The sequence below is a fragment of the Meridianimarinicoccus zhengii genome (assembly GCF_003254465.1).
Taxonomy (GTDB): domain Bacteria; phylum Pseudomonadota; class Alphaproteobacteria; order Rhodobacterales; family Rhodobacteraceae; genus Meridianimarinicoccus; species Meridianimarinicoccus zhengii.
In genome coordinates this window covers 1-52,785 of record NZ_QDFI01000025.1, presented here as the reverse complement: position 1 = coordinate 52,785, position 52,785 = coordinate 1, and the positions used below count along the sequence as shown (strand labels likewise).

Sequence of the window (52,785 nt, the reverse complement as noted above, 5' to 3'; positions counted from 1 at the left end):
CGAACTGGCCGAACAGGCCGCCGCGGACCGCGCGGCACTGGCCGCGGCGCGGGACGAGGCGACAGCCCTGCGGGCCGCGGGGCGCCTGGGACAGGTCCGCGACGATGCCGATGACGGCGCGGTCGCACGGCAGGCGGAACTGGAAAAGGCGCTCGACCGGCTGCGGGCGGTCAATGCGCAATTGCGCCAGAACAATGCAGCGCTGCGCCGGGCCCATGCAGATGGGCTGGCCGACCCGGAGCTTGTGAATACCGGGCTGCAACTGGAAATCGACGCGCTGTCCGCCGCCCGCGCCGCCGACCGGGCCGAAATCGACAGCATCCTTGCGGCGCTCGCACCCATCGTGGAGGAAACCGAAGATGCCTGAGGTCACCATCACCATCGGCGGGCGAAATTTCGAGGTCGCGTGCCAGGATGGCGAGCAGCCGTTTCTCGAAGCCGCGGCCGCCATGCTCGATATTGAGGCGCAAAGCATGGCGGGCCAGATGGGCCGCATCACCGAGGCGCGGATGCTTCTGATGTCCGGGCTGCTTCTGGCCGACAAGACCGCCGCGCTGGAAGAAAAGGTCCAGCAACTGGAAGCCGAGCGCGCGGCGTTGGAGGCGGAACTGGCGAATGCCGCCAGCCGTCCGGCGCAGCGGGTGGAGGTGCCGGTCATCCCGCAGGCGCTGTCGGACAGCCTGGCAGAGCTGGCCGCGCGCGCAGAGGCACTGGCCGACGACATGGACGCCACGACCCCGGCTTGATGCCCGCGACATCGACAGGCGTGGCGCTCGGACACGAAAAACCCGCTGTCATGCCACGCTGACAGCGGGTTGCCGTCTGGTCCGGATGGGGTCAGGCGTTCGCTTCGCGGATCTTGTCGGCGGCAACCTTGTCGAAGGACACGCCGTGATTGGCGAACAGCGTGTCGAGTTCGCCGGACAGGGTCATTTCGGTGATGATGTCGCATCCGCCGACGAATTCGCCCTTGACGTAAAGCTGCGGGATCGTGGGCCAGTCAGAATAGTCCTTGATTCCCTGCCGGATCGCGTCGTCTTCAAGGACGTTCACATCGACGAAATCCACGCCCATGTAGTTCAGCACGCCCGCGACACGGCTGGAAAAGCCGCATTGCGGCATGGATTTCGTGCCCTTCATGAACAGCACCACGTCATGGCCGGTCACGGTTTCGGTGATGCGGTCGGTCGCAGTCTGGTTGTTGTCTGTCATCTTGGGGTCTCATTCCTGTCTGGTGGGGCCGTATCGGCATCGGCATCGGATCTGGTGGGCTTATCGGCGTCGCGGTTGCTCTTGTGCAACGTGTCGTCATCGGCGTCGGGCGTGTCATCCTGCGACGGGTGCCCGGTGTCTTCAGCGTCAGGACTTGCGGCATCCGTGTCGTCCGGGAGAGGCTCAGGCTCTTCGTAGCTTGGTGCTTCCTCGTCGAATTCGAACCCGTCGCGCGGGTTCTCCGGGGGGCCGTACTTGCGGCGATGGAGATATTCGCGCACCGCTGCAAAGATGAAGATGGCGCCAAAGGCAAGAACGACGATCCACGGTATCGTTGTGATGGTCACGTCAGGCCGGAGATTTGGTCGTCAGGGCCAGCGCGTGCAATTCGCCGTTCGCGCCGTCCATCTTTCCCTTCAGCGCCGCATAGACGGCCCGCTGCTGTTCCACGCGGTTCTTGCCGCGAAAGCTCTCGTCGATCACCTCGGCGGCGTAGTGATTTCCGTCCCCCGCCAGATCGGTGATCGTGATCTGCGCGTCCGGGAAGCTCTGTCTGATCAGGCTTTCGATGTCCTGCGCTGCGATGGGCATCGGTACGCTCCTTCTGTCATGGCCGGAATGTAAGCCTGCGCCCGCAACGCTGCAAGCCGCAAGACCTTGCAAGCGCCGTGACGCGGCGTGTGCGCGGGTCAGCCGAGCTTTTCGGCGAAGGCGCTGCGCCAGACCTGCGCGAGATCTTCCAGCGGCGCTTCGGACCCGGCAAGGCGGATCGCGGTGCCACCGAACCGGCCCACCGCTTCCACCGGTACGCCGGCCTGGCCCGCAGCGATCATCAACGCCTCAGCACAGTCGAACGGGCAGGCGAGCAGGTAGCGCGCCTGGTCTTCTCCGAAGAGACGCGCAAGATCGCCCTCGTTGATCGTGACGCCGATATCGCCCGCCACCGCCATCTCGAACGCCGCCAGTGCCAGGCCGCCATCGCCGAGATCCGTAGCGGCCGTGATCAGCTTGCGATTGTTGCGCACGAACACGCCGTGGCGCCGTTCGGCCAGAAGATCGACCGCCGGTGCGTCGCCGTCCTCGCGGTTGAACACGCGCGCAAGCACGGCGGACTGGCCCAGATGCCCCGTCGTCTCGCCCACGAGGATCGCCAGATCGCCGGGTGCGGGCGCTGTGCCGATCAGGTTGCGCACGTTCTTGAGCAGTCCCACCGCACCGATGGTCGGTGTCGGCAGGATCGGCGCGCCGTCGGTTTCGTTGTACAGGCTGACATTGCCCGACACGATGGGCATGTCGAGCGCCGCGCAGGCCTCGCCGATCCCCTTTATCGCACCGACAAGCTGGCCCATGATCTCGGGCTTTTCGGGATTGCCGAAATTGAGGTTGTCCGTGGTCGCCAGAGGTTTCGCCCCGGCGGCGGAAAGGTTGCGATAGGCTTCGGCCACCGCCTGCTTGCCGCCTTCAAACGGGTTGGCGCGCACGTAGCGCGGGGTCACGTCGCAGGTGAACACGAGCGCCTTGCGCGTGCCGTGCACCCGCACCGCGCCCGCGCCAAGACCCGGCGCGCGAGCGGTATCGCCCATGACCTGGCTGTCATACTGTTCCCAGACCCAATGCTTGGCAGCGTGGTTCGGATCGGACAGCAGGGCGCGCAGCGCGTCTATGGGATCGACCTCGGGCACCGGCTCCATCGAGTCGGCCGGCGGTGTCTCCACCCATGGCCGGTCGTATTCGGGTGCCGTGCCCGACAGGGCGGCCAGAGGCAGATCGGCCCAGACCTGTCCCTTGTGCTCGATGATGAACCGGTCCTCGGCAATTGTCTCGCCCACGATGGCGAAGTCGAGATCCCACTTGTCGAAGACGGCCTTCGCCTCGGCCTCCTTCGCGGGGTCGAGCACCATGAGCATCCGCTCCTGGCTTTCGGACAGCATCATTTCATAGGCGGTCATGCCGTCTTCGCGCACCGGTACGGCGTCGAGATTCAGCCGGATGCCAAGGCCACCCTTGTCGCCCATTTCCACCGCCGAACAGGTCAGACCGGCGGCGCCCATGTCCTGGATCGATATCACGGCGCCGGTCTGCATAAGCTCCAGACAAGCCTCCATCAGCCGCTTTTCGGTGAACGGATCACCGACCTGCACCGTAGGGCGCTTTTCTTCGATCGTATCGTCGAACTCGGCGCTGGCCATGGTGGCGCCGCCCACGCCGTCGCGTCCCGTCTTGGCACCAAGATAAACGACCGGGCGGCCCACGCCCGACGCGGCCGAGTAAAAGATCGCATCCGCATCGGCGAGCCCTGCGGCGAAGGCGTTCACAAGGCAATTGCCGTCATAGGCCGCGTGGAACCGCACCTCGCCGCCCACGGTCGGCACGCCGAAGCAATTACCGTAACCGCCGATCCCCTCGACGACTCCATGCACCAATTGCCGTGTCTTCGGATGATCCGTCCGCCCGAAGCTGAGCGCGTTCATCGCCGCGATAGGCCGTGCGCCCATGGTGAACACGTCGCGCAGGATGCCGCCCATGCCCGTCGCGGCCCCCTGGTAGGGTTCGATATACGACGGGTGGTTGTGGCTTTCCATCTTGAAGACCACGGCCTGACCATCGCCGATATCCACGACGCCCGCGTTCTCGCCGGGTCCGCAGATCACCTGCGGCCCCTCGGTCGGCAGGGTACGCAGCCATTTCTTGGACGACTTGTAGGAACAGTGCTCGTTCCACATCGCCGAGAATATCCCGAGTTCGGTGAAGGTCGGGTCACGCCCCAGCAGATCGAGAATGCGCTGGTATTCGTCGGGCTTCAGCCCGTGGGCGGCGATCAGGTCGGGCGTGATGGCTGGCTCGGTCATGTCTACCTCTTGTCCGCAGGCGTGCGTATCCGAGACGCGGGGGAAAAGGAAGAGTGCCGCAGCGGCCAACGCCCGCGTTCCGCCCTGAGGGCACGCCGTGCGTCCGTATGGCCAAGGCAAAAAAAAGGCCGAGACAATGCTCGGCCTAGTCCAACAGGGAGGTAGAAGGGAGGCATCGCCTCGTCTTCTGAGCGCCACATATCTATGCAGACGGTGGTAATCAATGAGCAGGATGCCGCAGGTGCAGCATATCCGACATGCAGCCGTGACATGGCTGTCACGCCGCGGCGGTCAGATGTCGGTATGGCGCCGGGTTTCGGCCAGTTCGGCCATCACGAAATCTCGGAAGGCCGCGATGCGCTTGGACTGGCGCAGCTCTTCGGGATAGGCGAGGAAAACCGGCACGGACCCGCCCAGGACCTCGGGCAAGACGCTGACAAGATGCGGGAAATCCTGCGTCACGTAGTTCGGGAGGATGCCGATCCCGAGATGGTTGATGACCGCCTGCAGCACGCCGAAATAGTTGTTGACGGTCAGCAGCGACCTGATCTCGCCGGTCAGAAGTTCCTGCACCATGCGCGCCGCGGCGCTGACCTGAACGCTGTTGGGATTCTGGCAGATCAGGCGATGGTGTCGCATATCCGCCACGGTTTCCGGGGTGCCGTTTTCCGCCAGATACTCCTGCGTCGCGTAAAGCCGCATGTGGACGTTCATCAGCCGCTTGCGGATCAGGTCGGCCTGCGACGGTTCCTTCATGCGGATGGCCACGTCGGCTTCGCGCATGGGCAGGTCGAGCACGCGCTCTTCCAGCATCAGGTCGATCTTCAGGTCCGGATAGTCCCGGTAAAGTCGGCTCAGCCGGGGTGCCAACCAGAGCGACCCGAATCCGGTGGTGGTGGTCACGCGCAATTCGCCGAAAACCTCTTCCTCGCTGTCGCGGATCCGCGCGGCGGCGGCATCGAGCCGCTTGGCCATGGCCGAGGTCGCGTCGAACAGCAATTCGCCCTGTTCGGTCAGGATCAGCCCGCGCGCATGGCGGTGGAACAGGGTGGTGTTCAGGCTTTCCTCCAGCGCGCGGATCTGGCGGCTGACGGCCGATTGCGACAGGTGCAGCGCATCGCCCGCATGGGTGAGGCTGCCCGCATCCGCGACCGCGTGAAAGATCCTCAGCTTGTCCCAGTCCATCCCCGTTCCCTCGCACGATCCCATTGGTCCGTGCCCGCAGCATCGGGCGACCCGTGGCTTTCCGGTGCCTCTTGCGACACCTTGCAGGTGATGTATAGCCCATGACCCGCTCGACTTCACGCGGGGGTGCCGCGGCAGGCCGGTTTGCGTGCGGCTGTGGCCGCAGAGTCGCGTAACGGTTGCGCGGCGGGCAGTCCGGTGCGCAATGGGTTCTGTTGTGTCATGACGGTTTCACGACGGGCTCTTGCCGTGCGGCGCTGCCGGGTGATATTCCGGCGCACCGGTCACGCTTGGATGGGGTCATCAGGTGCAGGAGCGACAGACACCGCTGCGCCGCCGCAATGACGCGGCGCGCGAAATCAGCTACGCCCATTCCGCCGCGACCCGCGGCGGGCGCGCGCTGATCCGGGTGATGGAGAACGTCACCGGGCGCATCGGCCTGATCCGCCGCGCGCGCGGCTACGAGGTCGAGATCGCCAAGGGCCGCGATTTCTGGGAGGTGATGGCTGAACGCTATGGCCTGTCCCTGCGGGTGATCGGCGGATCGCTGGACGATATTCCGCGCCACGGGCCGCTGGTGCTGATCGCAAACCACCCGTTCGGGATTCTCGACGGGCTGATGATGGGGCGTATCCTCAGCGAAGTGCGCGGCGATTTCCGCATCCTCGCGCACCAGGTGTTCCGCAAGGCGGCCGATCTCGACCGTCATATACTACCGATTTCCTTCGACGAGACGCGCGAGGCGATGGCGTTGAACTTGCGCACGCGGAAGACGGCGCTCGATTACCTGACGCAGGGCGGGGCCATCGGCATCTTTCCGGGCGGCACCGTGTCCACCGCCGCGAAGCCGTTTTCGCAGCCCATGGACCCCGGCTGGCGGTCCTTCACGGCGCGCATGGTCGCGCGGTCCGATGCGCAGATCGTGCCGATGTTCTTCTGCGGGCACAATTCGCGGTTCTTCCAGGTGGCGAGCCATCTGCATTACACCCTGCGCATGGGGCTCCTGATCAAGGAATTCGGCGCCAAGACCGACAAGCCCGTGGAGGTCGTGATCGGCAAGCCGATCCCGCAGGCCGCATTGGCACCCTTCATCGGCGATGCGCGCGCGATGATGGACTTCCTGCGCGCGCAAACCTATGCCTTGTCCCCGGTGCCGGTGCGCAACCCGGGCTACGGATTCGAGTTCGAGGAAAGGCACAGGCACTAGATGGCCGTTGGCGTATTCGATAGCGGGCTTGGCGGGCTCACGGTACTGGATGCGCTCGTGCGCCGGCTGCCCAACGTGCCCTTCGTTTATTATGGCGATAACGCGCATACCCCTTACGGCGTGCGGGACGCCGACGATATCTATGCGCTGACCACGCGCGGGGTCGAACGGCTCTGGGATGCGGGCTGCGATCTGGTGATCTTGGCGTGCAACACGGCCTCGGCGGCGGCGCTGCGGCGGATGCAGGAAAGCTGGGTGCCGCGCGACAAGCGGGTCCTGGGCGTGTTCGTGCCCCTGATCGAGGCGCTGACCGAACGGCAATGGGGCGACAATTCCCCGCCGCGCGAGGTCGCGGTCAAGCACGTGGCGCTGTTCGCAACCCCCGCCACGGTGTCGTCGCGCGCGTTCCAGCGCGAACTGGCGTTCCGCGCCATCGGCGTCGACGTGGAGGCGCAGCCCTGCGGCGGACTGGTGGACGCGATCGAGGACGGGGATGAAATCCTGGCCGAGGCGCTGGTGCGGTCCCATGTGGAGGCGCTGCAGCGCCGGATGCCCAAGCCCGAGGCCGCCATTCTTGGTTGTACCCATTACCCACTGATGGAAACGGCGTTCCAGCAGGCGCTGGGGCCGGATGTGCGGGTCTACAGCCAGGCGAATATCGTGGCCGAAAGCCTTGCCGATTACCTCGGGCGGCGTCCGGACATGGTTGGGCCGGGCAAGACATCGGCCTTTCTGACAACGGGCGATCCGGCGCGGGTATCGTCGAAGGCCACGCAATTCCTGCGGCGCAAGATCGCGTTCACCGCGGCGTGAGTTGCGGCGCCTCCGCGCGACACCTACACATTCACGAAACGGAAAAGGACGCCATGGCACATCGCATCGCCATTCTCGGGGCCAGCGGATACACGGGCGCGGAGCTTGTCCGCCTTATCGCCACCCATCCGGCGATGGAGATCGTGGTCCTGACTGCGGACCGCAAGGCCGGGCAGACCATGGGGCAGGTGTTTCCGCATCTGCGCCATCTCGACCTGCCGGTGCTGCAACGGATCGAGGACGTGGATTTCAGCGGGGTCGATCTGGTTTTCTGCGCACTTCCCCATGCGACCACGCAAAGCGTGATCAATGGCTTGCCGCGTGATCTTAAGGTCGTGGACCTGTCCGCCGATTTCCGGCTGCGCGATCCTGCGGCTTATAAGAAATGGTATGGCCAACCCCATGCCGCCGTCGAATTGCAGGCGAGGGCGGTCTATGGCCTGACCGAATTCTACCGCGACGATATCCGCACCGCGCGGCTGGTCGCCTGCACCGGCTGCAACGCGGCCACCGGGCAGTTCGCGCTGCGCCCGCTGATCGCAGCAGGGCTGGTGGATCTCGAAGACATCATCATCGACCTGAAGACCGGCGTGTCCGGCGCGGGCCGGTCGCCGAAGGAAAACCTGCTCCATGCCGAGCTGTCCGAGGGCACGCATCCTTACGGTGTCGGCGGCGTGCACCGCCATCTGGGCGAGTTCGACCAGGAATTCAGCGCCATCGCCGGCCGCCCCGTGGAGGTGCAGTTCACGCCGCACCTGCTGCCCGCCAACCGCGGCATTCTCGCCACGATCTACGTCAAGGGCGATCCGGCCGCGATCCATGCCGAACTGGCGCGTGCTTATGATGAAGAGCCGTTCCTCGTGGTGCTGCCGATGGGCGAGGTGCCGTCCACCCGCCATGTGCGCGGGGGCAACTTCGTGCATCTGGGTGTCGCAGGTGACAGGCGCCCGGGCCGTGCTATCATTCTTGCAGTGCTGGACAACCTGACCAAGGGATCGTCGGGCCAGGCGATCCAGAACGCCAACCTGATGCTGGGAGAAGAGGAAACCACGGGCCTGATGCTGGCCCCGGTGTTTCCCTGAGAACCGAATGAAGAGCCTGAAAAAGAAACGTCGTATCCAGGTCGTATCACTCGCCGCGGTGGCGCTCGTGGTGTCCACGGCGCTGATCGGATATGCCATGCGCGACGGGATCAATTTCTTCCGCAGCCCGTCCGAGGTGATGGCCGCGCCGCCCGCGCCGTCCGAAACCTTCCGCATCGGCGGGCTTGTCGAAGACGGCAGCCTTCAACGCGGGCAGGGCGAGACGATCCGCTTCGTCGTGACCGATGGCGGGGCGTCCGTGCCGGTGGAGTTCCGCGGCGTGCTGCCGGACCTGTTCGGCGAAGGGCAGGGCATGGTCGGCACCGGGCGCTATGTCGAGGGCACGTTCGTCGCGTCCGAAATCCTCGCCAAGCACGACGAGACCTACATGCCCAAGGAAGTCACCGACGCGCTGAAGGCGCAGGGCGTCTATCGCGACCCGACCGAAACCGGAAGCTGAACCTGCCTGGGGAGGGCACGCCATGATCGTCGAACTGGGCCATTTTGCACTTCTGCTGGCCGCCTGCGTGGCGCTGGTGCAAACCGTCGTGCCACTGGTCGGCGCGCAAAGGGGCTGGGCCACCTGGATGGCCGTGGCCGCGCCGACCGCCACCGCGCAACTGCTGCTGACCGCATTTAGCTTCAGTGCGCTGACCTACGCCTTCGTAGTGTCGGATTTCTCGGTCAAGCTGGTGGTGGACAATTCGCACAGCCTGAAACCGATGCTCTACAAGGTCACGGGCGTCTGGGGGAACCACGAGGGGTCCATGCTGCTTTGGGTCCTGATCCTGACGCTTTACAGCGCATGCGTGGCATGGTTCGGGGGCAACCTGCCACCGTCCCTGAAGGCGCGCGTGCTGTCCGTGCAGGCCGCGATCGGCCTTGTGTTCATGGTGTTCATCATCTTCACCTCCAACCCGTTCCTGCGCATGGCCGTGCCGCCGCTGGACGGGCAGGACCTGAACCCGCTGCTGCAGGATCCCGGTCTCGCCTTCCATCCGCCGTTCCTGTATCTCGGTTATGTCGGGCTTTCGGTCACGTTCTCCTTCGCCATCGCCGCGCTGATCGAAGGGCGCGTGGATGCCGCCTGGGGTGGCTGGGTCCGGCCCTGGACGCTTGCGGCCTGGATGTTCCTGACAGTGGGCATCGCGCTGGGATCGTGGTGGGCTTATTACGAACTGGGCTGGGGCGGTTTCTGGTTCTGGGATCCGGTCGAGAACGCGTCCTTCATGCCGTGGCTCTTGGCCGCAGCGCTGCTGCACTCGGCCATCGTGGTGGAAAAGCGCGAAAGCCTGAAGGCCTGGACGATCCTGCTGGCGATCCTCGCCTTCGGGTTTTCCATGATCGGTACCTTCATCGTGCGGTCCGGCATTCTCACCTCGGTCCATGCCTTTGCCAATGACCCGGAACGGGGCGTGTTCATCCTTGGGATCATCGCGCTGTTCCTGGGCGGCGGCCTGACCTTGTTCACGGCCCGGGCCAGCGCCATGCAGGCGCGCGGCGTGTTCGGCATCGTCAGCCGCGAAAGCGCGCTGGTGGCCAACAACATCCTGCTGGCGGTGTCGTGCTTCGTGGTTTTCGTGGGCACGATCTGGCCGCTCGTGGCCGAGATGCTGTTCGACCGCAAGCTGTCGGTCGGTCCGCCCTTCTTCGACGCGGCCTTCACGCCCTTCATGGTGGCGCTGGCGATCATCCTGCCGCTCGGCGCCGTCATCCCGTGGAAACGCGGCAAGCTGGACCGGGTCGCTCGGATCATGGTGATCCCTGCGATTTCCGCCTTCCTGATCGCGGCGCTCGTCTGGACTTTCCAGACGGAACGCAGCATCCTGGCGCCCATCGGCATCGCGCTGGGGGTGTGGCTGATCGCCGGGTCCAAGATGGACCTGTGGATGCGCACCGGGCGCGGCGACCTGCAATCCCGCCTGCGCCGCCTGTGGAACCTGCCGCGCGCGGACTGGGGCAAGGCCACCGCCCATATCGGGCTGGGCGTGACCTTCATCGGCATCGCGGCCCTGACCGCGTGGGAACAGGAGGATATCCGCGTCGCGCAGGTCGGTGACACCTTCACGGTCGGACGCTACGAGATCACGCTCGCGGACGTGCGCCGGGTGCAGGGGCCCAACTATCAAAGCATCATGGCCGACATGGTGGTGGAGCGGAACGGACGGCAGATCGCGATCCTGAACCCCGAGAAGCGAAACTACCCGGTCGCGCAGATGCCCACGACCGAAGCCGGGATCGACAACGGCGTATTCCGCGATCTCTATCTGGTGATCGGTGATCCGCAAGCGGGTGGCGGCTGGGCAGTGCGTACATATATCAAGCCCTTCGCCAACTGGATATGGGCGGGGGCGATCATCATGTCGCTTGGCGGCTTCATCAGCTTGGCGGACCGGCGGTTCCGCGTGGCCCCCGGTGCGGCGCGCGACCGCGACGCCAAGCCGGTGCCGGCGGAATGACCGGGCGTCTGCGATCCTGCGTGCTGGCGGTCCTGCTGCTACTGGTGCCCGTCGCCGCGCCCGCCGTGCAACCGGACGAGGTGCTGCCGGACCCCGCGCTGGAAGCCCGCGCGCGCGAGATATCGGACGGGTTGCGCTGCCTCGTCTGCCGCAACGAGAACATCGACGAATCCAACGCGGATCTTGCGCGGGACATGCGGCTTCTGGTGCGCGAACGGATCGTCGAAGGTGACAGCAATGATGAAGTCGTGGATTTCATCGTGGACCGCTACGGCGAATACGTCCTGCTGAACCCGACGACGCGCGGGTCGAACCTGATCCTGTGGCTTGCCGGTCCGGCCATGTTCCTTCTCGCCGCGGGGATCGGCTGGGGTTACCTGCGGTCGCGCCAGAGCGCTGACGCGGAAGCCACACCTGACCTGAGTGCCGACGAGGCGGCGCAGTTGAAGAAAATTCTCGGCGAGTGACCCAGCGTTGCGCTTTTCCGGTCTTCGGTTTGCCGTAGGCTGGTGCGCAACTGCGGAGAGACGGCCATGGATTTTCAGACGATCACCTTCGACATCGCCGACGATGTCGCCACCCTGACGCTGGCGCGCCCCGAACGGCGCAACGCGCTGAACAGCCAGATGCGGGCCGAGATTTCCGCCGCGATCCGCGTGGCGCAGGAACAGGCCCGCGTTCTGGTGCTGACCGGGGCGGGGGACAGTTTCTGTTCGGGTCAGGATCTGGGCGATGGCACTGGCACGATGGATATCGAACGGGTGCTGCGCGACGAATACACGCCCATGCTGCGGGCGATCTTCGACTGTCCTATCCCTACCATCGCCGCTGTGAACGGTGCCGCAGCGGGGGCAGGGGCCAACCTTGCACTGGCGGCGGATGTCGTCATCGCCGCTGATCGCGCGGTGTTTCTGCAGGCGTTCACGCGGATCGGTCTCATGCCGGACGCGGGCGGCACCTTTTGGCTACCCCGGCAGGTCGGCTTCGCGCGTGCGATGGGGGCGGCGCTTTTCGCGGAACCCGTCACCGCACGCCAGGCCGAGGCTTGGGGCATGATTTGGGAAGCCGTCGAAGACGACCTGTTCACCGGCCATGTGGCCCGGCGGGCGCTGCAACTGGCGCAAGGGCCGACGCTCGCCTACGCAGCGGTCAAGCAGGCGATGCGCGCAAGTGCCGCCAACGATCTGGATACGCAACTGGCGCTGGAGGCGCAGTTGCAAGGTCAGTGCGGGCGCACCCGCGACTTCAGCGAAGGCGTCGTCGCATTTCTCGACAAGCGGGCGCCGGTCTTCGAGGGGCGCTGATCCGCTTCACAGCGACCAGTTCGGCGGGCGCTTTTCGATGAAGGCGGCGATGCCCTCGGCCGTGTCGTCATCCATCATGTTGCGCACCATCGCGTCGCGGGTCAGCGCGTAGGCCCCGGCCAGATCCCGTTCCATCTGGTCGTAGAACGCGCCCTTGCCGATACGCACGGCGCTGCCCAGCTTACCCGCAACCTGTTCGGCCAGTGCCATTGTCTCGGCCTCCAGCGCGTCGGGGGGGACGACACGGTTCACAAGACCCAATTCCCGCGCCTGATGCGCGTCGATGAAATCGCCGGTGGTCAGCATCTCGAACGCCTGCTTTCGCGGGATGTTGCGCGACAGCGCGACCATCGGCGTCGAGCAGAACAGCCCGATATTGACCCCGTTCACGCCAAACCGCGTGCCTGTCGCCGCCACCGCCATGTCACAACTGGCGACCAGCTGGCAGCCCGCCGCGGTGGCGATCCCGTGGACCTGCGCGATGACCGGCTGCGGCTGGCGCGGGACGGCCTGCATGAGCGCGCCGCAGCGATCGAAGAGATCGGCAAAATAGGCCGCACCGCCATCGGGCGCGGCGCGCGCGGCGGTCATTTCCTTAAGGTCGTGACCGGCGCAGAACGCCTTGCCCGTCCCGCGGAGCACGATCACCCGGATGGCGGGGTCGTCCGCCAGTTCGGTCAGCGTGCCCGTCAGCGCCGCCAGCATCCCGTCCGACAACGCGTTGAGTGCGCGCGGCGCGTTCAGGGTCAGGCAGGCGACGGCGCCGCGATCGGTGCGGATCAACGGGTCTGTCGTCACATCGGGCCTATCGATCGTGTCAGGCATCTTGAACCTCCTCGCGTTTCGCGGAACCGTAGCGGTTCGGACTTCACGGGGAAAGCGATGCACGATCTGAAAATGGACATGCCCGCGCTGCGCGCGTTTCTCGACGCCGAGTTTCCCCAGGTGGCCGGTGCGCTGGACCTGCGCACGCTGTCGCCGGGGCGACTCGATCTGGTGCTTCGACCCGATGACAGCCATTTGCGACCGGGCGGCACGGTTTCGGGGCCAACCATGTTCATGCTCGCCGATGTCGGAGTTTACCTTGCCGTCCTGGCGCTTGTCGGGCCGAGGGCGCTCGCCGTCACCACGGGCTGCTCCATGGATTTCCTGCGAAAGCCGAGCGCCGACAAGACGTTGCTGGCCGAGATCGAGATCCTGAAATGCGGCAGGCGGCTCGCGGTCGGCGATGCGCGCCTGACATCGGGGGGCGCAGAGGGGCCCCTGGTGGCCCGCGGGACCTTAACCTACTTCATTCCCTAGAGTTGTGCGGCGCCGGGCGCGCGGCGTAGATGAAGCTCGCGGTGCCCTTCCGGTGGGGCCGGTGCGCCCCCGCAATGGCTGCCAGAATGGTCAGAAGTTAACGGCTGTTAAACTTCCGTATAGGGAACATGATCGGATGCATGTTCGCGCATACGAGCCGATCTCGGTAGGGTTCTGATGTCGGCAATAGCCTGTCGGCACTTGGAACGGATGGGATGGACATGACACAGTACAGCGACAAGCAGGACCGCCTCGGCCGGGTCACGCTCGGTACCCTGTGCGTGGTTCTGTGCTTTCCCGCGATGGCGCTCGCGGATGCCTATGGCGCGGCCGGCGTCGGCCCTTCGGACGAGATCATCCAGGGTGCGCCGTCCGTCAGGGGCTTCGTCAACGACGGCGACGAGGCGCTGGTCGAAACCGTCATGCTCTACATGAACGGTTGCCCGCTGGTTAGTATCACCCCGCCCGAAGGCGGGCGCGGGATGCCGGTCGTGACCTCCATCGAGCAGACCGGAGAATGCGTGGCCGGGCGCGGGACGCAGGATCCCGCGATCCTTGAGGCGCGGGGCGATAGCGGCATGCATGTGCAACTCTGGACCGGGGCGGACGACGACAGCGAAGACAGCAATGCGCTGGTGATCGAGGTGTCGAGCCTCTATCCCGCAGCACTGCCCGATCCGTCCGGGACCGTGGCGGATGGCGCTGTGCCACCCTTCTACATCCCCGGCGCTTTCGGCGATCCCTCGGGCGACCTGACACTTGCGTCCTCTGGCGGCGGTGGCGGCGGTGGATCGCTCTGGGGTGGCGGGGCCGGATGGTCCGGCGGCGGCTCTGGCGGTGGGTCCGGTGGGTCCGGCGGTGGTTCGGGTGGCGGTACCTCGGTGCCCGGCGGCGGTTTCCTGAACACCTCGCCGGGTGGCGGCGGATCGCCTGCGGCGCCACCCATCGCCGCGGTCCCGCTGCCGGCAACGCTGCTGCTGCTGCTCTGGGCGCTGCAACTGTTGCGCAGCTACGTACGCCGGACCTGACAGCGCATCCCCAATCGGCCCCACGCCCGCGCCCTGACCGGCGCGGGCGTTCGGATTCAGGCCGTTCCAGACGATCAAATCATGGGTATCTGGTTACCTAATTTTCAGATCATTGAAAACGTTCAATAATACGCGGCATGTCGCCCTTGACTGCGCGCTTGAAACCCGTAGAACCCCCCAATCCCGACACCGGCGCCACAAGGGCGGCGGGTCGGCCGCCATACACGCCGTTTCCTGACAAGGGTCGCGACCATGAAAACCTTTACAGCCAAACCGGCTGATATCGAGAAGAAATGGATCCTGATCGACGCCGAAGGTGTCGTTCTGGGCCGTCTCGCCTCGATCATCGCCATGCGCCTGCGCGGCAAGCACAAGGCCAGCTTCACACCGCATATGGACATGGGCGACAACGTCATCGTCATCAATGCCGACAAGGTGCAGCTGACCGGGCGCAAGCGCACCGACAAGACCTATTACCGCCATACCGGCCATCCCGGCGGCATCAAGTCGGTGACCGCCGACAAGGTGCTTGACGGCAAGCACCCCGAGCGGGTGCTGGAGCTTGCAGTGAAGCGCATGCTGCCCGGCAACAAGCTGAGCCGCCAGCAGATGACCAACCTGCGCATCTACGCCGGCACTGCGCACCCGCACGAGGCGCAGGCGCCCGAGGTGCTGGACGTCAAGATCCTCAACCCCAAGAACACGCGGAGCGCATGATGGCCGACGAAATCAAATCGCTCGACGACCTGAAGGGTGCCGTGGCCGGGACCGCTGCGGACGTGACCGTGATGGAACCCGAAGCGCCCCGCGAACCCGTGCGCGACGCGCTCGGCCGTTCCTACGCCACCGGCAAGCGGAAAGACGCGGTCGCCCGTGTCTGGATCAAGCCCGGTTCCGGCAAGGTCACCGTGAACGGCAAGGACATGGACGCCTATTTCGCGCGCCCGGTGTTGCAGATGATCCTGCGCCAGCCCTTCACCGTGGCCGGCGTGTCGGGCCAGTTCGACGTGATGGCGACCGTCAAGGGCGGTGGGCTGTCCGGGCAGGCGGGTGCGGTCAAGCACGGCGTGTCCAAGGCGCTGCAGCTGTACGATCCGTCGCTGCGTGGGGCACTGAAGGCAGCGGGCTTCCTGACGCGCGACAGCCGCGTTGTGGAACGCAAGAAATACGGCAAGCGCAAGGCGCGCCGGAGCTTCCAGTTCTCCAAGCGCTGATCGCCAGCCGATCACGACACGGTATCACGGGCCCCCATCGCGGGGCCCGTTTTCGTGTGCGGGCCGCAGGAACAGCGCCCGCTCGGCCCGCGCCGAGGCGTCGAGAAACGCGACCACGGCCTGCACCGGACGGTCGGCGCGCAGGTTCTCGTGCCACACGGTCCAATAGCTCCGTTCGATGCGGATCTCGGGGAAAAGCAGCATCAGGTCGGGGTCGTCCGCAGCCATGAAATCGTGCAGCACGCCGATCCCGGCGCCGCCGCGCACAGCGGCGACCTGGCCCACTGCGGTGGCGATTTCCACGGTGGCTCTCCAATCGCGCAAGACCTCGGACGTGTAGGCCAGTTCCGGTGTGTGCATGAGATCGTCGACATAGCCCACAAGGTCGTGCTCGCGCAGCGCTGCCGGGTCGGCGGGTGTGCCGTGCCGCGCGAGATAGGCGCGCGCTGCGTACACCCCAAGCGTGTAGTCCGTCAGGCGCCGCACGCGCAGGCGCCCCTTGTCGGGCCGCCCCACCATGATCGCCAGATCGGCCTCGCGTTCCGACAGCGAGAAACTGCGCGACACCGGCACAAGCTGTACGCGCAGCCCAGGATGCGCCGCCCGCAGCGTCCCCAGTCGCGGGGCGAGGAAGGCCGCACCGAACCCGTCCGGTGTGCCAATGCGCACCGTACCGGCGATGCCCTCCGGCCCTGCCAGTTCGGATGCCACGGCCATTACCTCCGCCTCCATCCGTTCGGCGGTGGCGAAAAGCGCGCGCCCCTGTTCCGTCAAGGCGGACCCGCGGGTGGTCCGGTCGATCAGACGTTGTCCCAGAGCGGCTTCCAGCGCGGCGATCCGGCGGCTCAGTTTCGCCTGGCTGATGCCCAGCCGCCGCGCGGCGCCAAGGATCTGACCTTCCCGTGCCACGGCGAGGAAATGCCGGATATCGTCCCAGTCCATGCTCACACGTTCTTGCATAACGGATCGCCATTCACGGCCATTTATATGCACAAACCTTTGAGCGATAAAAGGTGCAACAGCAATGGAGGACCCCATGACCGAGATCGGCCATTACATCGACGGCGCGCGCATCGCCGGGACGTCCGGGCGCAGCCAGCCCGTATTCAACCCCGCCACCGGCGAGGCGGCGAAGACCGTCATGCTGGCGTCCGAAGCCGAGGTCGGGCAGGCGGTTGCCGCCGCCGCCGCCGCATGGCCCGCTTGGGCGAAGATGCCGCCGCTGCGCCGTGCGCGTATTCTCGACCGGTTCAAGACGATTCTGTGGGACCGGGCCGACCAACTGGCCGAGGCGATTTCGCTGGAACACGGCAAGACCCATGACGATGCGTTGGGCGAGGTGACGCGGGGTCTCGAGGTCGTCGAATTCGCCGTGGGCGCGCCGCACCTGTTGAAGGGCGATTTCACCGAGGACGTGGGGACCGGCGTGGACAGCAACTCGGTCCGCCAGCCGCTTGGCGTCGTGGCCGGGATCACTCCGTTCAACTTCCCCGCTATGGTGCCCATGTGGATGTTCCCCGTGGCGCTGGCCTGCGGCAACACTTTCGTGCTGAAGCCGTCCGAACGGGACCCGTCCGCATCGCTGATGATCGCCGACTGGCTGACCGAGGCGGGCCTGCCCAACGGCGTGTTCAACGTGGTGCAGGGCGACAAGGCTGCCGTTGACGCGCTGCTGACCCACCCGGACGTGAAGGCCGTCAGCTTCGTCGGCTCCACCCCCATCGCGCAGTATATCCACCAGACGGGCACGGCGCATGGCAAGCGGGTGCAGGCGCTGGGGGGTGCCAAGAACCACATGGTCATCCTTCCAGACGCGGATCTCGACATGGCGGCGAACGCGCTGATGGGGGCGGCTTACGGGTCCGCGGGCGAACGTTGCATGGCGATTTCCGTGGCGGTGCCCGTGACCGACGCCGTGGCCGACGCGCTGATCGAACGGCTGGTCCCGAAGATCGAGGCGTTAAAGGTCGGACCCGCCGCCGACCGTGCCTCGGACATGGGGCCTGTCGTCACGAAGGCAGCGCAGGAACGCATCCTTGGCTATATCGACAAGGGCGAGGCCGAGGGCGCGAAGATCGTCGTGGACGGGCGCGGATTCACCCCGCCGCAGGGCTACGAGAACGGCTATTTCGTGGGCCCGACCCTGATCGACAACGTAACCCCCGACATGACCATCTGGCGGGAGGAGATCTTCGGCCCGGTCCTGTCCGTGGTGCGGCGGCCCGATTACGATGCGGCGGTGGACCTGATCCACGCCCATGATTACGCCAACGGTGTCGCGATCTTCACCCGCGACGGCGATGCGGCGCGCACCTTCGCCCATGACGTCGAGGTCGGCATGGTTGGCGTCAATGTGCCGATCCCGGTGCCCATGGCGTTCCACAGCTTCGGGGGCTGGAAACAGTCGCTCTTCGGCGATCACCACATGCACGGCATGGAAGGGGTGCGGTTCTACACCCGGCTGAAAACGATCACGACGCGCTGGCCCACCGGTGTCAGGACCGACGCCGAATTCGTAATGCCGACCATGGGCTGACGGCACAGGGCGGCACGGGACGGCCGAGCCGCCCGCTTTTCTGACCGCCGCGCTGCGGCAGCGGTTTACACCTCTGCGGCGCGGCGGAATACTGCACCGGAAACGGCACGGGGCAGGGCATGGCCAAAGACGGACAGGCGGGTGAAAGCCGCACGGGATTGCTGCTGGTGGCCCCGCCGCTCGTCTATGCCGTGGCGCTGCTGGCTGGACCCATGGCGATGATCCTGCTGTTCAGTTTCTGGACGCAGGATTTTCTCGACATCGACACGACGCTGACCCTGAACAACTATCGGGAGGCGTTTCGCGACCCGATCTACCGCGAATTGATGGGCCGGTCGGTCTGGATCGCGGGCGTGGTGACGGCCGTGACGGTCGTGCTGGCCTTTCCCGTCGCCTATTTCATCTCGTTCCACGTGGCCCCGCGGCGCAAGGCGCTGTGGATCTTCCTCGTCACGATCCCGTTCTGGACCTCGTATCTCGTGCGGGTGTTTCTTTGGAAGGTGATCCTTGGCTTCAACGGCGTGCTGAACACATCGCTGATGGGGCTGGGCGTGATCGAGGAACCGCTGACCGTGATCCTGTATAACCTCAACGCGGTGGTCATCACGCTGGCGCACGCCTATGCGCCCTTCGCCATCCTGCCAATCTTCGTGGCGCTGGAACGCATCGACCGGTCGCTGCTGGAGGCCGCACGCGACCTCGGCGACAGTGCCTTGCGCGCGTTCTGGCGGGTGACACTGCCGCTGGCGATGCCGGGCGTGGTGGCCGCAAGCCTGATCGTCTTCATCCCCACCATTGGCGATTACGTCACGCCGCGGCTGGTCGGTGGGCCCGGCGGCCTGATGATCGCCAACATGATCCAGACACAGTTCCTGCGGCTCGACAATGCGCCCATGGGGGCGACGCTTGCGGTGTTGGCGATGCTGAGCGTGGGGGCGATTGCGCTCGTGTTCGTGTTGCTGAACCGCCGTTTCCTGAAAGGGCGCGGCTGATGCGGGGTCTGCGCGTCTACACGCTGGTCTACCTGCTGTTCCTTTACGCCCCAATCCTGCTGCTGCCGGTCTTCGCGTTCAATGCGTCCACCGTGATCGCCTTTCCGCTGGCGGGTTTCACGACCGAATGGTTCACGGAACTCGCCACGATCCCGGCGCTGCATACCGCCGTTCTGACCTCGCTCAAGATCGCCGGTGTCGTAGCGGTGGTGTCCACGCTGCTGGGCATCTGTGCCGCACGCGCCGCGGCGCGCTACCGCTTTCCGGGCAAGGCGGGGATCATGGGACTGATCATGCTGCCGCTGATCCTGCCGGAGATCATCGTGGCGGTGGCGCTGCTGGTGGTGTTCCTGCAGGTCGGGCTGCCGCTGACGTCGCTCACGGTGATTCTGGGGCATGTGCTGATCTGCACGCCCTTTTGCGTGGCGATCCTGAACGGGGCGTTCCAGTCGCTCGACCCCGCGCTGGAGGAGGCGGCGGTGGATCTGGGCGAAACCGGCTGGGGGGCGTTCCGCCTGATCATCCTGCCCCTTGTCATGCCCGGCATCATCGCGTCGCTGCTGATCGCCTTCACCATCTCCATGGACGAATTCATCGTCGCTTTCTTCGTGTCCGGGTCGGACGCCACCCTGCCGGTCTATCTGTGGGGGCAGTTGCGCTTTCCCCAGCGGCTGCCGGCGGTCATGGCGCTGGGGACGATCCTCGTGGCAGCGTCGGTGCTGCTGCTGACATTGGCCGAATTGGCCCGTCGCCGCGGCGTGCGCCGACGCGGCGGCCAAGATACCGGAGGCTTCCTGTGACCGCGCTGATTTCCCTGTCCGGCATCAACAAGACCTATGCCAGCTACCACGCGCTGCGGGATGTCAGTCTCGATATCGGGGCGGGAGAGTTCTTTTCGCTGCTGGGTCCGTCCGGCTGCGGCAAGACCACGCTGCTGCGCACCATCGCCGGGTTCGAGACCCCGGAGACCGGGCACCTTCGGATCGACGGGCGCGACATGCTGCGCGTGCCCGCCAACAAGCGGCCCACAAACATGGTGTTCCAGTCCTACGCGATCTTTCCGCATCTCAGCGTGGCCGAGAACGTGGGCTTCGGGCTGCGCCGGTCGGGCGATAACCGCGCCGAGAAGGCCGCCCGGATCGACGAGGCGCTCGGGATGGTGGGGTTGTCGGGCTATGGCGACCGTGCCGCCCATGCCCTGTCGGGCGGGCAGCGGCAGCGCGTGGCGCTGGCCCGCGCACTGATCCTGAAGCCCAAGGTGCTGCTGCTGGACGAACCGCTCTCGGCACTCGACAAGAAGATGCGCGAACAGATGCAGAGCGAATTGCGGCGGCTGCAACGGCAGGTCGGCATCACCTTCGTGCTGGTTACCCACGACCAGGAAGAGGCGCTCATCATGTCGGACCGCATCGCGGTGATGTTCGAGGGGGCCATCGCGCAGGTGGACACGCCGCAGGGCATCTACCGCGCGCCCCGGTCGCAGCAGGTCGCGGCCTTCATCGGGATGATGAATTTCCTGCCCGGCACGGTGCGGTCCGACGGCGGGCAGCTTCTGGCCGATATCGCGGGGCTTGGGACGATCCCGCTGCCGGGCGATCTGGCGGCAACCGCGCGGCTTGGTGCGGCACAGTTCGGCCTGCGTCCGGAAAGCCTGTCGATCATGTTCGGATCCGACCCGCTGCCCACGGGGCTGTTCAGCGACGGCACCGTGGCCGAGCGCGCCTATTACGGGGACATGACGTATTACGATATCGACCTGCCCGGTGGGGCGTCCCCAGTGACCTGTTCCATGAAGAACTTGCTGTCGCGCCCGGTTCTCGAACCCGGCAGCGCCGTGCGCGTTGCTTGGGAACCTGGTGCGCTGAGCCTGTTCCAGGACGTGTAAGCGGCCCGATTTCTGCCGGTCGCCGGGTCCGGCTACTGGGCGCGTTCGAGATACGCCATGACCGAAGGGCGCACCGACTGATGTCCCTCGGCGCGGGCGGCGTCGATCACGGCGCGCAATTCGGTCAGGTTCGTCTGGCGCAGCAGGTGCTTGACCGGACCCACTGATGCGGGGCGCATCGACAGCGCGCGCAGGCCCATGGCGGCAAAGCAGATTGCCTCCACGGGGCGGCCCGCATCCTCGCCGCAGAACGACAGGGGGGTTCCCGTCTCAGCGCAGCGGTTCACGATCTGCTCGATGAAGGTCAGGAAGCTGACGTTCAGCGTGTCATACCGCCGCCGCACCCGTTCGTTTTCCCGGTCGGCGGCGAAGAAGAACTGCTTCAGGTCGTTGCCGCCGATGGAGATGAAATCGGCCAGCTCGAAGAACTGCCGCGGCGCGAAGGCGAGGCTGGGGGTTTCCAGCATCGCGCCAATCTCCAGCCGTGCGGGCAGGACATGGCCCAGCTTGCGCTCGCGCTCCACCTCGTCCAGCAGCATCTGCCGCGCCTGACGGTATTCGTCGAACTGCGCGATGAAGGGAAACATTACCGTCAGCGCGCGTCCGTTCGCCGCCCGGATCAGCGCCTGCAACTGCATCCGCATGACGCCCTTCTTGTCGAGCCCCACGCGGATCGCCCGCCAGCCAAGCGCCGGGTTCGGTTCGTCCTGCGGCTTCATGTAAGGCAGGACCTTGTCCGACCCGATGTCGAGCGTGCGGAACGCCACCCGCTTGCCGTCCGCGGCATCCATGACGCGGGCATACAGGCTGGCCAGATCGCCCCGGCGCGGCACCTTGGACCGGATGAGGAACTGCAGTTCGGTGCGGAACAGGCCCACACCCTCGGCGCCCGACCCTTTCAGGCTGGGCAGGTCCGCCATCAGCCCCGCGTTCATGTAGAGCGCCACGCGCTGCCCGCAGCGGGTGGCCGCCGGCAGGTCGCGGATCGACGCATAGCGTTCCTGCGCCTTGGCCTGCATCGCCAGCTTGTCGCGGAAGGCCGATGTCACGGTATCGTCCGGGCGCAGATGCACCACGCCCTGGTCGCCGTCCACCAGGATGGCATCGCCGTTCAGCGCCTCCGTGGTGATGCCGGTCGCGTTCACGATCAGCGGGATCGCCCAGGCGCGCGCGATCACCGCCGCGTGGCTGCCGACCGACCCTTCTTCGAGCACGATACCCTTGAGTGTGCGACCGTATTCCAGCAACTCGCCGGGGCCGATATTGCGCGCGACCAGTACGGCGTCCTCGGGCCGATCCGCATGTGCGTCGCGCCCCTGTCCGGTCAGGATGCGCAGGAGCCGGTTTGACAGGTCGTCGAGATCGTGTAGCCGGTCGCGCAGATAGGCGTCGGGCACTGTCCGCATCCGCGCCTGTGCGGCGGATTGCTCCTTTTCCACCGCCGCCTCGGCCGACAAGCCGCGGGCGATGTCCTCCTCCATGCGCCGCAGCCAGCCCTTTGAATTGGCGAACATGCGATAGGTTTCCAGCACCTGCACATGGTCGCCTTCGATCTTGCCCGCATCCGCCAGCGCCGTGTCGAGCGATCCGCGCAGGGTCTTGATGGCGCGGCGCAGGCGCTTGAGCTCTTCCTCCGGGTCGTCGGCGATGGGGTTCGTCACGACGACGCGCGGGTCGTGCAGGAACACCCGGCCCTCGGCGGCACCTTCCTGGCCGATGCCGCCGCGGAACGCCTGGGCGCGCTTGTGGAGCGGCGTCAGCCCGCCGGCTTCCCCCATGATCGCGCCAAGTTCGGTCATCTCGGCCAGCACCATGGCCACGACTTCGAGCGCGTAGACCTCGTCCTCGGAAAAGCTGCGCGCCTGCTTGGACTGCACGACAAGCACACCCATCCGCTGGCCCAGCCGCTGCACCGGCACGCCAAGGAACGACGAATACACCTCCTCGCCCGTTTCGGGCATGAAGCGGAAACCGGGCTCCTGCGGGGCGTTCGCGCTGTTGATCGCGCGCGAGGTGGCGGCGACCCGCCCCACAAGCCCTTCGTTTAGCCGCATCCGGGTCTGGTGCACGGCTTCCGCGCGCAGCCCTTCGGTCGCGCAAAGCTCAAGCGTGTCGTTGTCGCGGAACAGGTAGATCGAGCACACCTCGGTGCGCATGCTGTCGGCGATCAGATGGGTGATCCGGTCAAGCCGTTCCTGCCCGGCATCCCCTTCGGCCATCGCCTGTCGCAGGCGGCCAAGCAGTTTGCGGCTTTCGGTTTCCGTCGCTTGGGGCATGCGGCTCCGTCAGGAGGGGGTCTCCAGCTCGAAGGCATCATGGAGTGCCTGAACCGCCAGTTCCATATATTTCCGGTCGATCAGGACCGAAATCTTGATCTCTGACGTGGCGATGACCTTGATGTTGATGTTCTCGTCGCGCAACGCCTTGAACATCCGCGCGGCGACGCCGGCATGGCTGCGCATCCCGATCCCCACGACGGAAATCTTGCACACGTCCGTGTCGGTGACGAGTTCGCCGAAATCGATCTCGCCGCGGGCCTTGGCCTCCATGATCGCGCGTTCGGCGCGCGCGACCTGGTCGTTGGGGCAGGAAAAGGTCATGTCCGTCACCACGCCCGGGTGATCGTCGTAATCCTTCTCGCCGATGTTCTGGACGATCATGTCCACGTTCACGCCGGCATCCGCCAGCGGGCCGAAGATCGCGGCGGCGATGCCGGGCCGGTCCTCCACCGTCACCAGCGTGATCTTGGCCTCATCGCGGGAATAGGCGACACCGGATACGACCTTGCTTTCCATGATTTCCTCCTCGTCGCACACGAGCGTGCCGGAATTTTCGGTGCTGTCCTCGAAGGACGACAGAACGCGCAGGCGCACCTTGTAGCGCATGGCGAGTTCGACCGACCGCGTCTGCAAGACCTTCGCGCCGAGACTTGCGAGTTCCAGCATTTCCTCGAACGCGATGCGGTCGAGCTTGCGGGCTTTCGACGTGATACGCGGGTCGGTGGTATAGACGCCGTCCACGTCGGTGTAGATGTCGCAGCGTTCGGCATCGAACGCGGCGGCGAAGGCCACGGCGGTCGTGTCGGACCCGCCGCGCCCCAGCGTGGTAATGCGGCCCTCAGGGCTGATCCCCTGGAAGCCTGCCACCACGGCGACCTTCATGCCTTCGGCGAATTTCTGGTCGATGTTGTGGCGTGGAATGCTTTCGATGCGTGCCGCCGAATGCGCGGAAGTGGTCATCAGCGGCACCTGCCAGCCCTGCCAGCTGCGCGCCGGCACGTCCATTTCCTGAAGCGTCAGCGCCATTAGCCCGGCGGTCACGTTCTCGCCCGACGACACGACCGCATCGTATTCACGCGCGTCGAAGAAGGGCGAGGTGTCGTTTACCCAGCCCACAAGTTCGTTGGTCTTGCCCGACATGGCCGACACGATGACGATCACGTCAAAGCCGCGTTCGACCTCTGCCCGGACCTTCGATGCAGCGTTGCGGATGCGGTCCAGATCGGCCACGGAGGTGCCGCCGAATTTCATCACAAGGATCGGCATGGTCGCTGTCTTGCCCCCGTCGCAGCCCCGAAAAGGCCGCACCGCAGGGGCCTCTTGTCAGTCGGCGCTGTTTAGGCAAGGCGGGGCTGCTGCGCAAGGGAAAGCCGCGCGGCTGGACGCCCTCGCTATCGCCCGGTCCGATGCCGCGGACGAAGCCCGATCCAGCAGGGCGGCCGCAGAAAGCCCGCGGCGATCAGTTCGCCTTCTTGCTGTCCATGAAGGGCAGGGGGATCACCGAGATCCCTTCCTCGACGAGACGGCGGGCTTCCCTCGGATCGGCCTCCCCGCGGATCGCGCGTTCCGGCGCCTGGCCCGTATGGATCGCGCGCGCTTCGTGCACGAAATTCCGGCCGACATCCTCGGTTTCGCGTTCCACCTGTTTGCGGACGGCCCGGATCAGGCGGGCAAGCTTGCTGTCGCTTGGTGCCGACAGGCTTTGGCGCGGCGCGGTGTCGGCAGCGGGCACGTCCGGTTCAGTTGCCGACCGCGCGGTCCGCACGCGCGGCGCCATCAGCGCACGATCAAGGCTGCGGCCGCCGCAAACAGCGCATTCCAGCCGCCCCGCATCGCGCAGGTCGTCGAAGGCGGTGCTTGACGCGAACCAGCTTTCAAAACTGTGCCCGGTGCTGCATTTGAGCGTGTAACGGATCATCGACCCCATCCAACGTCAGAGCGCTGCAACATAGCCGCATCGGGGCATTTGCCAAGCCGGAAAGCGAGGGCGATTCAATGATGTCCCGGGGGCTGCATCACGGCGTCAGGGCTGCCGGATCGAAGCTACGCAGGATGGTCTTGAGTTCCGCTTCGTCCACAAGCTCGGCCGCCCGTTTCCGCGAGAACCAGCGCCGCTTGCGTTGCTCGGCCTCGGGATACTTTCGGCGCAGCTTGCGCACCCGCAGCGGGAACAGGGCCACGCGCACAGGTGTACCGCGGCCGTCCTCGGCAAGCTTGTCATAGCCGTAGACCCCCGCGCAGACGGGCTTTGCGCGCCCTTCGACCCCGGCTTCCTCGAAGGCTTCCACGGTGGCACTGCCCGCGGGGGTCTGGCCTTTGACCGGCCAGCCCTTGGGCACGATCCAGCGCCCGGTCCCGCGACTGGTGATCAGCAGGATTTCGATCTTGCCGTTCTTTTCGCGGTAACACAGCGCGCCAAATTGTTCGGCGTCCTGCGAAGACGCAGGACGGGCGCTGTCTTTGGTCGGTATACGGGCGGAAAAGGACACGGGGACGTAAAGTTCCATTCGAATGCAAGGGGGTGCGAATGCGCGTGCCAAGGGCTACGTGCCTTTGGGTCAGCATCGGCTACAGCACGTGGCAGGCGCATGTCCACCCGGATCACCTTGCAAGTTGTCCAGTTGCCGCGCAGGCACATCGGCTTATGTGGCTCAGCCGTAAGGTGTCGATACGGGAGCACGCGATGACATCGTTCCGGACCATGTTGCGCAGCATCGTTCTGGGGGTGACAACCGTTGCGGCATTGCCCGCGGCAGGGTTCGAATTCGCATCGATCGACGGTGGCATGCTGAACGTCGCGGACTGGCAAGGGCAGCCCGTGCTGGTGGTGAACACGGCATCGCGGTGCGGCTTTACGCAACAGTACGAAGGGTTACAGGCGCTGCACGAAACCTACGGGCCGCGGGGGCTGGTAGTGCTGGCGGTGCCGTCCAACGATTTCCGGCAGGAGCTGGCGGATGCGGAGGCTGTCAAGGACTTCTGCGAGGTCACGTTCGGACTGACGCTGCCGATGACCGACATCACGTCGGTGCGCGGCCCCGACGCGCATCCGTTCTACCGCTGGCTTTCCGACAACCACGGTTTCACGCCGCGCTGGAACTTCAACAAGGTGCTGCTGGACGGGTCGGGGGCAGTGGTGGCCACGTGGGGGTCCATGACCCGCCCGCAATCGCCCGAGATCACGGGCCGGATCGAGGCGCTGCTCGCCCCGTGACCACCGGCACGACGGTCGCTGCGCCCGGGGCGCCCGACGGCGCCGTGGCAGGGCCGGTATTCATTGGATCCGAGGTGTATCGCGGCTCGTCCTATGGCCGCTGGCACCCGCTTGCCGTGCCGCGCGTGCCGCAGGTCATGGACCTGTGCCGCGCGTTGGGATGGCTGCCAGCGGGGCAGTACCGCATCAGCCCGCGCGCGCGCCCGGCGGCGCTGACACTGTGGCATACGCCCGACTACGTCGCAGCGCTCCAGCAGGCGGAGGCGGAGCAGGCGGCAAGCCCGGCGGTGCAGGCGCGGCACAATATCGGCACGACGGCCAACCCGATCTTCCCCGAGATGTTTCGCCGCCCCGCCACCGGTGTCGGCGGGGTCATGCTGGCGGCGACCCTGCTGCGCCATGGCGGGGTGGTGCACGCGCCCGGTGGCGGGACCCATCACGGCCTGCCCGACCGCGCCAACGGGTTTTGCTATTTCAACGATCCGGTCATTGCAGTGCTGGCCCTGCGGGCCGAGGGCTGCGCGCGGATCGCCTATGTCGATATCGACGCGCATCATTGTGACGGGGTGGACCATGCCTTCGCGAACGATCCCGCCGTGCTCACCGTGTCGGTGCACGAAGAAAACCGCTGGCCCCGGACGGGTGCGATCACGGATCGCGGCTGCGGGAACCTCGTGAACCTGCCGGTGCCGAAAGGTCTGAACGACAACGAGATGGCGCTGATCCGCGACGACCTCATCCTGCGGCGTGTCGCCGGGTTCCGCCCCGACGCCATCGTGATGCAATGCGGTGCCGACGCGCTGGCCGAGGATCCGATGTCGCGGCTTTCGCTGTCCAACAATGCCCATATCGCCATCCTGCGGGGGCTGCGTGCCCTGTCGCCAAGGCTCATGGTTCTGGGCGGCGGGGGCTACAACCCTTGGTCCGTGGGTCGTCTGTGGACGCGCGTCTGGGCGGAACTGGCCGGCCATCCCGTGCCCGACCGGTTGCCACCGCCCGCCCGCGCCGTGCTGGACGGGCTGCGCTGGACCGGCCTGCGGGAACGCCGCCCGGTCCAACTCCATTGGCGGGATACCTTGCGCGATCTTCCCGCCGAGGGCCCGATCCGCGACGCGATCCGCACGCGCATCGCCGCGCATGGGCGCGCGATGGTCTGACCGGTTGCGCCCGCCCTTGCGGCGCCGATGCGCAGGCGCTAGGTCCGCATCAAGGATGAAAGGGGAAAGGCCGCATGTTCACAGGGATCATCACCGATATCGGGCGCATCGTCGATCTGGAACAGCGCGGCGACCTGACCGCGCGGATCGCCACCGGGTACGACATGGCGGCCGTGGCGCTTGGCGCCTCCATCGCCTGCGACGGCGTGTGCCTGACGGTCACGGGCAAGGGCAACGCCCCTGCGGGCGGCTGGTTCCAGGTCGATATCTCGGCCGAAACCGTGTCGAAGACGAATATCGGGGCGGGCTGGACACCGGGCAAGCGGATCAACCTTGAACGCGCGTTGCGCGTGGGCGACGAGCTGGGCGGGCATATCGTGTCGGGGCATGTGGACGGCGTGGCCGAGATCACGGCGATCCGGGACGAGGGCGACAGCACCCGCGTGACCCTGCGCGCGCCCGATGCGCTGGCACGGTTCATCGCGCCGAAGGGGTCCGTGGCTCTGAACGGAACATCGCTGACCGTGAACGAGGTGGAGGGTCCGTTGTTCGGGATCAACTTCATCCCCCATACCAAGGCGGTGACGACCTGGGGCGATGCCGCGGTCGGCGATGCCGTGAACCTCGAGATCGATACGCTCGCCCGCTACGTCGCGCGCCTCCAGGATTGGGCCGGCTGAACGGTCCGCGCGGGATCATCGATCCCCCACCGGCGCGCCGCTGTCCGGCATAGGGCCTCTGGTCAATTGCAGCGCGCTCGACTATGTGTCGCCGCCAGTCCAAGCAGGTGCCCTGATGTCCGACCCCAACGACTCCTTCGACTACGCCGACGCGATCTCCAGCGTCGAGGAAATCATCGACGATGCGCGCAACGGGCGCATGTTCATCCTCGTCGATCACGAGGACCGGGAGAACGAGGGCGATCTCGTCATTCCGGCGCAGATGGCGACGCCCGACGCGATCAACTTCATGGCAACCCATGGCCGCGGGCTGATCTGCTTGACCCTGACGGGCACGCGGATCGATGCGCTTGGGCTGCCGCTTATGGCATCGACCAACTCGTCCCGCCACGAAACCGCGTTCACCGTGTCGATCGAGGCGCGCGAGGGTGTGTCCACCGGCATATCCGCCCATGACCGGGCGCTGACAGTCGCCGTGGCGATCGATGCGTCCAAGGGGGCGGCGGATATTGCCACGCCCGGTCACATCTTTCCCCTGCGCGCCCGCGATGGCGGGGTGCTAGTCCGCGCGGGTCATACCGAAGCGGCTGTCGATATCGCGCGGCTGGCCGGACTGAACCCGTCCGGCGTGATCTGCGAGATCATGCGCGAAGACGGGTCCATGGCGCGCCTGCCGGATTTGATCGCCTTCGCGCAGCACCACAACCTGAAGATCGGCACGATCTCCGACCTGATCGCCTATCGCCGCCGCCACGACAATCTCGTGCGGATCCGCGAGGAACGGAACATCGAGAGTGAATTCGGCGGGCAGTGGCAGATGCGCGTCTATACCGACGAAACACAGGGCGCGGAACACATCGCCCTCATCAAGGGCGATATCTCCACACCCGAACCGGTGCTGGTGCGGATGCACGCGCTGGACCCGATGCTTGACATGGTGGGTACCGGACCCATGGGCCGCGCCTATGAATTCTCGCAGGCCATGAAGGCCGTGGCCGACGAAGGCCGCGGTGTCGTCGTGCTGTTGCGGGACCTGCACATGAAGCTTGCCGCGTCGGCGGAGGCATCGCCGCAGACCCTGCGGCAATACGGACTCGGGGCGCAGATCCTGTCCTCGCTCGGGCTGTCGCGGCTTGAACTGCTGACCAACTCGCCCACGCCGAAGGTCGTGGGGCTCGAAGCCTACGGTCTCGAAATCACGGGCACCCGCAAGATCTCGGAGTTGGGCTGATGGCCGGACCGACCCATGACAGCCTGCCGCGCCCCGTGTTCGACGCGCCAGCGCCGCGTATCCTGATCGTGCGCGCACCGTACTACCGCGACATCTCGGCGGCGCTGCTGCAAGGCGCGCAGGCGGAGCTGGAGGCGGCAGGCGCAACCCATGACTTGCTGGACGTGCCCGGTGCGCTCGAACTGCCCCCGGCGATCCGGCAAGCCGACCGCAGCGGCGATTTCGACGGCTTCGTGGCGCTGGGATGCGTGATCCGCGGCGAGACGACCCATTACGACACCGTGTGCAACGACAGCTCACGCGGGCTGATGCAGCTTGGCCTTGCGGGCTATTGCATCGGCAACGGCATCCTGACCGTGGAAACCTATGACCAGGCCGCAGTGCGCGCGGATCCCGCGGGCCAGAACAAGGGCGGCGGGGCTGCGGCAGCCGCACTGCATCTGGTGGCGGCAGGCCGTCGTTTTGGCCGGCGAACCAGTGGCGCAGGCTTCGTGCCCGCCTCGGCGGACAGGGATCGGTGAGCGCAGTGACCAACGAAACCGCGCGACAGCGGCGTGAAATGCGGTCCGCCGCGCGTTTCTTCGCGGTGCAGGCGCTGTTCCAGATGGAACGCGGCGACCAGACTCTGGACAAGGTCCTGCGCGAATTCGAAGATCACCGGTTCGGCGAGCGGTTCGAGGATTACGAGATGGTGGAGGCCGATCTCGGCCTGTTCCGGCGGCTTGTCACGGACGCAGTCAACTGGCAGGCGCGCATCGACCAGCTCACCGACCGTGCGCTGGTGGCCAAGTGGCCCATCGCGCGGATCGACCCCACGCTGCGCGCACTATTCCGGGCGGCGGGGGCAGAGCTGGTGAATTCGGACACGCCGCCGAAGCGTGTGATCGCTGATTTCGTGACAGTTGCGGAAGCGTTCTTTCCCGAGGGCCGCGAGCCCAAATTCGTAAATGCCGTGCTGGACCACATGGCGCGCGAGACCAAGCCGGAAGCCTTCTGAGTTCCAACGGCGCGTGGGGCCTGCGACGGCGCGGGCACTGGTCGCCATGCCGCTGCCGCGCTAGCTCTGGTAACAGGAGGGCAAAGTCATGCCGCATCTCGTCAGGGTCTATATCCGTCAAGTCATCATCGGATACGCGATCTCCGCAGCGTTCGTAGTGCTTCTGCTGGCGTTCGACGTTGCGAACCTGTGGTCGCTCATCTCGGGTTCGCCGGTCGGCTGGCTGGCGTGCCTGATGCTGTGGATCTTTAACGGGATCGTTTTCGCGGGCGTCCAGTTCGCGCTGGCCTTGCCAAGGGGGCATGGCGCGGACGACGGCGGTAGCGGTCGCCGCGACGCCGTTCATGGCGTGCTTGCGGACCCCGTGGCCGTGCGTCACACCAACCGGTAGACATGGGCGGCTACCAGAAAATTAGTTAATTTTCTGGGTCGCGCGCCAAGGATCGCGCAAGGGCTTCACCATGTGCAGGGACAGAGCTAGCGGCGGGCCCGCGCGCAACCGTGGAGGCTTGCTATTCCCGAGAGCCTGTTTGTACAGGTGGGCGCCGGTTAACATGACCAGGGCCATGACAGAGCCAGCCCCCTCGGTTTCGCTTAAGGCCACTGGAATTGAGCCACAGGCACGGGAAGGGCAGCACCCGCCTCCATCGCAGGTAATACGCAACGCGGCCGACGGCAAGGGTTCATCTGCTTGCAATCTGTTCATGGGCTGTTCATGGTTTGGGCCATGGTCGAACACGCACCCATCCAGACCGGCGCTGCGCCGGGCGTCGCGCTCGCCAGGGGCGTGGCGCGGCACCTACGGGAGATCGGTTTCCTGGCGCTTACGGAGGTCACGCTGCCCAGCGGTTTGCGTGCCGACCTGATGGCGCTTGGACCTGCGGGCGAGGTCTGGATCGTGGAGTGCAAATCCTGCCGTGCGGATTATCGGACGGACGACAAGTGGCCGGGATACGTCGATTGGGCGGACCGGTTCTTCTTTGCGGTCTCAGCAGGATTTCCCAGGGATATCCTGCCTGTAGCATGCGGTCTTATCCTGGCGGATGGCTACGGCGCGGAACTGGTGCGGATGCCGGACGAACATCGGCTGGCACCTGCGCGCCGCAAGGCACTGACCTTGCGGTTCGCGCGGATGGCGGCGGCGCGGCAGCTGGCGGTCACCGACCCCGGCGCGGCGGGGTTTTCCGGCTGACGGCACGGGCCTGTTCGGCGGCGGCCATGATTTCCTGTGCGATTTCCTCGGCTTCGTCGGGGTCGAAGTCCATTGGAATCTCGGCGTTTTCGGCTTCGACGAAGATGCGGACCATGCCCTTGTCGGTGGGGCCGATCTGGAGATTGGCGACGATGTCGCTTTCGGTGTTGATGCCCATGGCATGCTCCTTTTCGTCGCGCGCTTAGCCTGTCGGGCGCCATAAAACAAGTGTTTGCAGCGTGTTGCGAGGGGGCTTGCAATCGGCATTCGGGGGGGCTAGACACCCGCAGCGTGCCGCCTTAGCTCAGTTGGTTAGAGCGCTGGATTGTGGATCCAGAGGTCCCCTGTTCAAGCCAGGGAGGCGGTACCATCCCCCTGAAATCGCTGACTTTGTTCGCAAGCCGCGCCACCTGTACGGGCGACGGTGTGCGCATCGGCGCGGCTGTCGGTGTTCTGTAGGAGTTCCGTATGACTCGCGTATGACTCCTGTATGACTCCGGCCGGGCCTGCGGCGCCGTGAACGCGGGGCCGGGCGCCGCGCAGGGATGTCCGCGCGGCGTCCGTGTTTCGCTGGTGAATGACGTGGAGCGGTGCCGCAGCGCGGCCGGTCAGTGACCCGGCGGCGGCGTGATCGTCAGAGTCGTGGCGCCGTACCAGTCCGCATAGGCGCGAATCTCGGCATCGGTCAGGTCCGCGGCGATGTTCGACATAAGCTCGTGCGTGCGCTTGCCCGAGCGGAACGCCTTGAGCTGCGTGTCGATGTAGATGTTCGTTTCCGCCGCGAGGTTCGGCGCGTCGTCGAGCGACGAGATGCCGGCCGTCCCGTGACAGCTGACACAGCCGTCAGGCGCGCCCGCGGGGTCCACACCGTCGGGCAGGGCGGCCTCGGCGCCATGGGCCGCATACCATGCGGACACGTTCGCGATCTGCTCGGCCGAGAGCGAGGACGCCACCACCGTCATCATCTCGTGTTCGCGCGTGCCGGTCTTGAAGGCCATCAACTGCGATTCGAGATACCCGGCGGGTTCTCCGCCGATATGCGGCGCGATGGGGATGCGCGCATAGCCGTCCAGCCCGTGGCAGGTCCGGCACATGCCCGCGACCTTGCGGCCTTCGTCGAGATCGGCGGCGGGTGCGGCCCCAGCGAGCATCAGCCCGCCGAGTGCCAGGGTTGCGAAAGTCCGCATCGTCACGACGGGTCGTAGGAGATGCGATAGAGCGCGCCGGCGAGATCGTCGGACACCAGCAGCGAGCCGTCGCGCAGTTGCGCCACGTCCACGGGCCGCCCGAGATATTCGCCGTTCTCGTCGATCCAGCCTTCGGCGAAGGGTTCGATCCGCGCGTTGCCTTCGTCGTCGATGAAGGTGACCATGACCCGCGCGCCGACCGGCGTGGTGCGGTTCCACGATCCGTGCTGCGCCGAGAAGATCGCGTTCTGGTACTGATCGGGGAACATGTTGCCGGTGTAGAACATCATCCCGAGATCCGCCGCGTGCGCGACGGTTTCCACCACCGGCATCACGACATCGACAGGCACTTCCTGTCCGGCGTATTCGTTGGTGCGCACGTCACCGCCGCCATACCAGGGGAATCCGAAATGCTGGCCCATCTCGGTCTGGCGGTTGATTTCGCCCGGCGGGATGTCGTCGCCCATGCCGTCGACCTGGTTGTCGGTCCACCACAGTTCGCCCGTGACCGGGTGGAAGTCCTGCCCGACGGAGTTGCGCACGCCGTAGGTGTAGACCTCGCGGCCGCCGCCGTTCTGGTCCATGCGGATGATGCCGCCGATGCCGACCTCGTTATAGAGTTCCATCTTTTCGGGCGGGAACACGTTGAAGGGCTGCCCGAGCGAGATGTAGAGAAGCCCGTCGGGACCGACGTCGCACACCCGCGCACTGTGGTTGAACGATTCCTCGGCGGCGGGGATGAGTTCGCCCTGTGGCACGATCGGCGCCACGGCGATGTCCGGGCTTTCATAGAAGAACTCGGCCGCGGGGAACTTGAGCACGGTGTTCTGCGCGGCAACGTACAGCATGCCGTCCGGGCTGAAGCACACGCCGTTGGGGATCGCGAAATCAAGCGAGGGCGCGAAATCCTTTACCTCGTCGGCGACGCGGTCCTTGTTGCGATCGGTGACGGCCCAGACCTTGTCCTTGCGGGTGCCCACGAAGGTCACGATGCCCTGCGGGCCGACGGCGATGTGGCGCGCGTCGGGCACGATGGCGTAAAGTTCGATCTTGAACCCGTCGGGCAGGGTGATGCGTTCCAGCGTGCGTCTGATGCCGTCGGCATAGTCGCCGCCCTGCTCGACGAACGTGAATTCCGTCGTGCCGGTCGATTGCATGTTCTGCATCTTTTCGAGGTTGGACCGCGAGTCCGTCTCCTGGGCCGACGCGGCCCCCGCCGTCAACGCCAGAACGGCCGCCGACATCATGTAACGATTCATGGATTTTCCTCCCAGGTAGTTGGGTCTCCTCCGACCCGTTGGCCCAATGTGTGCCCGTGCTTCGCGGCGGGCCGCGACATCGTAGCCTGTGTTACCATGGCTTGCGCAGATTGGTAAAGTTTTTTTGCCGCCATGCGCCCGCGGGATGAGAGCCATGCGCGCGCGAACATTCAGGCAGCGCGGCGCGGATTTTTTGCCGGGCGGGCCGGAAAATCCGCTTGACCCTGTCTGCGCCGCGGCATATTCCGCCCAAACGCAAGGCGATGCGCGGTTGTAGCTCAGTTGGTTAGAGTACCGGCCTGTCACGCCGGGGGTCGCGGGTTCGAGCCCCGTCAACCGCGCCACTTGCCGTTTCAACCCGATTACGGGGTCGAAAAAAGCCCCGGTCCTATGGACCGGGGTTTTTTCGTGCACGGAGCCTTTACCCTGTGTCGGGCCATCTGGCCATGGACCGGCAGGCGCCTAGGTTCTGCACAGTCGCAGCGTGGCTGCCGCGGATCGCCCCGCGGGCGCGGGCGCCCGGTTTTCCGCGCGCGTCCTTTCGCGGCATTTTGTATCTGCGGATGCATCTTGTCTTGGCAAACTATTCTGTGACACGAATATGACCGGGCGGACCCGGGCCGCGCATCGACCAGACCCCTCTGAGACAGGGGTGAGGGACCGCAGGAGGAACTGATCTTGGACTACACCGCCCAGCTCGACGCCGCGATCGCCCGGCTTCACCAGGAAGGCCGCTATCGCACGTTCATCGATATCGAGCGGCGGCAGGGGCAGTTTCCCCACGCGGTCTGGACCCGGCCCGACGGGACGGAACAGCCGATCACCGTGTGGTGCGGGAACGACTATCTGGGCATGGGCCAGCACCCCGCGGTTCTGGCGGCGATGCACGAGGCGCTGGACGCCACCGGCGCGGGGTCCGGGGGCACGCGCAACATTTCGGGCACGACGGTCTATCACCGCCGGCTGGAGGCGGAGCTGGCCGACCTGCACGCCAAGGAAGCGGCGCTTGTCTTCACCTCGGCGTATATCGCCAACGACGCGACGCTGAGCACGCTGCCGCGGCTGTTTCCGGGGCTGGTCATCATCTCGGACGAGCTGAACCACGCGTCGATGATCGAGGGAATCAAGCACGGGCGGGGCGAGAAGCACATCTTCCGCCACAACGACCTCGCGCATCTGCGGGAGATCATGGAAGGGCTGGACCCGGCCGCGCCCAAGGTGATCGCGTTCGAGTCGGTCTATTCGATGGATGGCGATTTCGGCCCCATCGCCGAGATCTGCGATATCGCCGACGAGTTCGGCGCGCTGACCTATCTGGACGAGGTGCATGCCGTGGGGCTGTACGGGCCGCGCGGTGCGGGCGTGGCCGAGCGCGACGGGCTGATGGGGCGCATCGACATCATCAACGGCACGCTGGGCAAGGCGTATGGCGTGATGGGCGGGTATATCGCCGCCTCGGCGCGGATGGTGGACGCGATCCGGTCCTATGCGCCGGGCTTCATCTTCACCACGTCGATCCCGCCGGCGGTGGCGGCGGGGGCGGCGGCGTCGATCCGGCACCTGAAGGGTGACACGTTCCTGCGCGAACGCCACCAGGCGCAGGCGCGCATCCTGAAGGCGCGGCTGAAGGGGATCGGGCTGCCGCTGATCGACCATGGCAGCCATATCGTGCCGGTGCCGGTGGGCGACCCGGTGAAGTGCAAGATGATCTCGGACCGGCTGTTGTCGGAGAGCGGGATCTACGTGCAGCCGATCAATTTCCCGACCGTGCCGCGGGGGACGGAGCGGCTGCGCTTCACCCCGTCGCCGGTGCACGGGCCGGACGACATGGACCGGCTGGTGCGCGCGCTGGACGGGCTGTGGTCGCACTGCGCGCTGGCGCGCAAGTCTCTGTCGGCCTGACGGGCGCGGCGGCCGCTGGGCGGAATTCCGCGTAACCTGCTGTTTACGGTTGGTGCGCTACCACGCGCATGACGGGTGCGCGGTCCTGTTGCCTGTGCTACGCTTGATGTATGCAAACCGCGCGCGCCGAATCGCGTGGATGCCGGGGCAAGGGCAGTAGGCATGGGACATGTCGCATGAACGGGCACAGCGCGGGGCCCACGCTAGGGCGTGAGACCGGACTGAAAAGTTTCGACGATTACGAACTGACGCTGGGCGACCTGATGCGTGGCGAGCGCGCTACGCTCGGGAAGTCCCTGCTCGACGTGCAGCGCGACATCAAGATCAAGGCGGAATACCTGGCGGGGATCGAGGATGCCGACCTGTCGGTGTTCGAGACGCCCGGATTCATCGCCGGTTACGTGAAGTCCTATGCCCGGTATCTGGGCATGAGTCCGGACTGGGTCTATCAGCGTTTCTGTTCGGAAAGCGGCTTTTCCCATGTGGGCGGGCTCGAGGCGCAGGTCTATGCGCGCAAGCCCAAGACCCGCGGCGGGCGCACGACGCCCGTGCGCCGCAACGATCCGAGTGCCGCGATGCTGGCGCGCAGCCCGATCAGCGCAGCACCCACGCCGGGCCTGTTCCAGGGCGTGCAGGCCGGGGCCGTGGGGTCCGTGCTGGTGCTGGCGGCACTGGCCGGGGCGCTGGGATATGGCGGCTGGTCGGTCCTGCAGGAAATCCAGCGCGTGACCGTGGCGCCGGTGGATGCGCCGCTTGCCGTCGCGGGGCCGGAGGCGGTGGCGCGCGACATGGCCGGGCTTGGCATCGACAACAGTGCGCCGAGCGTCGCGGCGATGGAGCGGCTTTATCGCCCGCAGGCGCTCGATACCCCCGTTCTGGTGCCGCGCGACGGGCCGATCGCGACGCTCGACCCCGATGCGCAGGGCGTCTTTGCCCGCGCCGAGCCACCCCGCGACATGCTGTCCCCGCCGCCCGCCGCCATCGCCGATGCGGACCGGGACGCCGAGGACACAGACGACGATACGCCCGAGGTGCAGGTTGTCGAGGCCCCGCCGCCGGCGGTCGTGATGTTCGCGCGCCGCCCTGCATGGGTGCGCGTGCGCGCCGCCGACGGCACGGTGCTGCTGGAAAAGATCATGGAAGAGGGCGAGCGTTTCGTGCTGCCCGACAGCGACGTGCCGCCGACCCTGCGTGCGGGCAATTCGGGGTCCGTCTTCTTCGCCGTGAACGGGGAAACCTATGGCCCCGCGGGCGCGGGCACGTCGGTCGCCAAGAACGTGGTCCTGTCGGCCGAGGCGCTGACGGACAGCTATGCCGTGGCCGATCTGTCCGCCGATCCGGAGCTTGCACGGCTTGCGGAACTGGTGATCGCCCCGGCCGAACCCACGCCCGCCGCGGACTGAACGCGCGCGGCCCGACAGCCCCCGAACCCCTGCATCCGCGCCAGTCTGCCGTTCCGCCATGGTGCGCCGGTGGACCGGACCGGCGGGCCGGGCCGCGGATCGGCCCGCCGGTGACACGCGGCGGCCCGTGCACCCGCACCGACGCCGTGGCCACGCCCGCGTGACCGGGAGCGGCGTTGCAGCGGCGGCGTCGCGGCCCTATTGTCCTGCGTGACAGCGATCCTTCCGGGCAAGCGAGGCCAGACCCCATGTCGCACAATCCCATCCGCCCGTGGCGCAATATCGACCGCCGGAAGTCCCGGCAGATCATGGTCGGGTCGGTGCCCGTGGGCGGGGACGCGCCGATCAGCGTGCAGACCATGACCAACACCGACACGACCGACGTGGCCGCGACCATCGCGCAGGTGCAGGCCTGTGCCGAGGCGGGGGCGGATATCGTGCGCGTGTCCACCCCGGACGAGGCATCGACCCGCGCGCTGCGCGAGATCGTGCGCGAAAGCCCGGTGCCCATCGTGGCCGACATCCATTTCCACTACCGCCGCGCCATCGAGGCGGCGGAGGCGGGGGCGGCCTGCCTGCGGATCAATCCCGGCAATATCGGGGATGAAAAGCGCGTGCGCGAGGTGATCCAGGCCGCGAAGGATCACGGCTGTTCGATTCGCATCGGCGTGAACGCCGGGAGCCTTGAGCGCGACCTGCTGGAGAAATACGGCGAGCCGTGTCCCGAGGCGATGGTCGAAAGCGGGATGGATCACATCCGCATTCTCGAGGACAACGATTTCCGCGAGTACAAGATCAGCGTGAAGGCGTCGGACGTGTTCCTGGCCGCTGCCGCCTATCAGTCGCTGGCCGAGGCGACGGATGCGCCGCTGCATCTGGGGATCACCGAGGCGGGCACACTGAACGCGGGCACGGTTAAATCGGCCATCGGGCTGGGCAATCTTCTGTGGATGGGCATTGGCGACACGATCCGGGTGAGCCTGTCCGCCGACCCGGTGGAGGAGATCCGCGTCGGGTACGAGATCCTGAAATCGCTGGGCTTGCGGCATCGCGGCGTGAACATCATTTCCTGCCCGTCCTGCGCGCGGCAGGGGTTCGACGTCATCAAGACGGTGGAGAAGCTGGAGCAGCGGCTGGAGCACATCAAGACGCCAATGAGCCTGTCGATCATCGGCTGCGTGGTGAACGGCCCCGGCGAGGCGCTGATGACCGATGTGGGCTTCACCGGCGGCGGGGCCGGGTCGGGCATGGTCTATCTTGCGGGCAAGCAAAGCCACAAGCTGAGCAACGACCAGATGATCGAGCACATCGTCGAGCAGGTGGAGAAGAAGGCCGAGGAGATCGAGGCGGAGGCCACCGCGGCCGGACGCGCGGCGGAATGAGCGCCGCGCGTCCGGGTCAGTCGGCCCGGACCTGCGCGACCCGTTCCTGCATCTGCGCCAGCGGCAGGTAGCCGCGCAGGATCTCGTCGCCCAGCACGAAGCCCGGCGTGCCGTTGATCCCGAGCCGTTCGGCCAGCGCGCGGTTGGCTTGCAGTTCCGCCACCACATCGGGCGCGTCCATGGCCGCGAGGATCGGTTCGGGGTCCAGCCCCGCGTCGCGGGCGATGCGGGTCAGGCTGTCCTCGGTCACGTTGCCGCGCATCGTCATCAGCGCGTCGTGGACCGTGCCATAGGCGTCGGCGCCGGCGGTGTTGCGCACGGCGATGGCGAAGCGCGAGGCGAGCAGGGAGTCCGGCCCGAGGATCGGGAATTCCTTGACCACGAAGCGGATGTCGCCGTCGCGGTCGAGCAGTTCGGTCACGTCTTCATGGGCGCGGCGGCAATAGCTGCAACGATAATCCATGAATTCCACCAGCGTCACGTCGCCATCGGGGTTGCCGCCGACCCAGGACCGGCCGTCGGCGAAGATCTCGTCCGACAGGCTGGCGATCAGGTCGCGGTCGCCGGCGGCCTGCGCCGCCTGTTCGCGGGCCTCCAGCACGCCGATGGCCTCCATGAGCACCTCCGGGTTGTCGAGCAGGTAGGCGCGGATCTCAGCGCGGAAGGCAGTGCGTTCGTCCGGGGTCATGGCCTGCATGTCGAAGGCCGCGGCGGGGGCCGCAAGGCTGGCGCAGAGCGCCAGGCCGGTCAGCGCGGGGCGCAGGGCGGTGGTCAGCATCGTCATCTCCGTTTCTCGTTCATTTCAGCGGCGCGGACGATGTCCTGCGCGCGCGACCAGCCGGGGGAACCCGTGGGCAGCGCCCCTTCGGCCCGGCGCGCGAGCACGCCCGCGTCCTCCAGCCGTCCGGTCAGCGCGTAGCGTTCGGCGGTGGCGAGGGCCGCAAGCCCGTCCTGCCCGGCGCGGGCATGGGCGATGGCGAGGTCGCGCAGCAGGTTCGCGTCATAGGGGTCGCGGGCGCGGGCGTCGGTCAGGACCTCCAGCGCGCGGGCATTGTCCGGGGCCGTGTCGCGGGCCAGCAGGGCGCGGCCATAGCCCGCCTTGATGAGCGGCTCGCGCGGGGCGAGTTCGGCGGCGCGGGCATAGGCGTCTCGCGCGGCGTCCCAGTTGCCCCATTCGAGTTCGATCCAGCCCATAAGGTCATGCAGGAACGGGTCTTCGGGGCGGGCGTCGATGGCGGCGGTGAGTTCGGCGCGGGCCGCGGGCAGGTCGCCGTTCCTGTGATGGGCCATGGCGCGGGCGATGCGGGCGGCGTCGGAGGTGTCGTCCGCGCCGACGCGGCGGAAGGTGTAGCCGGGCGCGCGGAAATAGGCGGACAGCAGTGCCTTGGTGCGGTCGAACCAGTAATGTTCCTCCGCCCGGTCGGCGGGCAGGGGGTCCAGTGCCGTGGCGGTCGATTCCACGGCGCGGACCCGTTCGCGCGACAGCGGGTGGGAGCGGGCGTAGGGGTCCTGCTGGCCGGGGGTCAGCGCCTCCTGCCCCGCGAAGTTTTCCAGCACGGCGCCAAGCGCGGCGGGGTCCACGCCCGCGATGGCGAGGTAACGCATGCCGGACTTGTCCGCGGCGGCCTCTTCCTCGCGGGTGTGGCTGAGGAAATTGCGCAGTGCGCTCGATTGGGTGCCGAGGGCGATGCCCACCCCGGCCTCGGGCGTGCCGGATGCCGCGCCGGCGGCGACGCCCACCGCAAGGCCCACGAGTGCGGCGTTGCGCGCGGCCTGCGCGTTCAGCCCCCGGCGCGCAAAATGGCCGTTGGAGATATGGGCGGCTTCATGGGCGATCACGGCCTGGAGTTCGTCCGCGCTCTGCATGCGCAGGATCAGCCCGGCGGTGACGAAGATCGTGCGGCTGTCCACGACGAAGGCGTTCATCTGCATGTCGTTGACCACGAGCACGCGGGTGCGGTTCGCGGGCAAGCCCGCAGCGGTCAGGATGGGCCGCGCCATCCGGTCGAGTCCGTGTTCCATCCCCGCATCGCGGATCAGCCCCTGCGCCGCGGCGGGCAGCGCCGACAGCACCAGCACCGCCGCCGCGCAGAGCGCGCGCAGCAGGCTGAGGGGGCGGGCGGCGCGGGTCATTGACCTGGGGCGCGGGGGATGCGAACGCATGGCCAAGGTGTCGGAGAATTCCATGAAAACATCAAGCCGCAGCGCGGTCGATCCCTTCATCGTGATGGATGTGGCGCGCGCCGCCGCCGAGGCCGAGGCCGCGGGCCGCCACATCGTCCACATGGAGATCGGCCAGCCCGGCAGCCCGGCCCCGCGCTCTGCCCATGACGCGCTGGCGCAGGCGCTGGGTGCGAGCGCGCCGCTGGGCTATACAGTGGCGCTGGGACTGCCGGCATTGCGCGCGGGCATCGCGCGGCTTTACGGCGACTGGTACGGCGTCGATCTGGACCCGGGCCGCGTCATCGTCACCGCCGGATCGTCGGGCGCCTTCGTGCTGGCGTTCACGGCGCTGTTCGACACGGGCGCGCGTGTCGGCGTGTCGGAACCGGGCTATCCCAGCTATCGCCAGATCCTGAAAGCGCTGGCGATGACGCCTGTGGGCGTGCCGACCGGGGACGCGGCGGGACACCGGATGGGACCGGGGGACGTGCCCGGCGATCTGGACGGGCTGATCGTGGCCTCGCCCGCCAACCCGACGGGCACAATCCTCGATCACGCGGGTCTGGGGGCGCTGGTGGACACATGCGCGTCGCAGGGCACGGCCCTGATTTCGGACGAGATCTATCACGGACTCCATTTCGCCGACCGCGCCACCAGCGCGCTGGAGCTGACCGACGACGTGATCGTAGTGAATTCCTTTTCGAAGTATTTCTGCATGACGGGATGGCGCGTGGGCTGGATGGTCGTGCCGCCCGGCATGGTGCGCACGGTGGAACGGCTGGCGCAGAACCTGTTCATCTGCCCGCCCCATGCCAGCCAGGTCGCGGCCATCGGCGCGCTGGAAGGCCGGGACGAGGCCGAGGCCGTGCGCGCGTCCTATGCCGAGAACCGGCGCCTGCTGCTCGACGGGCTGCCGCGGGCGGGGTTTGACCGGATCGCGCCGCCCGACGGCGCGTTCTACATCTATGCCGACGTGTCGCACCTGACCGATGACAGCCTGTCCTTCGCACGCGACATCCTTGACCGGGCGGGGGTCGCGGTCACGCCGGGGCTGGATTTCGACCCGGTGCGCGGGCACGGGACGCTGCGGTTTTCCTATGCCGCGGCGACGGCGGATATCCGCGAGGGGCTTGCGCGGCTCACCGCCTACATGCGCGCGCGGGGGGCCGCGTGACGTGACAACCCGACACGAGTTGTGATTTTGACCCTGCGGGCTGCGCGGGGTATATGGGCAGCGTTTCCTTCCGGAAGGTATCGACCTTGCTTCGCTTCATCTTCGGATTCTTCGGCGCGATCTTCAGCTTCGTGACCATCGGCGCGGTTCTGGCCGCGATCATGGTCGGCGGGGTGCTGTGGATGTATGGCCGCGACCTGCCGAACCACGAACAGCTTGCGCAATACGCGCCGCCCACGATCAGCCGGGTCTATTCCGGCGAGGGGCAGTTGATCGACGAGTTCGCCCGCGAACGGCGGCTGTTCGCCCCGGCCAGCGAGATCCCGGATCTCGTGAAGCAGGCCTTCATTTCCGCGGAAGACAAGAATTTCTATTCCCATGGCGGTTTCGATCCGGTGGGGATCGCGGCGGCGGTGCTGGACATGGCGCAGGGGGGCGAACTGCGCGGCGCGTCCACCATCACGCAGCAGGTGATGAAGAACTTCCTGCTGTCTTCGGACCGGTCGGCCGAGCGCAAGATCAAGGAACTGATTCTCGCCACGCGATTGGAGCAGACGCTGAGCAAGGAGCAGATCCTAGAGCTGTACCTTAACGAGATCTATCTCGGGCAGAACAGTTACGGGGTGGCCGCGGCGGCGCAGACCTATTTCAACAAGATCCTCGCCGACCTGACCGTGGAAGAGGCGGCGTATCTGGCCGCGCTGCCCAAGGCGCCATCGACCCTGCATCCGGTGCGTGAACGGGACCGCGCGGTGGGGCGGCGCAATTTCGTGCTGCGCGAGATGTTCGAGAACGGATATATCGACGACGCGGAACGTCGCCGCGCGCAGGCGGAACCATTGCGCACGGTTCAATCGGGCGATTTCGAAAGCTTCCGGGCGGCGATCCCGCCGCGCGGCTATTTCACCGACGAGATCCGGCGCCAGCTGAGCCGCGATTTCGGCGAGGCGGAATTCTTCACCGGCGGGTTGTCGGTGCGGTCCACACTGGACCCGGACCTTCAGCAGCGCGCGGCCGAAGCGCTGCGCGGCGGGCTGGAACGCTATGACCGCCAGCGCGGGCTGTGGCGTGGCACGGGGCAGTTCGTGCAGGCCGAGGCGCTGGGCACGGAAGCGGACTGGCGCGGCGCGCTGGACAGTGCGGACCTGCCGCGCGACATTGATGGCTGGAAGCTCGCCGTGGTGCTGTCGCTGTCCGACACGGAAGCGCGCATCGGGATCGAGGGCCAGCCCGTGGACCCGGACACCGACGTGATCCCGCTGGACGAGATGCAATGGGCCGCGCGCCGGGGCGAGCGCCGCCCGCGCGTGCCCGACGACCTGCTGGGCTTGGGCGAGATCGTCTATGTCCGTGCCGAAACGGGCGAGGACGCGGAAGTCACCCATTACAGCCTGCGCCAGATCCCGGAAGTGCAGGGCGCGTTCGTCGCCATGGACGTGAACACGGGCCGCGTGATCGCCATGCAGGGCGGATTTTCCTATCAGAATTCGGTGTTCAACCGCGCCACGCAGGCGACGCGCCAGCCGGGGTCGTCGTTCAAGCCCTTCGTCTATGCCACCGCGCTCGACAATGGCTACACGCCCGCGACCATCGTGGTGGATGCGCCGATCGAGGTGAATATTGGCGGCGAGATCTGGCGGCCGAAGAACTATTCCAACCGCTTCTACGGGCCGACGCCGCTGCGCACGGGCATCGAGCGGTCGCGGAACCTGATGACCATCCGGCTGGCGCAGGCCGTGGGGATGGACAAGGTGGCGGCCTATTCCGAGCGTTTCGGGGTCTATGACGACATGGACCCGTTCCTGGCCAATTCGCTGGGGTCGGGGGAGACGACGCTCTACCGGATGGTGGCGGCCTATGCGATGTTCGCCAATGGCGGCGAACGGGTGGAGCCGACGCTGGTGGACCGCATCCAGGATCGCTGGGGGCGGACGGTGTACCGCCACGATGCGCGGGACTGCATCGATTGCGGCGATCCGGCCCTGGCGGCGGGCGAGGCGCCGCGCATCGCCGATGACCGCGAACAGGTGATCGACCCGATCACGGCTTACCAGATCACGTCGATGATGCAGGGCGTGGTGGATCGCGGCACCGCGGCGCGCACCGTGAACCTGCCGGTGCCGACGGCGGGCAAGACCGGCACCACCAACGACGAGAAGGACGTGTGGTTCGTGGGCTTCACGTCGAACATCGTGGCGGGCTGCTACATCGGTTTCGACCAGCCCCGGTCGCTGGGCAGCGGCGCGTCGGGCGGCGGCATGTGCGGGCCGGTGTTCAACGAGTTCATGACCCACGCGGTGGAGGCATTCGGCGGCGGCCCGTTCGAGGTTCCGCCCGGCGGGCATTTCATCAAGATCGACCGCGTGACCGGTGCCCGCCTGCCAAACGACGCGAGCGGCCCGAATGTCGTTGCGGAATACTTCCGCGACGGGATCGACCCGGCCTTCGGCGTGGCGGCGATCGACGGGGGCTTCGCCATGGGCGGCAACCTGCCGCTCTTCACCCGGTCCGAGGCGCTGGAAGATGGGCGCGAGGTCACGACCTCCACCGGCGAGGTTCGGCGCATCGCGCCGCAGGCCGGGTTCGGCACGATCAGTTCGGGCGGGCTCTACTGACCTTCACGCTGCGCGCGGGACCTTGATAGAGCGCGCCGCTGGGCGCGACGTTGGTTGAGCGCGCCGGTAGGCGCGACCTTGCCTGCCCACGTCACGCTGATATAACGCGCGCTCATGGCCCGAGGGGGCCGGTTGCTCCGCTTTGAGGAAGGTGATCCATGCGCGCCGAGATCCAGACACTCGTGGCCGATATCCGCAAGTCGCTCGACCTGTTGGGCCAGCGGCTGGACTGGGACACGGCGCCCCACCGGCTGGAAGAGTTCAACGCGATGGCCGAGGATCCGGACTTGTGGAATGATCCCGCGCGCGCGCAGAAGCTCATGCGCGACCGCCAGATGCTGGTTGACGCCATGGCGACCTATCGCGGGCTGAAACAGGATCTCGACGACAATATCGAGCTGATCGAGCTGGGCGAGGCTGAGGACGACGCCGAGGTCGTCGCGGATGCCGAGGCCGCGATCCGCGGGCTGGCGGAAACCGCCGCCAAGAAGGAGATCGAGGCGCTGCTGGACGGGGAAGCGGACGGCAACGACACGTTCCTGGAAATCAACGCGGGCGCGGGCGGCACGGAGGCCTGCGACTGGGCGCAGATGCTCCAGCGGATGTATGTCCGCTGGGCCGAGGCACATGGCTACGACGTGGAATTGCAGTCCGAGGAAGCGGGTGGCGAGGCCGGGATCAAGTCCGTCGCCTACAAGATCAGCGGGCCGAACGCCTATGGCTGGCTCAAGACGGAATCGGGTGTGCACCGGCTGGTGCGGATCTCGCCCTTCGGAAAGGGCACGCGCGAGACGTCTTTCGCCAGCGTCTGGGTCTATCCGGTGGTGGACGACAATATCGACATCGAGGTGAACCCGGCGGATATCCGTGTGGACACCTACCGGTCGTCGGGCGCGGGCGGGCAGCACGTGAACACCACCGATTCCGCGGTGCGGATCACCCACCACCCCACGGGCATCGTCGTGACCAGTTCCGAGAAATCCCAACACCAGAACCGCGACATCGCCATGAAGGCTCTGAAATCGCGGCTCTACCAGATGGAGCTGGACCGCCGGACCGCCGCGATCAACGAAGCGCACGACGCCAAGGGCAGCGCGGGCTGGGGCAACCAGATCCGGTCCTATGTCCTGCAGCCCTACCAGATGGTGAAGGACCTGCGCACCAATGTCGAAACCTCGGACACGGGCGGGGTTCTCGACGGGGATCTCGACAAGTTCATGGCGGCGACGCTGGCGCTGAACCTGAGCGGCAAGAGCCGGGCGGACGCGCAGGCAAACGGCTGACCGGAACGTCCGTGCGGACCCGTTCGGGCGCGGCGCTGCACATGTCGTCGCGCGACGCCATTGTGGGTTTGATCGTGCGGCACTTCCACGGCATGCTGGGGCAAACGACGAAACTTGCGCGAGGAGGCGACCATGGCTCACGTCCGATATCCCAGCCCCGATGGCCCCCGGCCGGACTATTCCGAAACGGCGGCCCCCGCCGCCAAGGCCCCGACCGTCAAGACCATCACCACGGACACTGTCCGGTCGGCCCTGCGCAAGGGCTTCGACGATTTCAAGGCGGCACCCGGCTATGGGCTGTTCTTCGGCGGCGTCTACGTCGTCGGCGGGCTGCTCCTGTGGGCGCTGTCGCGGATGGTGGGCAATGCGGGCGTTCTCGTGCCGCTCGCCTTCGCCTTTCCGCTTCTGGGTCCGTTCCTTGCCATCGGGCTTTACGAGGTCAGCCGGCGGCGGGAGGCGGGCGAACCACTGGACAAGTCCGCGATCCTTGGTGCCGTGTTCCGCCAGCGCGACGGGCAGATGCCCTTCATGGGCGTCGTGATCCTGTTCCTTGCGCTGTGCTGGCTGGTGCTGGCGCGGGTGACGTTCGCGTTGTTTCTCAGCAATGACGCGATGACCAACATCTTCACCACGCGCGAGGCGATCTTCACGCTTGATGGTATCGTGATGCTGCTGATCGTGACCGGCCTGGGCGCGGCCTTTGCGCTTCTGGTGTTCTCGATCACGGTGGTCAGCATGCCGCTGCTGCTGGACCGGGAAATCGACGTGGTGACGGCGACGATCACCAGCGTGCAGGCGGTGATCGAGAACCTGCGCCCGATGATGATTTGGGCGGCGATCGTGGTGGCGATGCTGGTCGTGGCGATGCTGCCCGCGTTCCTTGGCCTGTTCATCGCGCTGCCGGTTCTCGGGCACGGGACGTGGCATCTTTACCGCGCCGTGGTGGACTGAGCGGGGCAGGGGCGCTGGCGCTGCCATACGTGGCATCATTACCGCGCCATGGTGGAATGCCCCGGGCGGGAGTGCTGGTGCTGCGATGACCGGCGCCGACGGGAAGCCCGCGAATGTCGGCGCGTCGTTTCGGTCAGGCCCGTCACCGGGGCGATGATCGGCGGCGCTCTTGTGGCGGGATGGCGGGATTTCACCGCAAACTGGGGATACGGGCAGTTCTTTTGCGGCGTCTACGCGCTGTGCGGCTTGGTGCCGTAGCGCGTCACGGTGTGAACCGGTCAGCGCTATTGGCTCCTGCTGGCGACCGTCAGGTTTCCGCTGCTTGGCCCGGCCTCCGTCCTTGGTCTGTACGAGATCAGTCGGCTGCGCGGGGCTGGCGCGGCTTACATGGGCCGCGCGCTCACCGGCGTCTGGCGCGAGAAGGACCGCCAGATCACGTCCATGGCGGCCGTGTTGATTGTCCTGTTCATCTTCTGCATCTTCCTCGGCCGCGTGGCTGGGCTGGCTGGATGCGGCACCGTCAACGCAGGCGGCCAAATGAGTCAAGGAAATCGCTTATTGACCGAAGGTAAATTTCACTTGTAGGATTTTTTCGGCTGCTTGGGAGAACAATGATGAAAACAGTTCTATCGGCGGTACTTGCCGTCGTACTTCTGTCCGTTGGCGCGCAGGCCGCGTCCATCGTCAGCGCCGTGAGCGTCACGGCATCGTCTGAACGCGCGCTTGTCCCCGCAAGTGCAACGATCAACCAGTCTGGGCTGAGCGCGAGCTATGTCAGCGGCGTGACGGATTTCGATACCTATCTCGGGTCGAACCCGACCCACACGCTGATCGCGCGCGACAACGAATGGTTCTCGGATTTCGGCAACCTGACACCAACCCTGACCTTCGATCTTGGAGCCGTGCTGACCATCGACCGGATCGCGCTCTGGGTCGAGGAATCGAGCGGCTTTTCCACCGCGGCCCTGTCGTCTTCCACCGACGGCGTGACCTTTGGAAGCCTTGGCACGATCAACCCGGCCGACAATCCGCTTGCCGACTACCCGGCCGAGGTCTTCGGCATCGCCACGACCGCCATGCGCTATTTCCGCATGGATTTTTCCGGTTGCCCGCAGCCTGATCCGGGTTCCACCGATGAGTGTTCGCTGGGCGAGATCGCGTTCTCGTCCGTCGACCCGACGTCGACCCCGATCCCTATTCCCGCAGGTGCGATCCTGCTCGGCAGCGCATTGGCCACGGGTCTGGCCGCAACGCGGCGCACGCGCCGTCAGGGCTGAGCGACCGCGAACGTTCCTAGCTGGCCAGGGTCGCGCGATCCTGGCCGGGCTGCGTGACGCGCCCCGCAACGCCGTTCCAGGCGCCGGGCGACAACGCGATCCCCAGAACCCGGTCGGGGTTCGTGGGCGGCGGCATTTCCACACCGGACAGGCGCGAGAACCCGAAGCGTCCGTAATAGGGCGCATCCCCGATCAGCATGACCCTTTGCCAGCCCAGGTCGGCGGCACGGTGCAGACCGTCCCGGATCAGCAGCCCGCCAAGCCCCTCACCCTGCCGGGTCGGATGAACCGCCACGGGGCCAAGAAGCAGCGCAGGCGCACCGCCAACCGCCACGGGCCAGAACCGGATCGCCCCCGCAAGGATGCCTTCGCCGTCACGCGCGGTGACCGACAGGTCGGCGACGGGCGGCACGCCGTCGCGCAGCCGGTAGGATGACAAGGCCTCCCGTCCCGGCGCGAAGCACAGGTCATAGAGCGCCTCGACCTCCCAATGGTCGTCGGGCTTTTCCGGTGTCAGATGGAACACGCGCCACGCCTCCCCCGCGCCGATACAGGGCCGCTCCGCCCGCCCTCGCGGGCCCGCCACTAGAGCGTTTCGCCGTCAGGCGCAATCGTGCGGCAGCATCGCCCGCTCGGATCGGGCGCAGTGTCGCGGATGCGCCGAGCGCCTGTACGGCCATGGTCTACCGCGCGCCGCCGTCCGACGATCACCCGGGGAACGGTGCAGCGATGATTGCTGGATCAGGCCGCCGCGCGCAGCGCGTTCACCATCGCGCCATACCCGCCCTCGGTCTCCACGAAGGCGCGTTCGGCGGCGGTGCTGTCGCGGCCAAGATCGCTGTTGCGATGCGGGAAGCGGCCGAAGCGGCGGATCACTTCGCGGTGGGCGCGGGCATGGATCAGGTTGTCCGCCGCCTCGGGCATGCGATCCTTGAACAGCCGCACGCAGCGGTCCTGGTCCGCAAGGCATTCCGAATGCATCAGCGGCAGGTAGAAGAACTGCCGCTGGGGCCCGTCGATCCGGCGGTCCCAGTCCATGTCGATCGCGTGCTTGGCCTTGGCCCGCGCCAGCGCGTCGCTGGCATAGGCGCGGGGGTCGGCCCGGAACATGTTGCGCGGAAACTGGTCGAACAGGATGATCGCCGCCAGCATGTTGGCAGGTGTCGGATGCCACCCCAGCGCCCCGCCGCGCATCACACGCGTCCAGAGCGCTTCGAACCGGTTGCGGATCGCGGCGTCGAGCGCATCATCGGTAACGTACCACTTGTCCACGCCGGTCTCGTCGATCCAGAAATCGAGGATATCCTGCGCCGAGGCGCCAGCGGTTTCGGGTCGGGTGGTCTGTCCCATGGGGTGTTCCGCCTGTCACGTTGTTGTCTGACTGTTACAAATAAGGTGCCGCCGGGCAAGTGTCGCCTGGAATTCAGGCAGCAGGGGGCGGGAATTCCTCCAGTTCCTCATCCTCGTCCGCGTCGTCCGAGTCCGCCGTCGGCGCCCCGGGCAGATCGTCGTCCGGTCCGGCGGCTGCGGCATTCAGCGTCAGCGCCGTGGCGGTCAGCGTGATCGGCGCGAAGCTGCCCGTTTCGGACGGGGATGGCGCCGGGCGGCGGAAGGACCGGTAGAAGCCATAGACAAGCATCACCGTCAGCAGCGCCGCGATGAAGACGAAGAACCCGCCGGGGCCGAGCCGTTCCATCATCCAGCCGGTCAGGATCGGGCCGCCCATGGCCCCCACCCCGTTGAGAAAGATCAGCTGCCCCGACGCGCCGGGCATGTCGTCGAGCGTCAGGTAATCGTTGGCATAGGCGACCACGAGTCCATAGAGCGGGTTCGCCGCCCCGCCCACGAGAAACGCCGAAACCAGCAGCGCCGGGAACCCGCCGCCCATCAGCCCGACCGCCGTGCCCACAAGACCGACGGCGACCACCATGAGGATCAACCGCCGCCGGTCCATGCGATCCGACAGGTAGCCGATGGGAAACTGCAGGATCAGCCCGCCCACATAGATCGCCGCGACGAAGGCCGAGATCTCGGCCACGCCCAGCCCCGCCTGCCCGCCGAAGACAGACGCCATCCCGAACAGCGCCGAGAAGACGCCGCCCAGCAGGAAACTGCCCACGCAGCTCAAGGGCGCGAGCCGGAAGAGTTGTAATGTGCTCATGGCCTTCGTGGTCTCGAAGGCGGGGGTGGGCGTCGCCGACAAAAGGATCGGCGCGAAGGCTAGCGAGACGAGCACCGACGGCACGACGAACAGCACGAAGCCCGACGGATCGCCCAGCGTCATGAGCCCCTGCGCCGACACGATCCCGCCCATCTGCACGATCATGTAGAGCGACAGCGCCTTGCCGCGGTTCTCGTTCGAGGTCGCGTTGTTCAACCAGCTCTCGGCGGTGACGTAGACCCCTGAAAAGCAAAGGCCCATGAAGGCGCGCAGCACGATCCAGACCCACGGTTCCGTGACCGTGGGAAACAGGATCAGGATCGCCGAGACCATGGACCCGAGCGCCGCGAAGACCCGCACATGTCCGACCCGCCGGATCATCCGCGGCGTAAGGTAGGACCCGCCGAGGAACCCGGCGAAGTAGGCCGACATCACGAGCGACATCTCGAACGTGGTGAAGTTCTCGATGCCCCCGCGCACACCCAGCAGCGTTCCCTGGATGCCGTTGCCGACCATCAGCAGGAACATGCCCAGCAGGAGCGCCCAGGACCGGGACAGGGTGTCGATCATGACGGGACTCGCGTTTTGGGTTCGGGCCGGGCGCGGGTTCCCCTAACGCGGATGCCGGGGCGGCGGAATACCCTTTTTCACAACCTGCCCATGAAAGCGGCAGAGACGATCAACGCTTGCCGCCCGGCAGCAGGAGCGACGCATCGCCATAGCTGAAGAAGCGGTAGCGCTGCGCGATGGCATGGGCATAGACGGCCTGCATCCGGTCCGTGCCCATCAGCGCGCTCACGAGCATCATGAGGGTCGATTTCGGCAAGTGGAAGTTGGTCATGAGACCATCCACGGCGCGGAAATCGAAGCCGGGATAGATGAAGATGTCGGTGGGTTCCGCCATCGGTTCGACGCGCCCCGTGGCACGCGCAGCGGTTTCCAGCAGGCGCAGCGCCGTGGTGCCCACGGCGATGATCCGTCCCCCCGCGGCGCGGGTGCCTTCGATCTCGGCAGCGGCGCGCGGCGTGACCTCGCCCCATTCGGCGTGCATCCGGTGCCGGGCGGGGTCCTCCACCTTCACCGGCAGGAACGTGCCCGCGCCCACGTGCAACGTGACATGGCTGAACCCGACGCCCATGGCCGCGATCCGGTCCAGCAGCGGCTGGTCGAAATGCAACGATGCCGTCGGCGCCGCGACCGCCCCGTTGCGACGGGCGAAGACGGACTGGTAATCCTCCATGTCCTGCACGTCGGCGGCACGGCGTGTGGCGATGTAGGGCGGCAGCGGCATCGCGCCCGCGCGCGCCAGTTCTGCCTCCAGATCGTCGCCCGACAGGGTCAGCGCAAGGATCGCGGCACCATCCGCGTCGCGGCCCCGGAACGTCGCGGACAGCCGGTCGCTGACGATGACGACCTCTCCGGGGGCGAGCTTGCGCAGCGGCTTGACCAGCGCGCTCCAGGCGCCGTCCGCCTGCGGTTCCAGCAGCGTGATCTCGATCCGCGCCTGGCCGCTGCCGGTGTCCGTGGCGCGGTGCCGGATACCCGTCAGCCGCACCGGCAGCACGCGGGTATCGTTCAGCACCAGCCGGTCGCCGGGCCGCAGGAAGGACGGCAGGTCGAACACATGCGCGTCGTCGATACGGTCCGGACCCGCCACCAGCAGCCGTGCGGATGTGCGCGGCCGTGCGGGCCGGGTGGCGATCAGGTCTTCGGGCAGGTCGAAATCGAAATCGTCCAGCGTCACTCGCGGTCCTCGGGCGGGGTGGCGGCGTTCGGGCCGCTGCGGAACATCTCGCGCAGCGGACCGGGTGTCAGCACCGACAGGGGGTTGGCGTTCAGGTCGGGGGCGTCCATGGGGCCGGTCAGGGTGAAATGCAAGCCGATCAGACCCTCGCCCCGCCGGGTCATGAACGCCCCCATCCGGTTGAGGAAATAGAGCGGTGAGGCCACACCCTGCAGTGCCAGCGTGCGGTCGCGCAGGTTCACGCGCCCGTCCACCGCAAGCCCCAGCGACGCCCCGGTGGCCGATGCACTGTGCAGGTCGATCCGGTCGGGGCCGAGCGTGAACTCCGCCCGCACGTCTTCGAACGCCATGCCATCGCCCGCCGCCGCATCGGTGGCCGCACCCGCGCGCAGCGCCGCAGCCCCGCCCGGCGGCAGGGTCAGCCCGGCCAGACGCAACTGGCCGCGATAGCGCCCCGGCCCCGCCA

At 66.8% G+C, this 52,785-nt stretch carries 53 protein-coding genes, 2 tRNA genes and 2 pseudogenes; 36 read left to right on the top strand and 21 right to left on the bottom strand.

Translation table 11 applies throughout. The annotated features are described in order from the left end of the window. Positions 1–367: pseudogene (locus tag DDE13_RS10120) on the top strand (hypothetical protein); the annotation flags it as partial. Then, positions 360–746, top strand: a complete 387-nt coding sequence (locus DDE13_RS10115; RefSeq protein ID WP_111403958.1) for a cell division protein ZapA — start codon at positions 360–362, stop codon at positions 744–746. The pseudogene DDE13_RS10120 and the gene DDE13_RS10115, both read left to right, overlap by 8 nt. Before the next feature lie 91 nt (positions 747–837). On the opposite strand, the gene grxD is transcribed toward DDE13_RS10115, so the two are convergent. The 5 genes from grxD to DDE13_RS10090 all read right to left on the bottom strand — a co-directional run bounded on the left by grxD (position 838) and on the right by DDE13_RS10090 (position 5,246). Beyond that, on the bottom strand, positions 838–1,212 hold the full coding sequence (grxD, locus tag DDE13_RS10110; RefSeq protein WP_111403957.1) for a Grx4 family monothiol glutaredoxin: 375 nt from the start codon (positions 1,210–1,212) through the stop codon (positions 838–840). After that, entirely contained in the window at positions 1,209–1,559 is a 351-nt protein-coding gene (locus tag DDE13_RS10105) for a hypothetical protein (RefSeq protein WP_111403956.1), read from the bottom strand. The genes grxD and DDE13_RS10105 overlap by 4 nt, the downstream gene beginning before the upstream one ends. Position 1,560: 1 nt before the next feature. After that, a complete protein-coding gene (locus DDE13_RS10100) occupies positions 1,561–1,803 on the bottom strand; it encodes a BolA/IbaG family iron-sulfur metabolism protein (protein WP_111403955.1) in 243 nt (80 codons plus the stop codon). Positions 1,804–1,901: 98 nt separating this feature from the next. Then, complete coding sequence (gene purL / locus DDE13_RS10095) at positions 1,902–4,061, bottom strand: phosphoribosylformylglycinamidine synthase subunit PurL (RefSeq protein WP_111403954.1); 2,160 nt, start codon at positions 4,059–4,061, stop codon at positions 1,902–1,904. 291 nt (positions 4,062–4,352) lie between these two features. Beyond that, on the bottom strand, positions 4,353–5,246 hold the full coding sequence (locus DDE13_RS10090) for a LysR family transcriptional regulator (RefSeq protein WP_111403953.1): 894 nt from the start codon (positions 5,244–5,246) through the stop codon (positions 4,353–4,355). Between the two features lie 328 nt (positions 5,247–5,574). Between DDE13_RS10090 and DDE13_RS10085 the strand changes: the two genes are divergently transcribed. From DDE13_RS10085 to DDE13_RS10055, 7 genes are all read left to right on the top strand, one after another. After that, a complete protein-coding gene (locus tag DDE13_RS10085) occupies positions 5,575–6,453 on the top strand; it encodes a lysophospholipid acyltransferase family protein (RefSeq protein ID WP_394340297.1) in 879 nt (292 codons plus the stop codon). Continuing rightward, entirely contained in the window at positions 6,454–7,266 is an 813-nt protein-coding gene (locus DDE13_RS10080) for a glutamate racemase (RefSeq protein WP_111403952.1), read from the top strand. Positions 7,267–7,319: 53 nt separating this feature from the next. Continuing rightward, the gene (gene argC, locus DDE13_RS10075; protein ID WP_111403951.1) at positions 7,320–8,348 is read left to right on the top strand and encodes an N-acetyl-gamma-glutamyl-phosphate reductase; all 1,029 of its coding nucleotides are present in this window, start codon (positions 7,320–7,322) and stop codon (positions 8,346–8,348) included. Between the two features lie 7 nt (positions 8,349–8,355). Then, positions 8,356–8,808 (top strand): cytochrome c maturation protein CcmE, encoded by a 453-nt coding sequence (gene ccmE / locus DDE13_RS10070; RefSeq protein WP_111403950.1) that lies wholly within the window; start codon positions 8,356–8,358, stop codon positions 8,806–8,808. 22 nt (positions 8,809–8,830) lie between these two features. Continuing rightward, the gene (locus DDE13_RS10065; RefSeq protein ID WP_111403949.1) at positions 8,831–10,807 is read left to right on the top strand and encodes a heme lyase CcmF/NrfE family subunit; all 1,977 of its coding nucleotides are present in this window, start codon (positions 8,831–8,833) and stop codon (positions 10,805–10,807) included. Further along, entirely contained in the window at positions 10,804–11,274 is a 471-nt protein-coding gene (locus tag DDE13_RS10060; RefSeq protein ID WP_111403948.1) for a cytochrome c-type biogenesis protein, read from the top strand. Before DDE13_RS10065 ends, DDE13_RS10060 begins: the two co-directional genes overlap by 4 nt. Before the next feature lie 66 nt (positions 11,275–11,340). Continuing rightward, on the top strand, positions 11,341–12,111 hold the full coding sequence (locus DDE13_RS10055) for an enoyl-CoA hydratase-related protein (protein WP_111403947.1): 771 nt from the start codon (positions 11,341–11,343) through the stop codon (positions 12,109–12,111). A gap of 6 nt (positions 12,112–12,117) precedes the next feature. Here the strand turns inward: DDE13_RS10055 and DDE13_RS10050 are convergent, their stop codons facing one another. Further along, positions 12,118–12,936, bottom strand: a complete 819-nt coding sequence (locus DDE13_RS10050; protein ID WP_111403946.1) for an enoyl-CoA hydratase — start codon at positions 12,934–12,936, stop codon at positions 12,118–12,120. Positions 12,937–12,993: 57 nt separating this feature from the next. Here DDE13_RS10050 and DDE13_RS10045 point away from each other — a divergent pair, with 57 nt between their 5' ends. The 4 genes from DDE13_RS10045 to rpsI all read left to right on the top strand — a co-directional run bounded on the left by DDE13_RS10045 (position 12,994) and on the right by rpsI (position 15,655). Beyond that, positions 12,994–13,413 (top strand): PaaI family thioesterase, encoded by a 420-nt coding sequence (locus DDE13_RS10045; RefSeq protein ID WP_235868659.1) that lies wholly within the window; start codon positions 12,994–12,996, stop codon positions 13,411–13,413. Between the two features lie 221 nt (positions 13,414–13,634). Next, a complete protein-coding gene (locus DDE13_RS22815) occupies positions 13,635–14,441 on the top strand; it encodes a hypothetical protein (RefSeq protein WP_162630939.1) in 807 nt (268 codons plus the stop codon). Positions 14,442–14,693: 252 nt separating this feature from the next. Beyond that, the gene (gene rplM / locus DDE13_RS10035) at positions 14,694–15,158 is read left to right on the top strand and encodes a 50S ribosomal protein L13 (RefSeq protein ID WP_111403945.1); all 465 of its coding nucleotides are present in this window, start codon (positions 14,694–14,696) and stop codon (positions 15,156–15,158) included. Next, the gene (gene rpsI, locus DDE13_RS10030) at positions 15,158–15,655 is read left to right on the top strand and encodes a 30S ribosomal protein S9 (protein ID WP_111403944.1); all 498 of its coding nucleotides are present in this window, start codon (positions 15,158–15,160) and stop codon (positions 15,653–15,655) included. The genes rplM and rpsI overlap by 1 nt, the downstream gene beginning before the upstream one ends. 24 nt (positions 15,656–15,679) lie before the next feature. Here the strand turns inward: rpsI and DDE13_RS10025 are convergent, their stop codons facing one another. Then, on the bottom strand, positions 15,680–16,597 hold the full coding sequence (locus DDE13_RS10025) for a LysR family transcriptional regulator (protein WP_111403943.1): 918 nt from the start codon (positions 16,595–16,597) through the stop codon (positions 15,680–15,682). A 94-nt stretch (positions 16,598–16,691) separates the two neighbouring features. On the opposite strand from DDE13_RS10025, the gene DDE13_RS10020 reads away from it, so the two are divergent. The 4 genes from DDE13_RS10020 to DDE13_RS10005 all read left to right on the top strand — a co-directional run bounded on the left by DDE13_RS10020 (position 16,692) and on the right by DDE13_RS10005 (position 21,068). Further along, positions 16,692–18,191: a CoA-acylating methylmalonate-semialdehyde dehydrogenase gene (locus tag DDE13_RS10020; RefSeq protein WP_111403964.1), complete on the top strand. Its 1,500-nt coding sequence runs from the start codon at positions 16,692–16,694 to the stop codon at positions 18,189–18,191. Between the two features lie 119 nt (positions 18,192–18,310). Further along, positions 18,311–19,183 (top strand): ABC transporter permease, encoded by an 873-nt coding sequence (locus DDE13_RS10015; protein WP_111403942.1) that lies wholly within the window; start codon positions 18,311–18,313, stop codon positions 19,181–19,183. Then, the gene (locus tag DDE13_RS10010) at positions 19,183–19,983 is read left to right on the top strand and encodes an ABC transporter permease (protein WP_111403941.1); all 801 of its coding nucleotides are present in this window, start codon (positions 19,183–19,185) and stop codon (positions 19,981–19,983) included. Before DDE13_RS10015 ends, DDE13_RS10010 begins: the two co-directional genes overlap by 1 nt. Continuing rightward, positions 19,980–21,068 carry an ABC transporter ATP-binding protein gene (locus tag DDE13_RS10005; RefSeq protein WP_111403940.1) on the top strand — a complete coding sequence of 363 codons (1,089 nt, stop codon included), beginning with the start codon at positions 19,980–19,982 and terminating at the stop codon, positions 21,066–21,068. Before DDE13_RS10010 ends, DDE13_RS10005 begins: the two co-directional genes overlap by 4 nt. A 32-nt stretch (positions 21,069–21,100) precedes the next feature. Here DDE13_RS10005 and ptsP read toward each other — a convergent pair whose 3' ends face one another. From ptsP to DDE13_RS09985, 4 genes are all read right to left on the bottom strand, one after another. Further along, positions 21,101–23,344 (bottom strand): phosphoenolpyruvate--protein phosphotransferase, encoded by a 2,244-nt coding sequence (ptsP, locus tag DDE13_RS10000; RefSeq protein ID WP_111403939.1) that lies wholly within the window; start codon positions 23,342–23,344, stop codon positions 21,101–21,103. A gap of 9 nt (positions 23,345–23,353) precedes the next feature. Then, positions 23,354–24,613 carry an aspartate kinase gene (locus DDE13_RS09995; protein ID WP_111403938.1) on the bottom strand — a complete coding sequence of 420 codons (1,260 nt, stop codon included), beginning with the start codon at positions 24,611–24,613 and terminating at the stop codon, positions 23,354–23,356. Between the two features lie 193 nt (positions 24,614–24,806). Beyond that, on the bottom strand, positions 24,807–25,265 hold the full coding sequence (locus DDE13_RS09990) for a DUF1178 family protein (protein WP_111403963.1): 459 nt from the start codon (positions 25,263–25,265) through the stop codon (positions 24,807–24,809). Positions 25,266–25,362: 97 nt separating this feature from the next. Further along, entirely contained in the window at positions 25,363–25,854 is a 492-nt protein-coding gene (locus DDE13_RS09985) for an NUDIX hydrolase (protein WP_111403937.1), read from the bottom strand. A 176-nt stretch (positions 25,855–26,030) separates the two neighbouring features. Between DDE13_RS09985 and DDE13_RS09980 the strand changes: the two genes are divergently transcribed. The 8 genes from DDE13_RS09980 to DDE13_RS09945 all read left to right on the top strand — a co-directional run bounded on the left by DDE13_RS09980 (position 26,031) and on the right by DDE13_RS09945 (position 31,818). Continuing rightward, complete coding sequence (locus DDE13_RS09980; RefSeq protein WP_394340296.1) at positions 26,031–26,561, top strand: glutathione peroxidase; 531 nt, start codon at positions 26,031–26,033, stop codon at positions 26,559–26,561. After that, complete coding sequence (locus tag DDE13_RS09975; RefSeq protein WP_235868658.1) at positions 26,558–27,718, top strand: acetoin utilization protein AcuC; 1,161 nt, start codon at positions 26,558–26,560, stop codon at positions 27,716–27,718. The genes DDE13_RS09980 and DDE13_RS09975 overlap by 4 nt, the downstream gene beginning before the upstream one ends. A 74-nt stretch (positions 27,719–27,792) precedes the next feature. Further along, positions 27,793–28,398, top strand: a complete 606-nt coding sequence (locus DDE13_RS09970) for a riboflavin synthase (protein ID WP_111403935.1) — start codon at positions 27,793–27,795, stop codon at positions 28,396–28,398. Positions 28,399–28,513: 115 nt separating this feature from the next. Continuing rightward, positions 28,514–29,629 carry a 3,4-dihydroxy-2-butanone-4-phosphate synthase gene (ribB, locus tag DDE13_RS09965; RefSeq protein WP_111403934.1) on the top strand — a complete coding sequence of 372 codons (1,116 nt, stop codon included), beginning with the start codon at positions 28,514–28,516 and terminating at the stop codon, positions 29,627–29,629. Next, on the top strand, positions 29,629–30,150 hold the full coding sequence (locus DDE13_RS09960) for a 6,7-dimethyl-8-ribityllumazine synthase (RefSeq protein WP_111403933.1): 522 nt from the start codon (positions 29,629–29,631) through the stop codon (positions 30,148–30,150). The genes ribB and DDE13_RS09960 overlap by 1 nt, the downstream gene beginning before the upstream one ends. Positions 30,151–30,188: 38 nt before the next feature. Then, positions 30,189–30,626 carry a transcription antitermination factor NusB gene (gene nusB / locus DDE13_RS09955; RefSeq protein ID WP_111403961.1) on the top strand — a complete coding sequence of 146 codons (438 nt, stop codon included), beginning with the start codon at positions 30,189–30,191 and terminating at the stop codon, positions 30,624–30,626. A gap of 88 nt (positions 30,627–30,714) precedes the next feature. Continuing rightward, on the top strand, positions 30,715–31,017 hold the full coding sequence (locus DDE13_RS09950; RefSeq protein ID WP_111403932.1) for a hypothetical protein: 303 nt from the start codon (positions 30,715–30,717) through the stop codon (positions 31,015–31,017). A 324-nt stretch (positions 31,018–31,341) separates the two neighbouring features. After that, positions 31,342–31,818, top strand: a complete 477-nt coding sequence (locus tag DDE13_RS09945; RefSeq protein ID WP_235868657.1) for an MmcB family DNA repair protein — start codon at positions 31,342–31,344, stop codon at positions 31,816–31,818. Here DDE13_RS09945 and DDE13_RS09940 read toward each other — a convergent pair. Then, complete coding sequence (locus DDE13_RS09940) at positions 31,784–31,996, bottom strand: DUF6324 family protein (protein WP_111403930.1); 213 nt, start codon at positions 31,994–31,996, stop codon at positions 31,784–31,786. The two genes, DDE13_RS09945 and DDE13_RS09940, sit on opposite strands and share 35 nt — an antisense overlap. A 115-nt stretch (positions 31,997–32,111) precedes the next feature. On the opposite strand from DDE13_RS09940, the gene DDE13_RS09935 reads away from it, so the two are divergent. Further along, positions 32,112–32,188: transfer RNA gene (locus tag DDE13_RS09935), tRNA-His, on the top strand. Positions 32,189–32,426: 238 nt separating this feature from the next. Here the strand turns inward: DDE13_RS09935 and DDE13_RS09930 are convergent. Then, positions 32,427–33,005: a c-type cytochrome gene (locus DDE13_RS09930; RefSeq protein WP_111403929.1), complete on the bottom strand. Its 579-nt coding sequence runs from the start codon at positions 33,003–33,005 to the stop codon at positions 32,427–32,429. Positions 33,006–33,007: 2 nt separating this feature from the next. After that, positions 33,008–34,264, bottom strand: coding sequence for a PQQ-dependent sugar dehydrogenase (locus DDE13_RS09925; RefSeq protein WP_162630938.1), 1,257 nt, complete (start codon positions 34,262–34,264; stop codon positions 33,008–33,010). Positions 34,265–34,531: 267 nt separating this feature from the next. Between DDE13_RS09925 and DDE13_RS09920 the strand changes: the two genes are divergently transcribed. From DDE13_RS09920 to ispG, 4 genes are all read left to right on the top strand, one after another. Then, a tRNA-Asp gene (locus DDE13_RS09920) sits at positions 34,532–34,608 on the top strand. A 334-nt stretch (positions 34,609–34,942) separates the two neighbouring features. Beyond that, complete coding sequence (gene hemA, locus DDE13_RS09915; protein WP_111403927.1) at positions 34,943–36,166, top strand: 5-aminolevulinate synthase; 1,224 nt, start codon at positions 34,943–34,945, stop codon at positions 36,164–36,166. A 176-nt stretch (positions 36,167–36,342) separates the two neighbouring features. After that, positions 36,343–37,569, top strand: a complete 1,227-nt coding sequence (locus tag DDE13_RS09910; RefSeq protein ID WP_111403926.1) for a helix-turn-helix domain-containing protein — start codon at positions 36,343–36,345, stop codon at positions 37,567–37,569. 248 nt (positions 37,570–37,817) lie between these two features. Then, the gene (gene ispG / locus DDE13_RS09905; protein ID WP_111403925.1) at positions 37,818–38,951 is read left to right on the top strand and encodes a flavodoxin-dependent (E)-4-hydroxy-3-methylbut-2-enyl-diphosphate synthase; all 1,134 of its coding nucleotides are present in this window, start codon (positions 37,818–37,820) and stop codon (positions 38,949–38,951) included. Between the two features lie 16 nt (positions 38,952–38,967). Here the strand turns inward: ispG and DDE13_RS09900 are convergent, their stop codons facing one another. After that, complete coding sequence (locus DDE13_RS09900; RefSeq protein WP_111403924.1) at positions 38,968–39,729, bottom strand: DsbA family protein; 762 nt, start codon at positions 39,727–39,729, stop codon at positions 38,968–38,970. A gap of 2 nt (positions 39,730–39,731) precedes the next feature. Beyond that, the gene (locus DDE13_RS09895) at positions 39,732–41,084 is read right to left on the bottom strand and encodes a M48 family metalloprotease (RefSeq protein ID WP_111403923.1); all 1,353 of its coding nucleotides are present in this window, start codon (positions 41,082–41,084) and stop codon (positions 39,732–39,734) included. Between the two features lie 52 nt (positions 41,085–41,136). Between DDE13_RS09895 and DDE13_RS09890 the strand changes: the two genes are divergently transcribed. The 6 genes from DDE13_RS09890 (at position 41,137) to DDE13_RS09865 (ending at position 48,414) form a co-directional block, all read left to right on the top strand. Then, the gene (locus DDE13_RS09890; protein WP_111403960.1) at positions 41,137–42,288 is read left to right on the top strand and encodes a pyridoxal phosphate-dependent aminotransferase; all 1,152 of its coding nucleotides are present in this window, start codon (positions 41,137–41,139) and stop codon (positions 42,286–42,288) included. A gap of 86 nt (positions 42,289–42,374) precedes the next feature. Then, positions 42,375–44,903 carry a penicillin-binding protein 1A gene (locus tag DDE13_RS09885; RefSeq protein ID WP_111403959.1) on the top strand — a complete coding sequence of 843 codons (2,529 nt, stop codon included), beginning with the start codon at positions 42,375–42,377 and terminating at the stop codon, positions 44,901–44,903. Positions 44,904–45,061: 158 nt separating this feature from the next. Further along, complete coding sequence (gene prfB / locus DDE13_RS09880; RefSeq protein WP_111403922.1) at positions 45,062–46,186, top strand: peptide chain release factor 2; 1,125 nt, start codon at positions 45,062–45,064, stop codon at positions 46,184–46,186. Positions 46,187–46,318: 132 nt separating this feature from the next. Further along, positions 46,319–47,137, top strand: coding sequence for a DUF2189 domain-containing protein (locus tag DDE13_RS09875; protein WP_111403921.1), 819 nt, complete (start codon positions 46,319–46,321; stop codon positions 47,135–47,137). Positions 47,138–47,431: 294 nt separating this feature from the next. Further along, positions 47,432–47,722: a DUF2189 domain-containing protein gene (locus DDE13_RS09870; protein WP_111403920.1), complete on the top strand. Its 291-nt coding sequence runs from the start codon at positions 47,432–47,434 to the stop codon at positions 47,720–47,722. 29 nt (positions 47,723–47,751) lie between these two features. Further along, positions 47,752–48,414: a discoidin domain-containing protein gene (locus DDE13_RS09865; protein WP_162630937.1), complete on the top strand. Its 663-nt coding sequence runs from the start codon at positions 47,752–47,754 to the stop codon at positions 48,412–48,414. A 16-nt stretch (positions 48,415–48,430) separates the two neighbouring features. Here the strand turns inward: DDE13_RS09865 and DDE13_RS09860 are convergent, their stop codons facing one another. The 5 genes and pseudogenes from DDE13_RS09860 to DDE13_RS09840 all read right to left on the bottom strand — a co-directional run. Next, entirely contained in the window at positions 48,431–48,940 is a 510-nt protein-coding gene (locus DDE13_RS09860; protein ID WP_111403918.1) for a GNAT family N-acetyltransferase, read from the bottom strand. Between the two features lie 215 nt (positions 48,941–49,155). Next, on the bottom strand, positions 49,156–49,764 hold the full coding sequence (locus DDE13_RS09855) for a DUF924 family protein (protein ID WP_111403917.1): 609 nt from the start codon (positions 49,762–49,764) through the stop codon (positions 49,156–49,158). 73 nt (positions 49,765–49,837) lie between these two features. After that, a complete protein-coding gene (locus DDE13_RS09850) occupies positions 49,838–51,145 on the bottom strand; it encodes an MFS transporter (protein WP_111403916.1) in 1,308 nt (435 codons plus the stop codon). Between the two features lie 109 nt (positions 51,146–51,254). Next, positions 51,255–52,319: a tRNA preQ1(34) S-adenosylmethionine ribosyltransferase-isomerase QueA gene (queA, locus tag DDE13_RS09845; protein ID WP_111403915.1), complete on the bottom strand. Its 1,065-nt coding sequence runs from the start codon at positions 52,317–52,319 to the stop codon at positions 51,255–51,257. After that, positions 52,316–52,785, bottom strand: a pseudogene (locus DDE13_RS09840) (AsmA-like C-terminal region-containing protein); the annotation flags it as partial. The pseudogene DDE13_RS09840 and the gene queA, both read right to left, overlap by 4 nt.

What these genes read in the sequence shown, in the direction of transcription:
- DDE13_RS10115 (WP_111403958.1), top strand. Translation starts at nt 360, where the DNA reads ATGCCTGAGGTCACCATCACCATCGGCGGGCGAAATTTCGAGGTCGCG.
- grxD (WP_111403957.1), bottom strand. Translation starts at nt 1,212, where the DNA reads ATGACAGACAACAACCAGACTGCGACCGACCGCATCACCGAAACCGTG.
- DDE13_RS10100 (WP_111403955.1), bottom strand. Translation starts at nt 1,803, where the DNA reads ATGCCCATCGCAGCGCAGGACATCGAAAGCCTGATCAGACAGAGCTTC.
- purL (WP_111403954.1), bottom strand. Translation starts at nt 4,061, where the DNA reads ATGACCGAGCCAGCCATCACGCCCGACCTGATCGCCGCCCACGGGCTG.
- DDE13_RS10090 (WP_111403953.1), bottom strand. Translation starts at nt 5,246, where the DNA reads ATGGACTGGGACAAGCTGAGGATCTTTCACGCGGTCGCGGATGCGGGC.
- DDE13_RS10080 (WP_111403952.1), top strand. Translation starts at nt 6,454, where the DNA reads ATGGCCGTTGGCGTATTCGATAGCGGGCTTGGCGGGCTCACGGTACTG.
- argC (WP_111403951.1), top strand. Translation starts at nt 7,320, where the DNA reads ATGGCACATCGCATCGCCATTCTCGGGGCCAGCGGATACACGGGCGCG.
- ccmE (WP_111403950.1), top strand. Translation starts at nt 8,356, where the DNA reads ATGAAGAGCCTGAAAAAGAAACGTCGTATCCAGGTCGTATCACTCGCC.
- DDE13_RS10065 (WP_111403949.1), top strand. Translation starts at nt 8,831, where the DNA reads ATGATCGTCGAACTGGGCCATTTTGCACTTCTGCTGGCCGCCTGCGTG.
- DDE13_RS10060 (WP_111403948.1), top strand. Translation starts at nt 10,804, where the DNA reads ATGACCGGGCGTCTGCGATCCTGCGTGCTGGCGGTCCTGCTGCTACTG.
- DDE13_RS10055 (WP_111403947.1), top strand. Translation starts at nt 11,341, where the DNA reads ATGGATTTTCAGACGATCACCTTCGACATCGCCGACGATGTCGCCACC.
- DDE13_RS10050 (WP_111403946.1), bottom strand. Translation starts at nt 12,936, where the DNA reads ATGCCTGACACGATCGATAGGCCCGATGTGACGACAGACCCGTTGATC.
- DDE13_RS10045 (WP_235868659.1), top strand. Translation starts at nt 12,994, where the DNA reads ATGCACGATCTGAAAATGGACATGCCCGCGCTGCGCGCGTTTCTCGAC.
- DDE13_RS22815 (WP_162630939.1), top strand. Translation starts at nt 13,635, where the DNA reads ATGACACAGTACAGCGACAAGCAGGACCGCCTCGGCCGGGTCACGCTC.
- rplM (WP_111403945.1), top strand. Translation starts at nt 14,694, where the DNA reads ATGAAAACCTTTACAGCCAAACCGGCTGATATCGAGAAGAAATGGATC.
- rpsI (WP_111403944.1), top strand. Translation starts at nt 15,158, where the DNA reads ATGGCCGACGAAATCAAATCGCTCGACGACCTGAAGGGTGCCGTGGCC.
- DDE13_RS10025 (WP_111403943.1), bottom strand. Translation starts at nt 16,597, where the DNA reads ATGGACTGGGACGATATCCGGCATTTCCTCGCCGTGGCACGGGAAGGT.
- DDE13_RS10020 (WP_111403964.1), top strand. Translation starts at nt 16,692, where the DNA reads ATGACCGAGATCGGCCATTACATCGACGGCGCGCGCATCGCCGGGACG.
- DDE13_RS10015 (WP_111403942.1), top strand. Translation starts at nt 18,311, where the DNA reads ATGGCCAAAGACGGACAGGCGGGTGAAAGCCGCACGGGATTGCTGCTG.
- DDE13_RS10010 (WP_111403941.1), top strand. Translation starts at nt 19,183, where the DNA reads ATGCGGGGTCTGCGCGTCTACACGCTGGTCTACCTGCTGTTCCTTTAC.
- ptsP (WP_111403939.1), bottom strand. Translation starts at nt 23,344, where the DNA reads ATGCCCCAAGCGACGGAAACCGAAAGCCGCAAACTGCTTGGCCGCCTG.
- DDE13_RS09995 (WP_111403938.1), bottom strand. Translation starts at nt 24,613, where the DNA reads ATGCCGATCCTTGTGATGAAATTCGGCGGCACCTCCGTGGCCGATCTG.
- DDE13_RS09990 (WP_111403963.1), bottom strand. Translation starts at nt 25,265, where the DNA reads ATGATCCGTTACACGCTCAAATGCAGCACCGGGCACAGTTTTGAAAGC.
- DDE13_RS09985 (WP_111403937.1), bottom strand. Translation starts at nt 25,854, where the DNA reads ATGGAACTTTACGTCCCCGTGTCCTTTTCCGCCCGTATACCGACCAAA.
- DDE13_RS09980 (WP_394340296.1), top strand. Translation starts at nt 26,031, where the DNA reads ATGACATCGTTCCGGACCATGTTGCGCAGCATCGTTCTGGGGGTGACA.
- DDE13_RS09970 (WP_111403935.1), top strand. Translation starts at nt 27,793, where the DNA reads ATGTTCACAGGGATCATCACCGATATCGGGCGCATCGTCGATCTGGAA.
- ribB (WP_111403934.1), top strand. Translation starts at nt 28,514, where the DNA reads ATGTCCGACCCCAACGACTCCTTCGACTACGCCGACGCGATCTCCAGC.
- DDE13_RS09960 (WP_111403933.1), top strand. Translation starts at nt 29,629, where the DNA reads ATGGCCGGACCGACCCATGACAGCCTGCCGCGCCCCGTGTTCGACGCG.
- nusB (WP_111403961.1), top strand. Translation starts at nt 30,189, where the DNA reads ATGCGGTCCGCCGCGCGTTTCTTCGCGGTGCAGGCGCTGTTCCAGATG.
- DDE13_RS09950 (WP_111403932.1), top strand. Translation starts at nt 30,715, where the DNA reads ATGCCGCATCTCGTCAGGGTCTATATCCGTCAAGTCATCATCGGATAC.
- DDE13_RS09945 (WP_235868657.1), top strand. Translation starts at nt 31,342, where the DNA reads ATGGTTTGGGCCATGGTCGAACACGCACCCATCCAGACCGGCGCTGCG.
- DDE13_RS09940 (WP_111403930.1), bottom strand. Translation starts at nt 31,996, where the DNA reads ATGGGCATCAACACCGAAAGCGACATCGTCGCCAATCTCCAGATCGGC.
- DDE13_RS09930 (WP_111403929.1), bottom strand. Translation starts at nt 33,005, where the DNA reads ATGCGGACTTTCGCAACCCTGGCACTCGGCGGGCTGATGCTCGCTGGG.
- DDE13_RS09925 (WP_162630938.1), bottom strand. Translation starts at nt 34,264, where the DNA reads ATGAATCGTTACATGATGTCGGCGGCCGTTCTGGCGTTGACGGCGGGG.
- DDE13_RS09910 (WP_111403926.1), top strand. Translation starts at nt 36,343, where the DNA reads ATGAACGGGCACAGCGCGGGGCCCACGCTAGGGCGTGAGACCGGACTG.
- ispG (WP_111403925.1), top strand. Translation starts at nt 37,818, where the DNA reads ATGTCGCACAATCCCATCCGCCCGTGGCGCAATATCGACCGCCGGAAG.
- DDE13_RS09900 (WP_111403924.1), bottom strand. Translation starts at nt 39,729, where the DNA reads ATGCTGACCACCGCCCTGCGCCCCGCGCTGACCGGCCTGGCGCTCTGC.
- DDE13_RS09895 (WP_111403923.1), bottom strand. Translation starts at nt 41,084, where the DNA reads ATGACCCGCGCCGCCCGCCCCCTCAGCCTGCTGCGCGCGCTCTGCGCG.
- DDE13_RS09890 (WP_111403960.1), top strand. Translation starts at nt 41,137, where the DNA reads ATGAAAACATCAAGCCGCAGCGCGGTCGATCCCTTCATCGTGATGGAT.
- prfB (WP_111403922.1), top strand. Translation starts at nt 45,062, where the DNA reads ATGCGCGCCGAGATCCAGACACTCGTGGCCGATATCCGCAAGTCGCTC.
- DDE13_RS09875 (WP_111403921.1), top strand. Translation starts at nt 46,319, where the DNA reads ATGGCTCACGTCCGATATCCCAGCCCCGATGGCCCCCGGCCGGACTAT.
- DDE13_RS09865 (WP_162630937.1), top strand. Translation starts at nt 47,752, where the DNA reads ATGAAAACAGTTCTATCGGCGGTACTTGCCGTCGTACTTCTGTCCGTT.
- DDE13_RS09855 (WP_111403917.1), bottom strand. Translation starts at nt 49,764, where the DNA reads ATGGGACAGACCACCCGACCCGAAACCGCTGGCGCCTCGGCGCAGGAT.
- DDE13_RS09850 (WP_111403916.1), bottom strand. Translation starts at nt 51,145, where the DNA reads ATGATCGACACCCTGTCCCGGTCCTGGGCGCTCCTGCTGGGCATGTTC.